Annotated in this window: 40 protein-coding genes, 2 tRNA genes and 1 pseudogene (1 of these 43 running past the window's edge); 25 read left to right on the forward strand and 18 right to left on the reverse strand. The window is 45.6% G+C overall.

The features are described from left to right. Nucleotides 1-307 precede the first annotated feature (307 nt). Nucleotides 308-1,819, reverse strand: coding sequence for a carboxypeptidase M32 (locus tag WD077_16135; GenBank protein MEX0968763.1), 1,512 nt, complete (start codon nucleotides 1,817-1,819; stop codon nucleotides 308-310). A gap of 81 nt (nucleotides 1,820-1,900) precedes the next feature. Between WD077_16135 and WD077_16140 the strand changes: the two genes are divergently transcribed. From WD077_16140 to WD077_16170, 7 genes are all read left to right on the forward strand, one after another. Then, nucleotides 1,901-2,788: a zinc-dependent peptidase gene (locus WD077_16140; GenBank protein ID MEX0968764.1), complete on the forward strand. Its 888-nt coding sequence runs from the start codon at nucleotides 1,901-1,903 to the stop codon at nucleotides 2,786-2,788. 156 nt (nucleotides 2,789-2,944) lie between these two features. Continuing rightward, a complete protein-coding gene (locus WD077_16145; GenBank protein MEX0968765.1) occupies nucleotides 2,945-3,238 on the forward strand; it encodes a glucose-6-phosphate dehydrogenase in 294 nt (97 codons plus the stop codon). 71 nt (nucleotides 3,239-3,309) lie between these two features. Further along, nucleotides 3,310-3,516 carry a hypothetical protein gene (locus WD077_16150; protein MEX0968766.1) on the forward strand — a complete coding sequence of 69 codons (207 nt, stop codon included), beginning with the start codon at nucleotides 3,310-3,312 and terminating at the stop codon, nucleotides 3,514-3,516. 31 nt (nucleotides 3,517-3,547) lie between these two features. Continuing rightward, on the forward strand, nucleotides 3,548-4,294 hold the full coding sequence (locus WD077_16155) for a hypothetical protein (GenBank protein ID MEX0968767.1): 747 nt from the start codon (nucleotides 3,548-3,550) through the stop codon (nucleotides 4,292-4,294). Nucleotides 4,295-4,373: 79 nt separating this feature from the next. Next, nucleotides 4,374-7,160, forward strand: coding sequence for a hypothetical protein (locus WD077_16160; protein MEX0968768.1), 2,787 nt, complete (start codon nucleotides 4,374-4,376; stop codon nucleotides 7,158-7,160). A 613-nt stretch (nucleotides 7,161-7,773) separates the two neighbouring features. After that, on the forward strand, nucleotides 7,774-9,714 hold the full coding sequence (locus WD077_16165; protein ID MEX0968769.1) for a hypothetical protein: 1,941 nt from the start codon (nucleotides 7,774-7,776) through the stop codon (nucleotides 9,712-9,714). A 547-nt stretch (nucleotides 9,715-10,261) separates the two neighbouring features. Next, on the forward strand, nucleotides 10,262-11,683 hold the full coding sequence (locus WD077_16170) for a T9SS type A sorting domain-containing protein (GenBank protein ID MEX0968770.1): 1,422 nt from the start codon (nucleotides 10,262-10,264) through the stop codon (nucleotides 11,681-11,683). Between the two features lie 135 nt (nucleotides 11,684-11,818). Here WD077_16170 and WD077_16175 read toward each other — a convergent pair whose 3' ends face one another. The 3 genes from WD077_16175 to WD077_16185 all read right to left on the reverse strand — a co-directional run bounded on the left by WD077_16175 (nucleotide 11,819) and on the right by WD077_16185 (nucleotide 20,223). After that, nucleotides 11,819-16,831, reverse strand: coding sequence for a PAS domain S-box protein (locus WD077_16175; protein MEX0968771.1), 5,013 nt, complete (start codon nucleotides 16,829-16,831; stop codon nucleotides 11,819-11,821). A gap of 556 nt (nucleotides 16,832-17,387) precedes the next feature. Continuing rightward, nucleotides 17,388-19,160 carry a signal peptide peptidase SppA gene (gene sppA, locus WD077_16180; GenBank protein ID MEX0968772.1) on the reverse strand — a complete coding sequence of 591 codons (1,773 nt, stop codon included), beginning with the start codon at nucleotides 19,158-19,160 and terminating at the stop codon, nucleotides 17,388-17,390. Between the two features lie 133 nt (nucleotides 19,161-19,293). Then, nucleotides 19,294-20,223 (reverse strand): M23 family metallopeptidase, encoded by a 930-nt coding sequence (locus WD077_16185; GenBank protein MEX0968773.1) that lies wholly within the window; start codon nucleotides 20,221-20,223, stop codon nucleotides 19,294-19,296. A gap of 173 nt (nucleotides 20,224-20,396) precedes the next feature. Between WD077_16185 and paaD the strand changes: the two genes are divergently transcribed. Further along, on the forward strand, nucleotides 20,397-20,876 hold the full coding sequence (gene paaD, locus WD077_16190; GenBank protein ID MEX0968774.1) for a 1,2-phenylacetyl-CoA epoxidase subunit PaaD: 480 nt from the start codon (nucleotides 20,397-20,399) through the stop codon (nucleotides 20,874-20,876). A 13-nt stretch (nucleotides 20,877-20,889) separates the two neighbouring features. Next, on the forward strand, nucleotides 20,890-21,534 hold the full coding sequence (locus WD077_16195; protein ID MEX0968775.1) for a hypothetical protein: 645 nt from the start codon (nucleotides 20,890-20,892) through the stop codon (nucleotides 21,532-21,534). A gap of 77 nt (nucleotides 21,535-21,611) precedes the next feature. On the opposite strand, the gene WD077_16200 is transcribed toward WD077_16195, so the two are convergent. Next, complete coding sequence (locus tag WD077_16200) at nucleotides 21,612-22,406, reverse strand: (Fe-S)-binding protein (protein MEX0968776.1); 795 nt, start codon at nucleotides 22,404-22,406, stop codon at nucleotides 21,612-21,614. Nucleotides 22,407-22,504: 98 nt separating this feature from the next. After that, nucleotides 22,505-23,830, reverse strand: a complete 1,326-nt coding sequence (locus tag WD077_16205; GenBank protein MEX0968777.1) for a (Fe-S)-binding protein — start codon at nucleotides 23,828-23,830, stop codon at nucleotides 22,505-22,507. A 135-nt stretch (nucleotides 23,831-23,965) separates the two neighbouring features. Here WD077_16205 and WD077_16210 point away from each other — a divergent pair. The 5 genes and pseudogenes from WD077_16210 (at nucleotide 23,966) to rhuM (ending at nucleotide 26,481) form a co-directional block, all read left to right on the forward strand. After that, nucleotides 23,966-24,038, forward strand: a tRNA-Phe gene (locus tag WD077_16210). Between the two features lie 442 nt (nucleotides 24,039-24,480). Beyond that, nucleotides 24,481-25,008: a DUF6680 family protein gene (locus WD077_16215; protein MEX0968778.1), complete on the forward strand. Its 528-nt coding sequence runs from the start codon at nucleotides 24,481-24,483 to the stop codon at nucleotides 25,006-25,008. A gap of 154 nt (nucleotides 25,009-25,162) precedes the next feature. Continuing rightward, on the forward strand, nucleotides 25,163-25,810 hold the full coding sequence (locus WD077_16220) for a tetratricopeptide repeat protein (GenBank protein MEX0968779.1): 648 nt from the start codon (nucleotides 25,163-25,165) through the stop codon (nucleotides 25,808-25,810). Between the two features lie 144 nt (nucleotides 25,811-25,954). After that, nucleotides 25,955-26,272, forward strand: a pseudogene (locus WD077_16225) (N-6 DNA methylase). Between the two features lie 110 nt (nucleotides 26,273-26,382). Then, nucleotides 26,383-26,481, forward strand: coding sequence for a RhuM family protein (rhuM, locus tag WD077_16230; GenBank protein MEX0968780.1), 99 nt, complete (start codon nucleotides 26,383-26,385; stop codon nucleotides 26,479-26,481). A gap of 313 nt (nucleotides 26,482-26,794) precedes the next feature. Here rhuM and WD077_16235 read toward each other — a convergent pair whose 3' ends face one another. The 6 genes from WD077_16235 to WD077_16260 all read right to left on the reverse strand — a co-directional run bounded on the left by WD077_16235 (nucleotide 26,795) and on the right by WD077_16260 (nucleotide 36,094). Further along, on the reverse strand, nucleotides 26,795-27,415 hold the full coding sequence (locus WD077_16235; GenBank protein ID MEX0968781.1) for a dienelactone hydrolase family protein: 621 nt from the start codon (nucleotides 27,413-27,415) through the stop codon (nucleotides 26,795-26,797). Continuing rightward, nucleotides 27,415-28,374: a ring-cleaving dioxygenase gene (locus tag WD077_16240; GenBank protein MEX0968782.1), complete on the reverse strand. Its 960-nt coding sequence runs from the start codon at nucleotides 28,372-28,374 to the stop codon at nucleotides 27,415-27,417. The genes WD077_16235 and WD077_16240 overlap by 1 nt, the downstream gene beginning before the upstream one ends. Before the next feature lie 118 nt (nucleotides 28,375-28,492). Further along, entirely contained in the window at nucleotides 28,493-31,621 is a 3,129-nt protein-coding gene (locus tag WD077_16245) for an efflux RND transporter permease subunit (GenBank protein MEX0968783.1), read from the reverse strand. Nucleotides 31,622-31,814: 193 nt separating this feature from the next. Next, on the reverse strand, nucleotides 31,815-33,026 hold the full coding sequence (locus tag WD077_16250) for an efflux RND transporter periplasmic adaptor subunit (GenBank protein MEX0968784.1): 1,212 nt from the start codon (nucleotides 33,024-33,026) through the stop codon (nucleotides 31,815-31,817). Between the two features lie 20 nt (nucleotides 33,027-33,046). Then, nucleotides 33,047-34,525, reverse strand: a complete 1,479-nt coding sequence (locus tag WD077_16255; GenBank protein ID MEX0968785.1) for a TolC family protein — start codon at nucleotides 34,523-34,525, stop codon at nucleotides 33,047-33,049. Between the two features lie 141 nt (nucleotides 34,526-34,666). After that, the gene (locus tag WD077_16260) at nucleotides 34,667-36,094 is read right to left on the reverse strand and encodes a hypothetical protein (GenBank protein MEX0968786.1); all 1,428 of its coding nucleotides are present in this window, start codon (nucleotides 36,092-36,094) and stop codon (nucleotides 34,667-34,669) included. A gap of 271 nt (nucleotides 36,095-36,365) precedes the next feature. Between WD077_16260 and WD077_16265 the strand changes: the two genes are divergently transcribed. Next, nucleotides 36,366-39,725, forward strand: a complete 3,360-nt coding sequence (locus WD077_16265) for a T9SS type A sorting domain-containing protein (GenBank protein MEX0968787.1) — start codon at nucleotides 36,366-36,368, stop codon at nucleotides 39,723-39,725. A gap of 42 nt (nucleotides 39,726-39,767) precedes the next feature. On the opposite strand, the gene WD077_16270 is transcribed toward WD077_16265, so the two are convergent. Continuing rightward, nucleotides 39,768-41,120 carry a DEAD/DEAH box helicase gene (locus tag WD077_16270; GenBank protein ID MEX0968788.1) on the reverse strand — a complete coding sequence of 451 codons (1,353 nt, stop codon included), beginning with the start codon at nucleotides 41,118-41,120 and terminating at the stop codon, nucleotides 39,768-39,770. 246 nt (nucleotides 41,121-41,366) lie between these two features. Here WD077_16270 and surE point away from each other — a divergent pair, with 246 nt between their 5' ends. From surE to lpxB, 3 genes are read left to right on the forward strand one after another with little or no spacing between them, the layout of a single operon-like run. After that, complete coding sequence (gene surE, locus WD077_16275; protein ID MEX0968789.1) at nucleotides 41,367-42,194, forward strand: 5'/3'-nucleotidase SurE; 828 nt, start codon at nucleotides 41,367-41,369, stop codon at nucleotides 42,192-42,194. Further along, a complete protein-coding gene (locus WD077_16280; protein MEX0968790.1) occupies nucleotides 42,187-42,468 on the forward strand; it encodes a hypothetical protein in 282 nt (93 codons plus the stop codon). Before surE ends, WD077_16280 begins: the two co-directional genes overlap by 8 nt. 21 nt (nucleotides 42,469-42,489) lie before the next feature. Further along, complete coding sequence (lpxB, locus tag WD077_16285) at nucleotides 42,490-43,602, forward strand: lipid-A-disaccharide synthase (GenBank protein MEX0968791.1); 1,113 nt, start codon at nucleotides 42,490-42,492, stop codon at nucleotides 43,600-43,602. A gap of 57 nt (nucleotides 43,603-43,659) precedes the next feature. Here lpxB and WD077_16290 read toward each other — a convergent pair. Beyond that, nucleotides 43,660-43,733 (reverse strand) — tRNA-Ala (locus tag WD077_16290). 359 nt (nucleotides 43,734-44,092) lie between these two features. On the opposite strand from WD077_16290, the gene WD077_16295 reads away from it, so the two are divergent. From WD077_16295 to WD077_16325, 7 genes are all read left to right on the forward strand, one after another. Then, nucleotides 44,093-44,542 carry a hypothetical protein gene (locus WD077_16295; GenBank protein ID MEX0968792.1) on the forward strand — a complete coding sequence of 150 codons (450 nt, stop codon included), beginning with the start codon at nucleotides 44,093-44,095 and terminating at the stop codon, nucleotides 44,540-44,542. Nucleotides 44,543-44,831: 289 nt separating this feature from the next. Then, a complete protein-coding gene (locus WD077_16300) occupies nucleotides 44,832-47,087 on the forward strand; it encodes a S46 family peptidase (protein ID MEX0968793.1) in 2,256 nt (751 codons plus the stop codon). Between the two features lie 262 nt (nucleotides 47,088-47,349). Next, a complete protein-coding gene (locus tag WD077_16305) occupies nucleotides 47,350-48,375 on the forward strand; it encodes a hypothetical protein (GenBank protein MEX0968794.1) in 1,026 nt (341 codons plus the stop codon). A 294-nt stretch (nucleotides 48,376-48,669) separates the two neighbouring features. Beyond that, entirely contained in the window at nucleotides 48,670-51,846 is a 3,177-nt protein-coding gene (gene dnaE / locus WD077_16310; GenBank protein MEX0968795.1) for a DNA polymerase III subunit alpha, read from the forward strand. A gap of 207 nt (nucleotides 51,847-52,053) precedes the next feature. Next, entirely contained in the window at nucleotides 52,054-52,386 is a 333-nt protein-coding gene (locus tag WD077_16315; GenBank protein ID MEX0968796.1) for a type II toxin-antitoxin system HigB family toxin, read from the forward strand. 1 nt (nucleotide 52,387) lies between these two features. Continuing rightward, nucleotides 52,388-52,780, forward strand: a complete 393-nt coding sequence (locus WD077_16320; protein ID MEX0968797.1) for a transcriptional regulator — start codon at nucleotides 52,388-52,390, stop codon at nucleotides 52,778-52,780. A gap of 210 nt (nucleotides 52,781-52,990) precedes the next feature. After that, entirely contained in the window at nucleotides 52,991-53,833 is an 843-nt protein-coding gene (locus WD077_16325) for a pirin family protein (protein MEX0968798.1), read from the forward strand. A 44-nt stretch (nucleotides 53,834-53,877) separates the two neighbouring features. Here WD077_16325 and WD077_16330 read toward each other — a convergent pair whose 3' ends face one another. The 4 genes from WD077_16330 to WD077_16345 all read right to left on the reverse strand — a co-directional run. Beyond that, a complete protein-coding gene (locus WD077_16330; protein MEX0968799.1) occupies nucleotides 53,878-54,771 on the reverse strand; it encodes a DUF6268 family outer membrane beta-barrel protein in 894 nt (297 codons plus the stop codon). Between the two features lie 341 nt (nucleotides 54,772-55,112). After that, nucleotides 55,113-56,318, reverse strand: coding sequence for a M56 family metallopeptidase (locus WD077_16335; protein MEX0968800.1), 1,206 nt, complete (start codon nucleotides 56,316-56,318; stop codon nucleotides 55,113-55,115). Continuing rightward, the gene (locus WD077_16340; GenBank protein MEX0968801.1) at nucleotides 56,318-56,689 is read right to left on the reverse strand and encodes a BlaI/MecI/CopY family transcriptional regulator; all 372 of its coding nucleotides are present in this window, start codon (nucleotides 56,687-56,689) and stop codon (nucleotides 56,318-56,320) included. Before WD077_16340 ends, WD077_16335 begins: the two co-directional genes overlap by 1 nt. Before the next feature lie 485 nt (nucleotides 56,690-57,174). Further along, nucleotides 57,175-57,671, reverse strand: partial view of a T9SS type A sorting domain-containing protein gene (locus WD077_16345; GenBank protein ID MEX0968802.1) — the 3' portion only. Its footprint extends 4 nt past the window's final position; only the last 497 of its 501 coding nucleotides appear in the window; the start codon falls outside the window, past its right edge; its stop codon occupies nucleotides 57,175-57,177.

Below are 57,671 nucleotides of genomic sequence, written 5' to 3' on the forward strand. Positions count from 1 at the left end.
CCAAAACGAATTAAATCAGCACTTTAGAATTGCGATCTAAAAGCCTATACCTAAATCTTATTTTCATTTATTTAAATTTTAGTAAAACTAAAAAATATTTCAAATCCTCTTTTAGCGGTCGTAAAACCCCATACTCATAAGATATTATTAAGGTTGTACCAAAAGTGCTGGGCTACCAGGCTTATTCTGAAAAGAGTTCAAATATTTGCTGCTCCTAAGTATTTAAAAATATCTGCGAAAACCCGTTCACGTTCAATCCGTTCCATCCGCGTTCCCATCATTTAATAAAGAAATTTTTTTAACGAACTTATTTAATACCGTATACTATTCGATATTTCTTGCGCGCATATTCATCGAAATACTTGTAATTTAATGGCTCACCGGTAACTTGCTCGCAAAGCTCTTTGGAGGTAAAAAGGCGGCCATGCGCAAAGATGTTCTTCTTAAGCCACTTCAGGAGGGGCTTGTAGTGCTTATGACGGATATGCTCATCCAGGTCGGGAATGGCTTTTTCGGCAGCGGCATAAAACTGAGCACCGTAAAGGCTGCCGAGAGAATAAGTGGGGAAATAGCCAATGTCGCCATGTGCCCAATGCAGGTCCTGCAAAACTCCCCGGTTATCGTCCGGCACTTCCAGGCCCAGATACTTCTGGTATTTTTCTTTCCAGCCCTGCGGCAGATAGCTTACTTCCATGGCTCCGCTGATCAATTCCTTTTCCAGTTCATAGCGAATAAGAATGTGGAAATGGTAGGTAATTTCATCAGCGGAGGTACGGATAAAGGAAGGACGGACCTGGTTAATGGCCCTGAAGAAATCGAAGGCACTGATGTCTTTAAGTACTTCAGGAAAATAATTGCTGATGAGTTGGTAGTATCCATTTACAAAAGCCTCCGACCGGCCTACCTGGTTTTCCCACAGCCGCGACTGCGATTCATGGATGCTCAATGAAGCGGCCTCTCCTCCCGGCAGGCCATATTCCTTCAGGCTGAGCCCCTGGCCATATAGCCCATGGCCTACTTCATGGATCACGCTGCTGAGGCTTTCCATCAGGTCTTCTTCCTGGATGCGAGTGGTGATGCGCACATCGCGGGGATTCAGGTCGAGCGAAAAAGGATGAGCAGAAAGGTCGAGGCGGCCACGGCTGAAGTCAAATCCAAATTCACTGGCAATGACGCGGCACAGGTCGAGCTGCTTCTGGCGGGGGAACACCATCTTTAACGAAGGAGGCGCAGTGGCACGTGCCCCCCTGATCTCATCCAGGAGCTTGCCCAGTTGATGTTTAAGTCCGGTGAAAACCTCGTCCAATTCCACCACAGTCAGTCCCTTTTCATAGTTGTTCAGCAATGCATCGTAAGGATGATCTTTATAGCCAAGCAACTGCGCCTGTTCGCGTTTCAGTGCCACAATTTGCTCCAGGTGTGGCTCCAGCAGCCGGAAATTATTTTCCTTTTGAGCATCTACCCAGCCCTGATGGCTTTTGGCTACGGCCTCTGAAAGCCGCACCACAAATTCGGAAGGCAACCGCTTTTCCTGCTGGTAATCTTCCATTGAGCGCTGCACGTTCATTTGCTGATGGTTGTTCAGTGTATCATCATCGAGCAGCGAGGCAAGCACATCATAATAGTCCTCTGACACCGCCATTTCATGATGCTGCGCAGCCATCCGGGAGATTTGCCGGGCACGGAATGCATTGGCGGCTGAAGGCATATTCACCTCCTGGTCCCACTGCATCAGGGCAATGATCTTTTCCAGATCGGCAATTTCCGTTAGCATCTTGCGGTATTTCTCATACCGGTTGTGGATTGGAGCGGATGTCATAGCAATGTTTTGAGGTTCAGTTGAAAATTTTCAAATATAAAGAGGAACTAAATCAGAAGTTTAAACTGCATTTTTGCGAACATGCCAAAACAGACAGAATCCATTCCTTATGATTCCTTGCCGGATACCCTGCGGGCGCTGATTGATCACCTCATTCAGCGACCAAGTCAACAGCCGGAAGATGAATTTTCCACGGCATTTCTTGCAGGCGCACTGATCGCTATTTTCGTAATTGCCGGCATCATAATTTTCATGTATTCGGTTCATTTGGTAGAAGGTCAAATTGCTTTCCATGCAAAGTTGAAGGAGCGGGAGCGGCAGGTATTAAAAGAATACTTCCGCTATTATCATACGCTGTCAATGGAAAGCCGGATACTTTTTGAGAAGCGGCTGGCCATGTTTATGTCACTGAAAAAATTCCGGTCGAAGCAGGGATTTGCCAATCCGCTGGAGGCAAGGGTGCTTGTTTCCGCTGTGGCAATTCAGCTTTCTATGGGACTGCCTAAATTCACGTTGCCGCACTTCAGGAATATTTTTATTTTTCCCGAAGCGTATTATTCACACATCACGGAGCGCTACCACAAAGGGGAGGTAAACCTGAACGGACGAATCGTTATCTCATGGAAAGATTTCATTTTAGGAATGAAACATCCTGAAGATGGCCTGCACGTGGGGATTCATGAATTTGCTCATGCTTTTTATTTTGAAAATTATATTGACAATGATGATTATTTATTTATAGATGATGTGGCGTTTAAAAGATACTTCGCGCTGGCAACAGGGGAAATTGATAAAATAAAGAAAAAATTACCCAGCTTCATTCGCGAATATGCTGCGACCAATGAACAGGAGTTTTTTGCCGTTACTACCGAGCATTTTTTCGAGCAACCGGCAGATATGAAGATGAAATTACCTGAACTGTATGATGCACTTGCCCAGGTGTGGAACCAGGATCCTGCGGCTTATTGATAATATTTGAATTTATTTTGAAATTTGCAACAGACAAAGAATAAAAGAGCGCGTCTTTACATCACTCGCTATTGCAAATGCCGTTGGATACAAAATCAAAAGGAATATTTAACATTAAATATTAAAAAGTATAAACGAATAAAACGGTTTTGATTAATGGAAAAATTTAAAAATAAATACCGCATTCCTTCAGCCCGCGCCCAGTGGTGGGATTATGGATGGAACGGTGCGTATTTCATTACGATTTGCACCAAAGACCGGGAATGGCTTTTTGGGGAAATTATAGACGGGAATATGAATTTTTTTACCAACGGCCATTTTGCCCATGCCTGTTGGCAGGAAATCGCCAATCAATTTTCATTTGCGGATTTGGGCGATTTTATCGTCATGCCTAACCATGTACATGGTTTTTCATTATTGACAAACCGAATGGTGGACGTGATTCCGTAGAGACGCGATTAATCGCGTCTCTACGGTCGCAATCGCCACAACCAGGCGGTTTTGTCGGGAATAAAAATCCAATGTTTCACGAAAATATTTCGCGTATTGTCCGATGGTACAAGGGACGTTGTTCGTTTGAAATGCGGAAAACCTGTCCCGATTTTGCCTGGCAATCCCGTTTCCATGACCGAATCATCCGAAACGATGAGGAATACCAGCGCATTTCAGATTACATCATCACCAATCCCCAATATTGGGATTGGGATAAATTCAATTCGGATAAATGAAAAAATTAAATCCTTATAAAGAATTAAAATAATGAAACAAGCAACAATTTATATTATATTTTTATTCGCGCTAAGTGGTTGCGGATTGGCGTATCGTGTTATTCTTGGAATAGATACAACACTCACCTGGAAATCAAAGCAGGAAATTGAAAAAGACTTTGACAAGCAGAATATACCTGCGGGATCCAGGTATATTTTGGATACCGCAACTTACGCGAATGCCATTAAATCTGAATTTAGAATAGAATTAAAAAAGATGACTGATGATACTGTAACATTTGATTCTGTTCAGGCAAAATTGCTCAAAACGGTGGCGAAGGATGATTTGCAGCCTGTGCAGGTAAGGTATTTCGATAATTCGTTGCAACAAATATTTAAGCAGGTAAACTGCTACATTCGGGTAATTCCGATGAGTTGGAACGTTGACAATAGTTTCGACACTTTTCCACCTCGAATTTCTATGCCTGCATTGAACCACCGGCCCAAACCGCTGGACTACTTTCTACCGCATCTCCTGACGCTGGAAGGAGAACCGGTTACTCAGGAAAATTTGGAAACGGCAGATTACTATGTACTAATTTTTTGGAATTCATTTATGAAAAGGCCTTCAAAAAAGCTGATCAGGACGGTGAAAAGTAATATAGCAAAGAATCCTGATCGTAAAATCGTGATTTTGTACGTGAATAACTATAACGCTGAAATTTGGGACAAACTGGATCCTTCCCAAAAAGCATTGTACAAGGAATACCTTGAATCGGGAAATGAGATACATCGGTGACTAGGAAGAAATCCCTTTTAACAATATACATGGCGCAAAAACGTATGAGATATTGTTTTTAGCCTATTAACTTCCCCCGATGAAAATTTTAATTGCCCCGCTATATATCCTCCTGTTGCTCCCAATGGCGCTTATTGCGCAAAATGATGTTGGGCGCGTAACCGGATTTTTGAAAGATTCTGCAACCCATGTCCCTGTTGATGTGGCCACTATTGCCGTATTTGCCGTTGCAGATTCCTCGGTTGTTAATTTCGGGTTGACCGACAAAGACGGAGGTTTCGAACTCTCACGGCTACCGTTGAACCTGGACCTGCGGCTCCTCGTATCGCATGTATTGTATGGCAAGTCTACTTACGATTTTATCCTTACGGAAACCAATCCGGTCAAGGATTTCGACACGCTTTTCCTGGCGGAGGGCGTGATGCATTTAAAGGCAGCCGAAATAGTATGGGAGCAGCCACCTATAACGGTGAGAAACGATACGTTGGAATTCAACGCTGCTTCATTTAAGACCCGGCCCGGCTCAATGGTGGAGGAGCTTTTAAAGCGGCTTCCAGGCGTGGAGGTAAACCGTGACGGGCAAATCATTGCCAATGGAAAGGTGGTGACCAAAATAATGCTTGATGGAAAGGATTTCTTTGGGAGCGATCCTGTAACAGTGATGAAGAACCTGCCAAGTATGATCATTGACAAAGTGCAGATTACGGATGAGAAAGATGATTTTGGTGAGGTAACGGAAGAGAATAATGCGGTGATCAACCTAACGGTGAGAGCGGGTTCAAAAAAGGGACAATTCGGGAAAGTATTTGGGGGCTACGGCACAGACCAACGGTATGAAGGTGGGCTGTTATGGAATTTTTTCAGGGACACCACCCAGATCAGCATCATCGGGTACGCAAATAACCTGAGCGAGGCCAGCTTTTCCATGACGGACCTCACCCAGCTTGGCGGTTTTGACCGCGGGCAACGCATATTTTATTCTTACGATGATGGCTCTTATGGCATCAATGGATTCAGGCTTGGCGGTGGCAGGGGAGTAACGGAATCATCAGGGGGCGGCATCAACGTTAACCATGACTTGCCTAAGAAGCTATCACTCAACCTCTCGTATTTCATTGGCTATAGCAATTCGCAGTTTGAAATGCAGAGCGACAGGGAAAACTATCTTGCCGATTCTACACTGATGACTTCGCAGTATACGCTCGCAAACCCTACCTCGCTGAACCATAACGGGCAGGCGCAGATTGTCTGGACGCCTGACACGATTAACCGGTTTGAAATCAGGCCCAATCTCAGGTTGAGCACGGGGATAGAGGATCATATAACCGACACCCGCAATTCCTATCTGCAATCCACCGATACCAATGTTGTTCGCAACAGCTATAATGATGAGGATAACAGTTGGAGTGGGTCCATAAGGGCAATATACAGGCGAAGGGTAAAGGAAAAATATTCGTTTAGCTTCAGTTCTTTTGCCAGCAGATATGAGGCTGAAGCTGACGGGACAAACCTGATAGAAGAAGGGCTGCTGGCGTTCCCATTAGGTTTTGATGAACAGTTTCAAACCAGAACAAACACAAGCAGGAGACTGGGCACCACCAACTCCATTTATTTTAGCAAAGACCTGAAAAAAGATTGGGAGGCTGGCGTGAGGGCCAGCCACGAATGGTCAACAAATGACCGGAGAATTTTCACCCTCGGGTATGATAGTATCACTGATGAAAACCCGGTGTTGCTGGAGCAATTCAGCACCGACTTTACTGAAGACCGGAACGAAATGAAACTTACCCCTTTTGTGGGCAAAAAGTTTGGCGATTGGCAGGTACAGCTTCAACCGGAGTTGCGTTCTCAAACACTGCATACCGCCATCCAAAATTCTGATAGTTCCGGCATTCATCGTGAAAAAACCTTTTTTAATCCAGGGCTACAGGTTCACCGTAGGGGCGCAGGATTTTATTTCAGGGCGAATTATGATTACAATTATCGGTTCCCACGTTCCAATGAACTTATTGGCGCGGCCGATAATAGGAATCCAAACTACTTGCGACTGGGAAACCCATCCCTGGCTGGTTATTTCATCCACAGTTTTAATATGTATCTCAATAAAACCACAAAGAGCAAAATCAGCCTTTACTTCAGTGCCAATCTTGGATTAAATCAGGGTGATATAATCAGCAGTACCCGCTACACTTCAGAAGGCGTTCAGATATTATCATACGTAAATACTGAGAAAAAGGGCCAGAATGGATATACGTATGGGAATATTCGCAAGTCGTTTAAAATTAAGAAGGAGTGGGAGCTGATACCTGTGATTAGCTTCAATGCATCCTTTAACAACGGCTACAGGAGCATTAATCAGCGCGTGCTTTCAAGTCAAAACTATAACCTCCGGCCCGGTCTTTCGCTGGGAATCGTAAACCCTGATAAAATAGACCTGCGGCTGGCTTACAACAGGGTTACTGCATTTTCGCAAACAGCCGAGGTCACTACCGGCTTCAACTCCTCCAGCCGGCACAGTGCGCAGGCTGACGCGTGGGTAGCCATTACCAAAAGATGGTGGTTCGAGAGCAAATTGTCGGTAGTATACCAGCCATTGCACGATGCAGCATTCAGCCTGGAAGATTCCTACAAACTCTGGAGTCTTTCCATCACCCGCACTTTCTTCAAGAACAACCAGGCGCAGCTAAGGCTGAGTGTATATGATGTATTGCTTCAAAACAGGAACCTTGAACAGGAAGTAGGCCCCAACTATGTGGAGTATAGCAGCAACAACGCGGTGACGCGCTATGCAATGCTCTCATTCGTTTACAATCTTCATAAGTTCAAGACCACAGGCCGCACCAAGCGCGGGTTTGAATTTTGGTAAATAACAATAATTCTAACTCTTTTTATTTGTCTTTTCGATAGAGGAAGGAATTGCGGGTTGTCCGTTATTTGCATGATAATTTTCTGTTAACTGAAATGTAAATACACAAACTATATTTAATAAAACTATCATTTTTTACAATAAATAATATTTATTAACGGGGGTCGTTGTTTCATAATTTTTAATATTATTGGTTGATAATAAATCCTTTAATCATTTATCATGGTGGACTTAGAACACTAATAATATAGCTAAAAAAATATATAAAAACGGCATCCGAATAAGCCCTGAACAGGCACTGTCAGAAAGATAGAGAATAATTTGTATCAATACCAGACTGTGGAAGTTTTGGTTGTCCCGGGCACTTTCTGGGATAAAGTGAGGATTATCAATTTACTCCAAAATGAGGCTTGGCTGGATGGGATCTTGATTAATTTGTATTTTTCAAAGAAATCAAAAATATTGTAATAATATCTAAACACTTGCCAATGATATGCTGTTTCTTTGCCTTAGATGATGTTAACTCCTTACATAACTACATCATTGAAAAGGCCAGGCAAACCACTTGATGGAATCAGAAGCATTTTTTTACACCATTTAAATACTTTTCATTATGAAACAACTAGCCAAAAAGCGATCGTATGAACACTTTCCAAATCGGTCGTTTCTTCATTTTTTCAACAGGTGTTCAGCCTGGCCCGTGTGGAGCGGCATTCTCCTCGTCTTATTATTCCTGTTTCCGGTCAGTTCGGAAGCATCCCATTTTAAGGGTGGGCAGATCACTTATGAATATCTGACAAGCGGACCCAATGCCGGATGCTACGCGGTGGAAGTCCGCAGCTATTGGAGGTCGGGACTTAATGACCAATTTGGCTCTCTGTCCTACTCAGGTTCTCCTAGCACTACTGGGTTAGCATTCATTAGCAGAACATTACTGGCAGATGGAATTACTCGTGAAGTAATTCAACGCGATACTGCCTGCTGGGGTTCCAGCGGTCTTTATACGATTACGACAACTACCGGCTGCTGCCGCTATTCAGGTAGCGATGTTCCTCAGTCTCCCCAAAATTTCAGCTCTAATGATGATTATCGCTTGCAGGCAGCGGTGAACCATGTGGTCGGCAATGGAAATTCATCACCCGAATTTTTTGATATACCCATCTTCACGTTCGTAGAGAACAATCCCGTTAACCTGAATTTCAACTTTGTGGATGCTGAAGGAGATGATCAAAGATTATCATTAACAACACCTTTTGATGTTCCCACAGCCAATTCAGATGCGCTGAATAACCATACAGGATCTCCCGGGATTTTACAGGCATCCGGTACTACTTTTCAGTGGAATGAACCTGATGATCAAGGTGTGTACGTTTTCTCAGTGTTAGTGGAAGACACGCAGGGAGGATCACCCACCGGTGCTTTTGTGCAGAGAGATTTTACATTGCTGGTGGTGCCAACCGGGGCCAATAACGCTCCGCAACTCACCCCTTGCTCTACTCAAACCATTAACGAGGGACAAACAGCCACATTCAGCCCTAGTGCCACTGACCCTGACGGAGGTGATGTAGTTACCCTTCAGGCGAATGGCGTTCCTTTAACTATGGGAGGCACTTTCTCACAAACTTCAGGAAATCCGGCAACCGGTTCTTTCTCCTGGACAACAGGAAGTGGTGATGCAGGTTCGTACATTATGCAGTTTGTGGCTACCGATAATGGTTCACCACAGCTCTCTGATGTACAGAATTGCCAGATTGTGGTAAATACGGCTGCAGCACCACCGCCACCACCACCAGCAGTTGTAGGAGGAGATAGTCTCTGTCAAAAGATTTTACCGAGTGATGGTGAAGGCAGCGATCGGTTTGGAAAAGCCGTAGCTATCAATGGTCCGGAAGCTATCGTAGGTTCTCATCGCCATCAGGATAATGGAAGAGGTTCAGGCGCTGCTTATGTTTTCACCAATATGGGAGGAACCTGGATGGAAGAGGGTGAACTTTTGGCCAGCGATGGTGATGCCGGTGATCAGTTCGGGTCTGCTGTTGACATTTCTGGCGACTACGCCATTGTAGGTGCCCATTATGACGACAAACCTGCCGGATTTGCATCGGGCTCGGCCTACATTTTCCACAGAAGCGGTGGCGTATGGTCCCAACAAGCGAAACTGGTATCCAGCGATATTCATATTGCCGACTTTTTTGGATTCAGCGTTGCTATCTGCGACAGCTATGCTGTAATAGGAGCATTGGGAGATGATGACCTGGGTGGAGCGTCAGGATCAGTATATGTTTTCAAGAGATCTGGTGCTGTCTGGACCCAGGTTGCCAAATTAAACGCCAGCGATGGTAATGGAAATGATTATTTCGGTTTTGATGTGGATATTGATATGGCTTGCGATGACATTATTGTTGGCGCCCACCGCAACAGCGATGATGGTACTCATTCGGGCTCAGCCTATATCTTCAATCGCACAGGTGCTTCATGGAGCCAGACCGCTCATCTCAAAGCCTCGGATGCGGCTGCACGGGATTCTTTCGGATTCTCTGTAGATATTATATGATGGCCACGCCATCATAGGAGCGCCCGGAGATGATGATAGTGGCTCCAACTCCGGATCAGCATACATTTTTGAAAACACTGGCGGTACCTGGACAGAAGCAGACAAGCTTGTTGCTTCTGACGGTGAAGCGCATGACTTATTTGGCTGGTCAGTAGGCATTACAAACGGCATTGCCAATGTAGGCGCCTGGGGCGAAGATGAAGAAGGTACAGAAGCAGGTGCTAGCTATGTTTATCTGAACAGTGGAGGAAGCTGGTTCGAAAGCCGCAAACTTATTCCTGCGGAACTAGAGGCTTATGACCACTTCGGATATAGTTCAGGAGTATCTGGTGATTTTGCCATTATAGGCGCTAAAGGAGACGATGATATCGGTTCTTTCGGAGGTGCTGCTTATATCTGTCTGCTTACAGAGCCTAAAGATACACTGTTCGCTTCTGATGCAGAATCAACTGACCGCCTGGGCTTCTCCAGCGATATAAAGGGCACTTATGCCATTGCCGGCACTCCTAATGAGAGCGATACCGGTGCTGCGTATGTATATCACAAAATGGGAAGTGATTGGCCACAACAGGCCAAACTAACGGCTTCTGACGGAGACATGAACGATAATTTCGGATGGTCAACAGGAATTACAGACAACTATGCAATTGTCGGGGCACCGAACAATACAGATGCAGGTTTTGCAACCGGTGCAGCTTATATTTTTGAACGCACCGGAAGCACCTGGACAGAACTGGCCAAGTTGCTTGCCCCAACTTCAAAAGGCGGAGATTTCTTCGGATACTCAGTGGCCATAGCGGATGAGTATGCCGTGGTAGGCGCATTGGGCAATGATGATGAAGGAACACAAGCAGGGGCAGCCTACGTGTATATGCGTTCGGGCTCTGTATGGACTTTGGTTGATACGCTTTATGCCACTGATCCCGATGTTAATGATTACTTCGGATTCAGCGTGGATATAGATGAAGACGGTGAGAACATTATTGTAGGGGCACCCCGCAATGACGATGGAGGCTCTAACTCTGGAGCAGCGTATGTTTATCATCGCTCAGGCTCCGTTTGGATGTCAGAGGGAAAATTACTGGCCACGGATGATGATGCTCAGGATTCGTTAGGGTTTAGTGTTGCTATAGCAGGAGACTATGCCATAGCCGGAGCCATAGGTGATGACGAGACCGCATCGAATGCCGGGGCTGCTTATATCTTTAACCGTAGCGGAGGTGTATGGAGCCAGCAGGAAAAACTGATGGCAAGTGACGGAAGTTCGGACGATTTGTTTGGCTATAGTGTCGGTACCGATGGAATGTGGGCAGCAGTAGGTGCTCCATTTGAAGATGATTCAGCGATGGATGCCGGAGCACTGTATGCATTCCTGCGCAGCGGAGGTAGCTGGACGGAAACTGCAAAATACAAAGCAGCCGATCCGGACATGAATGATGAAATGGGATTGTCTTCTGCAGTATCTGATGGCCGTGCAATTGTAGGCATTCCAGGAGATGACACGAAAGCTCCAAATGCCGGTGCGGCCTGCATCATTAATCTTTCCGGAAGTGCAGCACCAGCCGCATCACCAATGCTGGTACCGGACAACGAGGACAATTTCCTCACTTCTCTGGAGGATGTTAGCGCTGAAGAAGAAGCCGGCTTAGAGGCTGTTGCAGATGAAGAAACCGAGGAAGAGATCGGAACTGAAACGATTGAGAACCGAATTGTTACCACGCAGTTGCCTTATCCAAACCCAACCCGTGGCGAATTCAATTTCATGCTTCATTCTGACGAGCCGGGAGACGTGCGCCTGGAGATCGTAAGCATGAGCGGCAAGCTGGTATTGCGGGATATGCTACAGGTACATCAAGGCAATACAACGCACCGCATTGATTTAAGCCGTGAAAAAGGTGGTATTTATCTCGTAAACTTATTCTTCAGCAATGGAGAGCGAGTAATGCACCGGGTGGTTGTTCAGCGATAGCGCTATCACCTGCATTTTTCAGAAAGGAGGTTGCCCGCACTCAGCAGGCAACCTCTTTTTTTTTTACCTATATTCCAGGAAAAAGAAACCGTTATTCTCTTTTTATTCATCAAATAAAATAATACTGCTATTCTTTTAAAAGCCGTACTTTATTGGATCAATAATACCGGAAGATGGTTCTATTACCCTGCAGAGTTCCGAGGCTTTATCTGTCATATCATGTATGACTTCGTCCAGCTTTTCAGAGGATTCCTGAATAAGCCGAAATAGTGATTCCTTACTAATATCCTGATAATCTTCCTCTTCTAAAATGTTGATCAACCCTGTTAAGCGTGCCAGCGGTGCGCGTACCACGTGGGATTGGATCCAGGCAATTTCCCGCAGGCGGGTATTCTGATCCTCTATTGCTTTCAGGTGCTCGGTGCGCTCCGTGATGTCCTTTGAAAAACATGCGGCTCCACAAACATTTCCGTTATGGTCAAAGATAGGATTGAGTGTAATCAGCCGGATTTCCCGCTGTCCTTCTCTGAAGTATTCCTCGGTAATATTTAAAGTTTCCTGGCTAAAAGTTTTTTCATAGTAATTATGCCAGTCTTCCACCATTTGAGGAGCCATTAGTTTTTCTACACGTTTATCACTTAAAATATTTATTCCCAATTCAAAATCAAAACCCGTTATTGACTTCATTCTTTGAAGATATGGAGCATTTGCTGAGGTCAATTTCAAATCCAGGTCCACCTCCCAGATCATATCCTGCGTGCTGTTGGCAATGGATTCCTGAAGGTTTTTGGTCGCGACCAATTCAATATTTCGTTCTTTTTCTCTGGTAATATTTTTAAAATATACAGAAAGTCCCTCCGGCTTAGGAAATGCGGAAATTTCTATCCATATTTTATACAATGGCAAGTACTCCTCAAATGAACGTACCTCCTGGTGTTGCATTGCCGTTTCATATTCTGTGTATATTCTCTGGTAGTGTGAATCATCAAATTGTTCCCACAAATTGCGGCCAAGAATTTCTTCCTTGGGTATTTTAAACATCTGTTCTGCAGCTTTATTCCAGTACGTTACCGTCCAGCATTTATCCACTGCAAAAAATCCATCAGTAATGCTTTCAAGGATTTCCCTGCGCTCCTCTTCGGCTTTTTTCTGGGCATGGATGTCCTGGATACTTCCAAAAATCCTGACACATTTTCCACCAGCAAACTCTCCTTTTCCAAGAGCCCTTACCCATTTTAATTTTCCCTTAGCCGTTGTAATCCGCAATTCCACATCATAGGGGGTACCCTTTTCGATCGTTTCATTCACAATCTTCCTGATCATTTCCTGATCTTTATAATAGCTTAATGCAGAATCAGGATCAGGTTCAAAATTTAACGGAACCTCATGTATTTCTTTTGTAATGTCGGTCCAGCTAAGTTTATTCCGGATAAGATCCATTTCCCAGCCCCCGATTTTCGTAAGTTTATGGACTTCATCGAGAAGGGTTTCCAGTTTTTTCTGCTCCGTTATGTCCTGTGCGATCCCTTCCAGTTTTAAGGGCTTTCCTTTCGGATCTCTGATGACTCTCATTTTCTGAGAAACCCATTTCACCTTACCTCCGGGTGTAATGATCCGATTCTGGTAATCATAGAAAGCCTCGTCAGGGAAGACGGTATCAAGATCACGAGTCATCAACCATTGATCTTCAGGATGTACGGTAGCAAGAAAGCTCATAAACGTAGGTTTGAAAAATTCCGGATCCTGCTCCCATATCCTGTAGGTTTCTTCTGCCCATATCCCTTGGTCTTTTTCCATATCATGAGTCCAGTAACCAAGTTTTGCAATAGCCTGCGCAGTTTTAAGCTGAGCATTGCTGTGTTTTAAGGTTTCCTCAATTTTTTTCTTTTCCGTAACATCTTTTGCAATTGCATATATAAGTTGCTCTTCCGGCACAACCGTACCAGTCCAGGCAAGCCATTTTGTCTGCCCAGTCCGGGTCACGATCCTGCATTCAAAATAGTTGCTGGAGTCCACCGTATTTATATTGGTCATTTCTACAGCCACAAGTTGGTAATCATCAGGATGAATAAAATGAGATAGGGGCAGCGTAAGCATTTCTTGTTCAGTATACCCTGTAATTGTCGTAAATGCCGGGTTTGCTTTTTTACAGCGCCCGTCAAATCCTATGATGCATAACATATCCGGAGACATGCTGAAGAATTTTTCAAGTTCATCTTCCGTTTTCTTGCGTTGCAATTCAGTTCCGAGTTGGCTGCTTACATTTTTAAAAATGCTGAAACTCTCCTTCAGTTTCTTTTTATTATTCGAGACAAAAACAAATACGGCAATCACCTTTTCATTATAAAATATGGGGAAGCTGCAAACTGCACAAACCCCTGAACCGGTAAGGTCATTTTTGTTTTGTGTGATATAGGAGGTGTTGTCCGTCCGGAATTGAGGGACTCCTTTCTGCCAGGTTTCGCCAGGCAAGCTATCCCCTTTTTCGAGTGAGGTATTTTCTGCTGAATGTTGAAAAGAACATTCAGGATTATCTTCACTGTGCCACTGGCTGACCAGGTTAAGTTTTTCATCATTTATAGAAGTAACCCACGCTTCAGCCACAGGAAGATTAAGAAATCCGCCCAGGATGCTCAAAACGTCTGTCAGCCTCTCTCGGAGCGTTCCCGGTATACAAAGCGTATGGCTGATGGCTACTGCAATGTTTTGTTGTTTTTCCAGATTCTTCTGCTCTGTAATATCACGGGCAGCTCCGATGAGCCGGATGGCCTTTTCATCTTCATTCCTTATAATATATCCTTTGTCATATACATAAGCAAAGCTGCCGTCAGCCCGCCTGAAGCGATATTCATTTTCGCAAAAGTTTTCGGTGGGATCACCCAATTTATCTAAAAGCTGACGGGTGGCAATTACGAGATCATCCGGATGAATATTGTTTTTCCAGAAATGTTTTTGTTTCGCCTGCTCCTGGGAATAACCAAAAAACAAACCCAGTGAGTCGTCCGGTCTGTGTACCTCTCCCTTTATCAGATCAAGGTCATAGATCACGTCTTGCGTAGCCTTGCAGGCCAGGCGATAGCGCTCATTGCTCAGCTTTAGTTCATTTTCCTTTATCACCATGTCCGTCACGTCCCGTGAATTCACCACAATGCCGCCTACTGCCGGGTCATCAGATAGATCAGTGGCGATCGTCTCCAGCCAGTGCCAGTTATCTTCACTATTTCTGAATCGAAAAGTACCCAAATGCTTGCGCTCTCCCGGGGTCAGTGTCGCTAATTGCTTGTAAATACGGTCTTTGTCATCAGGATGTATGAAACTAAATCCGTTGTTACTTAGAAACTCTTTCTCATCAATGCCTAAAATAGCTGAAGAGGAATCGCTGACGAATAGGTAATTGCCTTCTCTGTCAAGGATCGCGATCATGTCCGAGCTTTCTTGTACCAGCGCCTTGAATCTCCGCTCGCTGGCTTTCAATAACATGTCGTGCCGTTCCTGTGCAGTAATATCCCTTATTACCGTAAGATGCACTCCGGGCAAAACATTGGCAGTAGCCTTATAGCTGCCAACAATTGTCATATTATCTTTCCGCTTTAATTCAATTCTTCCCTGCTCTGAACCCTTATTAATAAATGATTCCCAGATTTGCCGGAATTGATTTTCATCCTCAATGCCTGTAATTTCAGATACAGTTTTGCTGTTTATTTCGGCAATGGAATAGCCAAGCATTTCTGCAGCGGCTTTATTGCAGTCAATGTAGCGACCCTCATCATCTGCAAGTAAAATGGCCTCACTTGTTTGATCAAAAATGGCCTTGAATTTTTCCGAAGTATTCTTTCTTTCCGTAATATCCAAGGAAACTCCGTCAATCCACTGAAGCTTTCCATCGGCATTATAGACCCCATTGCCTCTTTCTTCCACCCATTTTATTTCGCCACTCCGGCAAATTATACGGTATTGCAAATAAAATGATTCGCCTTGCTTTAATGCTTTAATGACATCGTAGGTACTTGTCAGATCTTCGGGATGGATGATGCTTGCATAAGTACGCACCCGGTTGTCAATAAAATCATCCGGAGGATAACCGGTCAGCCTTTCTACTTCGTCACTGATAAACTGGATGGTCCATTCCGAATCAGGTTTACACCGGTAGGAAATTCCCGGGATGTTGTTTATGACTGATTGCAGCCGTTCCTGGCTTTCTTTTGCCATTGCTGATGAGAGCCGCTTGTCAATTGCCGCAGCAAAATTAACCGCGAGTGTTTTCAGAAAATCTATTTCATTTTCATCCCATTCGCGCGTGCTGGTACAATCGTCATACCCGAGGAAACCATGAAAATGGTTTTTAATAAATATTGGCAACAAAAGACATGACTGGATATTCTGAGACATCAGCAAATTCCTGAAATCGCCATCCGGTAATTGAGCTGTATTGACGGAAAAATGCTTTCTGATTTTAAGTGGAGCAACAAATTCCTTTACTGCCTCAAAAGGAATGTTCTGAAGATCGGGATTATTGATTTGAGTCAGGACCGAGTCCCGGCTCCATTCTATGCGCTGGCTGGAAAAGCGCTCACCGGTCAGTTTATTTTCGCTGTTCTCGAAGTAATAAACCCTGTCAGCCGAAGCTGCCTCTCCAATAATTGCAAAAGCATTGTGTAGGGCATCTTCCCAGTTTTCATAATCCACCAATGCCATATTAAAAGCCGCGATTGCCTGAAGTTGTTTCAGATACATTTTTTCACGCTGCGTTGCCCTGATTTTTTTCACCGCGCGCTTCATTGACGCTGAAAGGTCTTTTATATGGCTTTTTAATATAATATCTGAAGCACCCGCCCGCATGGCTTCCATAATTTTTTCTCCACCTGCTTCTTCAGCCAATAGAATTAACGGGATGCTGTCCTTCTTTTCACGAAGAATGGCCAGTAGTTCCAGATCGGTCATTCCATCCGGTTCTATATCGGCAATGATCAGCCCTGGCCTGAAGTCCTCAAGGAGACGAACATAAGTAGTGCTGTTGTGGGCTGCTTTTATTGTAAAGTCATTTGCAGCACCATTAAGCTGGCCCTGAATCCATTGATGGGAATCATGGTTTATACTGAAAACAAGTACTTTGGTTTTAATAGAGTGATCCGGGATTTTTATGGTCATAGTTTAATAACGTATAATCGAATTTTCTATAATGAATAATCTCTTTATTTTTCAATTTCAAAGATGCCTGGGCAATGCCATTTTTCCTGCCAACATAATATTGAGAATCACTTTAAAGCGGCTGGAATGACTTTGCACAGGAAATCCGGTTTGAATTTTAAATCGTCAGAAAATACCTGTATTTACAACTAATAACCACAATCAATTACATGACTTCAGAACTTGCACAACCCTGCTCAATGTTGCAAAACCCTCCTGCGGGAGGCGGATGATCATGGCAATCTCTACTGGCTGGTTATCGGAATTTCCTCCCTTTTACCGCATCGGTTGATCCTGAATTGCATGGAATTCCTCATATCACTCCTGCTTAAAGCAGTGCCCTCCAATAACTTCCGCAAGTTGTGGGCGATCCGGTTAAAGATAATAGCAGTTTGCAGCAGAAGCTTACACTTCCAAGCTAAATTCAGAAAAGCGTATAAAAAGAGGAATTAATCAAAATGAGTTCGTGAGGTAGGATTTTACCTCCTGGTAGGGTCTGGAAAATTCTGCGATATTTTTATTGAATATCCAGATTGTACGGCATAAGGGCCTGAATGCCTTTCCGTTCTTTTAGCGCCTGTACCTGCCTGTAGAGTTCGTAATCCTCTTGCAGAGAACTTTTGAGAATATAGGTTCTTGCCTGGCCGGAGAGATCACTGATGATTTTCTCGAAAGGGTTCTTCCTTTCCGGTAATATTCTGATCTGGTACTTATCTAGTCCGGCACTTCTGGCGGCTATGGCGAGGGCGCTGTCAAGGCCACCCATCACGTCTACCAGGCCGCGATCGCGCGCCTGAAGGCCGGTCCAGACGCGGCCCTGGCCGATAGAATCTACAAAGGCAGTATCGAGTCCTCGGCCTTCGCCAACTTTGGTTATGAAATCAGCGTAAATGTTATTCACCAGGTGCTGGATGATCTGGCGTTCCTCGGGGCGCAATTCCCGGTTAGGATTTCCCAGGTCGGCATAAGGGCCTGTGCAGTAGCGGTCAAATGTAATTCCGAGCTTGTCCTCCCAGAATTTCTCCAGCCCTGGCAGCAGCGCAAATACGCCAATTGAACCCGTAACGGTATTGGGCTCGGCAACGATTGTATCAGCAGCGCAGGCTATGTAATACCCGCCAGAAGCCGCCACATCACCCATCGAAACGATGACCGGTTTTGCTTCTTTGGCCAACACCATTTCCCGCCAAATCACATCTGACGCCAGGGCACTGCCTCCGGGAGAGTTCACCCTCAGGACAATTGCCTTGATATCATCGTCCTTCCGGGCTTTGCGAATTGCTTTGCTCAGGCTCTCGCTGCCTATGGATTGCTCATCACCTTCGCCCATTCCTATTTCGCCAACGGCATAGATCAGGGCTATTTTATCTTTTGCGCTCTCCTTCTTGTCTTTCTTATTGAATTCTTTGAGGGTCAGCAGATTCAGGTCCTTATCCTCTTCTACGTCCAATCTTGCTTTTAATTTTTCAGTCACCTGGTCGCGGTAAGCCAGGCCATCTATCATCCTGTACTGAAGCGCTTGTTGAGGGTTCACTACCAATGCACTGTCTGCGATCCTGCGCAATTCCGCCACACTAAGGCCACGGCTGTCACTTACATTTTGTAAATAATGAGTGTACATGCTTTCAACCAGTGCCTTCATCTGTTCGCGATTTTCATCGCTCATATCTTCACGAATAAATGGCTCCACTGCGCTCTTGAATTTTCCCACTTTGATAACGCGGGCCTCAATATTCAACTTTTCAAGTGTTCCTTTGAAAAATGCCAGTTCTGAAGCGAATCCGGTGAAAGCAACCATTCCTTCCGGTTGCATGAAAATGCTGTCAGCCATGCTGCTGAGCAGGTAAGTTTTTTGAGACAATACATCGCTGTAGGCGTATATGAATTTACCGGATTTCTTGAAATCCAAAAGGGCATTACGCACTTCCTCAAGCGTAGCATTGCGGCCTGAAAAAAAACTGAGGTCCAGGTAAATGCCTTTGATGCGGTCATCATCTGCTGCCTGCCTGATGTTGTCCGTTATATCTTTGAGCGACAAGGGCTTTTCGCGGTCACCAAGTATAAATGCAAGTTGCTGAAAGGGGTCATCGCTGGTACGTTCCACAATTGGAAAATCCAGCTTCAGATGAAGAATTGAATTGGATTTAATATCTGCTTCATCGCTTTTGTCTCCAAAAGATGCCGAGGCAATGATGATCCCGATAAAGATCATAAACAGAAGAGATAGTATGATTTGCGAAAGGATGAGTCCAACGATGGTGGCGAGTACGTATTTAAAAAAGTCTTTCATAGCACAGGTTAATTTATGGCGTCAAAGATAAATAGTTAGGATTACTCTCAGTTATGCATTCCGCAACCCTCAGGAATTTTTTTGATGCGGAATTTAGGGCCGCATCCTGACCAGAAACGATCAGGAAATAAATTTACCGGATCAATGAATTCATAACAGGAAAACGACCATTGATGAGCATTGGAATGGCAATGTACTCTCCTGCCGAATCCAGTTGGTAGGCTTGCATGTGGAGGTGTGGCTCAATAGAATAGCCTGAATTGCCTACCTCTCCAAGCGGCTGGCCTGACTTTACGGTGTCTCCTTCCTTCACGAAAACCCGGCCTTCCCGAAGGTGGCCGGTCAATACATTCACCTCTCCACAGCGTACCACAACGTTGTTGCCTGCAGGATTTTCATAGTTCAGCACGCCAATCTCATTTTCTGCTTCATCCCTCACCACAGAAACGATTGTTCCGTTGCAGGGAGAATAAAGCGTATCGCCATAAATCCGGTAGGCCTGCAGCGAATCAGGCAGAAATTGGGAGGCCCTGAAACCCAGGTTATCTACTTTCACCACATCAATGGCGTAGCGATATTTCTGCACTTTGAAATAATGGTGAAAAAAATTTGTGACGCCACTGTTCCCTCCTTGTATGACGACATACTTGCCTTTTCCAAAGGGCGATTCCAGGGCCACCGGATCACCACTATACCAATATCCTCTTATTACCCAAAAATTTAAAATAAGGCCCAGCCCCAGCCCAATGAGAATATAGATAGTACCCAGATAAAAGCTAAAGCCTTTCCGTACCCAGAACTTATGGCTCCAGGTTTTATACACCGATACCATGAAAAGCACTACGAAAATGCCGCTAAGAATGTAGCGCAGATAGTAATTGCCAAATCCCCAGGGAATGGCAAGAAACACGAACAATATCCAGGTGAAGCTGCTGAGCACCTTCAGTAAATATGTAACGCGGTCATGGCTTTTGCCCGCTACCAGCCAAACGATCGCAATAAAAGGAATGGCCAGGGAAATAGCTCCCAGGATCAGCGGGAGCGCGCGCACCAGTTCAGTCATAGGTTTTATTAACTTGTTGCAAATATCTTCGGTTTTTGCAATAAGCAGTTTGATCTAATGATTTGTGAATCCAGGTTTGGAAGCTCCGGTATTTCATGCTGTACTAACTTTACCGAAATTATTCGGGCTGACTGGATGAACCGGCAACATAAAAAGAAGTTTTGGAAAATTTAATGTTGGAAAAAATAAAAGAAGCAATTAAGGAAGTGAAGGATCCTGAGATCCCGGTTCTTTCTATTGTTGACCTGGGTATCATTACGCAACTGGAGGTTGACGAAGAAGGCAATGTATTCGTGCGGATGACGCCCACCTTTGCCGGATGCCCGGCCATGGAAATGATGCGACAAGAGGTAGAAGAGAAATTGACCGGCCTGGAAGGAGTGGCCTCGGTAAAAGTAAAAGTTGATTTTAAGGAACACTGGACCAGCAACCGCATCAGCGAAGAAGGGCGCGAAACCATCCGCAAGTTTGGCCTGGCTCCACCGGTGCACGTGGAGGGCGAGTTTGACCTGAACCGGCTAAAGGATGCTGCCTGCCCATACTGCGGTGGATCGGACACAACTATGAATTCTCCCTTTGGCCCTACACTTTGCCGTTCCATCCATTATTGCTATGATTGTAAAGAAACATTTGAACAATTTAAACCGGTATAAAAATATTATGGCATTGAGATTTCCAATCCTCTGGATCTCCCTTCTTCTGGTATTTTCGGCTTCCTGCAGCCATAAGGTCAATTTAAGTGGAGTGAAAGCCGCAATGATAACTCCTGAAAAGGTGCACCGTCAGGGAAGAATGCCAAATTACCTGCACATTACGCCAGGTCCCGAACTGGTGGAGCACTACGGGATGCAATACGAAGAAAAGCTGCGGGAATGGGGTGCCCAGATATTGCGCTTCCCCGAACCTAATGCAGCACCTCCAACCTTTGATAGCGGAACTGTGATCATCTCCGTAAGAAATTTGATCATAAGGGAAGCAGTGGAAGTGGATACACCCAATGCTAATATGGACGACATAGCTGATGGAAGCATGGCTGCAATAGTAGATTACAGGTATTCTGCCACCACGCATATCATTATCAGCAAGGCAGGAAGCGATGCAGAACCGCAGCAGATAAGCGTTACCTCCGAGGCCGATCCTGAAGCCCAAAAGAGACCGTTCCTCAAACGCATTTTCGGACCCAAAGAGCCGGAGCCCGAGAAAGTCGAGATCATCAATGAACAGGTATTTCTGAACTTAGTAGAAATCAACGGGCGGCTGGCCGGAAGAAAAACAGCCAAAGCCATCAAAAAAATGTATAAGAAAAAGTGACCTTTTAAACCATTAAAATGGTTTGGGTTCAGATTGGATTATTGGAACCCATGGTTTAAACCGTGGGTTATGGGTTCTTAAAGGTCTTGCGCCTGGGCGATTAGTTCGGCCACATCCCATACTTTTACGTCTTCTTCCTTGTCTTTTTCCTTTACCCCATCGCTGAGCATCGTCATGCAAAAAGGGCAGGCCGAAGCCACAACCGGTGCTTCAGTGCCGAGGGCTTCTTCAATGCGCTCAATATTAATGTCCTTCTTGCCTGACTCCGGTTCCTTGAACATTTGGGCACCTCCGGCTCCGCAGCAGAGGCCATTGCTACGGCTGCGCTTCATTTCCACCAGTTCGGCATCAAGTGCTTTGATGATTTGTCGCGGAGCCTCATAAATTCCGTTTCCCCTACCAAGAAAGCAGGAATCGTGGAAAGTGATCCTGCGGCCTTTAAAGGCTTTTCCATCTTCGATTTTTATTCGGCCATCGTCAATAAGCTGCTGCAAAAGTTCCGTGTGGTGAATCACCTCATAATTGCCGCCAAGTTCCGGGTATTCGTTTTTCAGGATATTAAAACAATGTGGGCAGGCGGTAACGATTTTCTTCACTTCATAACCATTTAATGTCTGAATATTCATCGCGGCCATCATCTGGAAAACGAATTCGTTACCTGCTCTGCGAGCTGGATCACCGGTGCAGTTCTCCTCAGCCCCGAGCACGGCATACTTAATCCCTGTATGGTGCAATATCTTCACAAATGCTTTGGTGATCTTCTGCGCGCGCTGATCGAAACTGCCGGAACATCCTACCCAAAACAGGATATCGGGTGTTTCACCATTTGACAGCATCTCAGACATTGTGGGTACTTTTATTTGCTCTGCCATGTTATTTTATTTGTATACACGAAGGCATTAATAATTTTAATTATTTAACCAAAAAAGGTTTATGCTCCAAAATTAGAAATTCAAGGATTTTCTAAAAATCATTCCTTCATCACCCCCTCACTCCATTTAAGCCTGTCGCTTTGCGGGAAGGCCCAGGGAGCGCCATTATTTTCGATATTTCCAAACATAATGTTCCATTCATTGGGAGATTTAGCTTCTTCCATTATAAGTGATCTGCGCAGTTCTGTAATAATGCTGAGCGGATCTATGCTTACAGGACATGCTTCAACGCAGGCCTGGCAATTGGTACAGGCCAGCAACTCTTCCTGCGTGATGTAATCATGCAGCAATGTTTTGCCATCTTCTCCCGGTTTGATGCCTTTGTTGCGGGCTATTCCCACCTCCTCCGTACGATCGCGGGTGTCCATCATGATCTTGCGGGGCGAAAGCTTTTTGCCGGTTATATTGGCGGGGCATACATCTGTACAGCGTCCGCATTCGGTGCAGCTATAGGCATCCATCAGGTGTTTCCAGTTGAGTTGCGAAATATCTTTGGCGCCAAATGCAGGATGATCATCCGGTGCCGGAGCGTCTGCGCCTGCTTCAGGGTTCATCATCAATTGCACTTCCTTGGCGATTTCCGGCATATTCTTCATCTTTCCTTGCGGCTCAAGGCGCGAATAGTAGGTATTAGGGAAGGATATGAAGATGTGGAAATGCTTGGAAAACGGGACATAACAGAGAAAGGCAAAAATCCCGATGATATGTGCCCACCAGCAAAAGCGCTCCAGAAAAATAAGTTGTCCGGTTGGGAGGCCGTCAAGGAGCGGCATCAGCGCCTGGCTGAAAAAAAAGAGGCCCGTCTGCGTGTATCCTGTCACTCCATGCCGTTGTAGTGTGAGGTCGGCTCCATTCATGGTGAGGAAAAACACCATCAGCAGAATTTCACTGATGAGTATTATGGTGGCATCCAGCCTCGGCCAGGCGGTCATTTCGCGTGCATGAAAGCGCTTGATGGCAAGCCCATACCTGCGAATAAGGAAGATGATACACGACACCAGCACGCCCAACGCCAGAAACTCCAGAAAGCTGATAAATACCGGGTAAATGCCGCCCAGCAGCGGGAATAAAAGCCGGTGGCTTCCCAACAGTCCGTCCAGAATAATTTCCAGGATTTCTATATTGATGATGATAAAGCCCAGATATACGGCAAGGTGGAGCAGTGCAGGGATGGGTCTTTTGAACATCTTTTTCTGGCCCATTGCCACAAGGGCCATTTTCTTCCAGCGTTCAGCTTTGCGGTCGTTTATCTCCACATCCTTCCCAAGCAGTATGTTGCTGCGGATGCGACCTACTTTCCAGGCAAAGAAGCCAATAGCAGCAATGGCGACCAGCGCAAATAGAATCTGTCCCACAATAGCCATAGCAGTAGTTTTGGTTTAGCGGCCCGCAATATCGCCAAAAACAGGAGAGGCCGCCAAAGGCAAAGAAAGATTTATAGAAAAGTTTCGGCAAGAACTGAAAAGGTATAATTTTGCACCTCTTTTCGAGAGAAAGGCGGTGCGGTAGCTCAGTCGGTAGAGCAAAGGACTGAAAATCCTTGTGTCGGGGGTTCGATTCCCTCCCGCACCACACTACTAAATTTAAAACCCTTGCAGGACAATGACTTGCAAGGGTTTTTCTTTTTGGTGTGTACAAATTGGTGTATACAAAGTTTGGAGAGACTACCCCCTCGCTGTGCCGGATGACAACTATGTATTTAACATTTTGGCAAAGTTTGAAGTTTTTAATGCCACAGATCAAGGCGTGGGCCGAGCAAATACTTTTTACGTAGGGAAAAGGATAAAACGGCCAGAATCCTTGTCACCAGGTCAACAGTATTCTGTCAGAGCCGCTCCTCACCAAACGTAGCCTGAAACAAACAGTTGGAAGAGAAGGCTTCCCAAAAATAAAATATCCCTACTTTTGGTAGCGAAACCGTGGCAGAATTCCGGGTTCAGGTAAAGTGGATATATACGCAATTGAGTTTATAAACTCGTTGTGGGCAAGTTAAAAACGAACAAAAGAATTACATATGGAAGCATCTGAAATGATAATGGCCTTAGCCGTACTGATTGGACCAATAGCAGCTGTCCAAATTCAGAAATGGTTAGAAAAGAATAGAGAAAACCGCTCAAGAAAGGTGGACATTTTCAAAACTCTCATGACTACTCGGGCAACACGGGTTTCGATTGATCATGTTGAAGCCCTTAATATGATCGATTTAGAGTTTACAGGAAAGGGATATGAAAAGGTAATCGCTGCATGGCGAAACTATCACGATAATTTGACCAATGGAAATCCTCAAGCTGAAACTTGGGGACAAAAAAATGAAGATTTATTTATTGAACTTCTGTATGAAATGGGAAAATCACTGAATTACCATTTTGAAAAAGTAATGTTGAAGAGGACTGCATACTCCCCAATTGCACATGGAAATTTAGAATTTGAACAACAAACAATTAGACGAGGCTTAGCCACAATACTATCTGGCAAAGCAGGATTCCCAGTTTTTTTTACAAATAATATGGAGACAAAAGAAGAAAACAAAAAAGAAAAGTAAAACCTGCCCACAACAACAAATAAAGCTAATGCGGCCATTACGTCTTCGGTTGACCATGACGTCTGAAAAAGAAAATTTTCGGTTACTTTCAAAATCACGGAAAGCCGCACTAGCTTTATTAAAACCGTTGACACCAATTTAAAAAATTAAAAATATGAAACAACCTTTAATCATTTTGATTACTTGCATTTTCTCATTGACCTGTTCAGGACAATCAGTTTTTGATTATATAAACACAGCAAATGAGAAAGCTAATAATGGAGATTGTAAGGGAGCCATTCAGGATTATGACAAGGCCTTAGAGCAAAAGCCTGATTTTACAATGGTAATGAATATGAAAGCATTATGTCTGATAGAGTTGAATGAAACAGACCAAGCTTGCGATTTATTTCGAAAGGCCAAAGAAATGGGTAGTGGTAAGTCATCTGAGTATATTGACAAATACTGTGCGAACCGCAAGACAAAAATCGAGAAGAAAAATGTCAATTGTAAAATGGCTCATAATGGAAAATTTAAATATGGTTCAAATCAATCTGACACGACCGCCTACATTGAAAGAAAAGGCAATAAGCAAACAGAGTATTATGAAAATAACAAATATCAAACTGAATTCAATATTAAATGGATTTCAGACTGCGAGTATGAATTGACCTTTATCAACACAAATGATCCTGCATTGAATTTTTTGACAAAAGGTGATAAACTAACCATCATAATAAGTAATGTAAATGACAAACAATATGAATATCAATCAAATTTAAATGGAATGATTTCTACCGGTACACATATTAAAATCGAATAATAAAACTGGTGCCAACCACACATTGCTGCAAGCGGGAGTGCTTGCTTTGCTGACAGCTTTTGCTTAAACTTGTACTGTAAATGAGCCAAATAAACTTAAATCGTATAAAAACCCGCCAGCAGCAATCTCGTGAGCGTTGTGCCACATTTGGGACACTTAATAAACCGAAGAATCAAAGTGCTTTCAGACGAAGATATTGATCAGATTGCCGACACTTACCATAATTGGCGTAATCCTGATGGCAACTATGAGGATGTAAAAGGCTTCTGTGCTTCGGCCCCCAAAGAACGGGTTGCGGAGTTGGACTATGTACTTACTCCCGGGCGCTATGTAGGCCTGGCAGAGGAAGAAGATGATTTTGATTTTGGAGAACGCTTTACCAGTCTGAAAGCCGAATTTGAAACACAGTTAAAAGACGAAGTTGAACTCAACGAACGTATTGCCCAAAACCTATCGAAATAGCTCAACTTTTCAACCGGGACAAATCGGTTATTTCAAGGCATTTGCGGAATGTATATAAAGAGGGGAAATTAAGCCGTGAGTCAACTGTTGCAAAAAATGCAACAGTTCAAATGGAGGCCGGACGCGAAGTGAGCAGGGGAATTGACTACTACAATCTCGATGCAATTCTATCCGTAGGGTATCGGGTCAATTCAAAACAGGGCACCTAATTCCGTATTTGGGCTACCAATGTGTTTAGGGAGTATCTTCTATATGGGGTTGCCATCAGTAAGCGAATGAACAGAATTGAAAACAACTTTGAAGACCTCTCGCAGGAAGTCAGGAACATCTCTTTACAGATCAATTTTCAGGTTTATCGTGACATGCGTGGGTGATTCATCCACTATGAATTGAACATTGTGGCTGAAAAAGACCTAAGCATGGGTCCCGGTACGGGCATAAAATTTATTCTCAATCCCGCCTACACTCCTGGTAATCCAACTGTATTTCCATTCCAACTTTCGGTTACCTGCCCCTTAGCATTCATAAAATCATCTGATTTACCTCATTAATTTCATCCTCATTAATAGTATGGGGCATCCCGGGATATACCTTCAGCGTAACGATTGCGCCCATTTGTTTTAAAATATCGGATGAATCCTGGCTGCGGGTGAGGGGCACATGCGGATCGTTATCGCTATTTCCTATAAAGATCTTTGTGCCCTCAAAATCACCCTTATGTTGCTGCCGATCTATTTTTTCTCCGATAAGGCCACCTGTAAAAGCAACTACTCCGCGCCACTTCCTTGCATTTCTGGCGGCAAATTCCAGCGCCAGGCAAGCGCCTTGTGAAAATCCTAACAGTACTATTTTTTCAGCCGGAATGCCTGCTTTATTAATATTCATAATTATTTCATTGATAAAATCCAAAGCGCTACCAAGCCACGGTTCGTTTTGCGGGAGCGGGGCCATAAAGCCGTGTGGATACCAGGCACCACCGGTAGCCTCGGGCGCAACGATATAATAATCATCTGTTGTCAGGTAGCGGATCAGCGAAAGGATATCCCGTGCATCGGCCCCGCGCCCATGCAACATTATCAAAGCTTTACCGGCTTGCTGTAGTGGTATTCCGGCCTCAATAAAGTTCTTTTTATTATGCTCCATTAATCCATAAATTTATCAGTTTGAATTTTAACCGGCTGCAGCCCCTTTTCTATCTCTGATCGGGAAGATTCCAGCCAGGACGGCAACTTCAGGTGTGATCCCAATTCAGCAATGTCTTCATCTATCGCAAAACCAGGTGGGAGGGTGGCTACTTCGAATAAAATTCCTCCCGGCTCCCGGAAATAAATGCTGTGAAAATATTGGCGATTCATGACGGGCGTTACGTTCAGGCCCATTGCCAGCAGTTTATCACGGATCTTTAATTGGGTGGCGTCATCAGGCGTGGCAAAAGCCAGGTGATGGATGGTTCCGCTACCACCCAAACCACGCATTTCGTCTGGTGCGCAAAGAATATCCACAAAATCGCCCGGCTTGCCACTGGCGGAATACCGGAACCGGTTGCCCTTTTCAGCCATCAGTTTATGATCCAGACCTTCTTGCAGGAGCCCCGCAGTTCGTTCATACCCTTCCTCGCACAGGGTTACGCCATAAAATCCCCTTATGGAATTTTCAATCGGAATTTGTCCATAAGAAAACGCGGGGCGGTCATCATCTTTATTAAATACCAGTTCTAATCCGAGTCCGTGTACATCCTTAAAATAAATAAAAGTTTCCGCTCCAAATCGTTGCTCAGGCCTTGAAAATTGTACGTTAAATTTTGCCAGGCGCTTCTGCCAGTATTCCATGCTTTCTTCAGGCACGGAGAACGAGGTAACCGTCATTTGTCCTTTGCCGTGCCTGCCCCTGGCCAACCCGGAATATGGAAAGAAGGTCATAATCGTCCCTGGCATTCCCTGCTCATTTCCGTAGTAGAGATGGTACACATTGGGCGCATCGAAATTGATGGTTTTCTTCACCATTCGCAATCCGAGAATGCCGGTGTAAAAATCAATGTTTTTTTGAGCGTCATCAGCCAGGGCCGTAACGTGGTGTATTCCTGTGACCGTTTGTTTATCCATTTCCTTGATGTTTAAAATAATTAAGATGAAAATTCCCGGCTGGTTTTTTTTATTAAATGAGTGTGTAATTTTTATTTATAATTCATATTTAAATATAAAGGTTGAAAGCTGCCGGAACTTATTCAATGGCCGCCTCCTTCACCTCTTTTGCTTTTTTCACCGTGTCTTCCAAAATTAAATACAGGCTGGGAACGAGAAGAAGAATAATAGACGTGGCGAAGACAATCCCGAAGCCCAGGGAAATGGCCATTGGAATGAGGTTATTCGCCTGGTTTGAAGTTTCTAGAATAATGGGAGTGAGGCCGCCAAAGGTTGTAAGCGTAGTTAAAATGATGGGTCTGAATCTTCGGACTCCGGCTTCATGTATGGCATTAAATACGGTTTTGCCTTTCCGCTTTTTGTTGGCATAATCAATCATGATGAGGGAATCGTTCACCACCACACCGGACAGTGCGATGACTCCCATAAGGCTCACCAGCGACAGATCGTAACCGAGCAGAATGTGCCCGATCACCGCTCCTACGATGCCGAAGGGTATGGCCGCCATAACTATGAGCGGTTGCACATAATTATTGAACGCCATAGCAAGCAAGGCGTAGATAACCATCATAGCCAGGGCAAACCCACCCCAAAGCGACTGCATAGACTCGCGCATTTCAGCTTGGCTGCCCTCAAAGCTCCAGGTGATGCCGGGATAATCAGCCCTGAGTTGTGGAAGCACTTCCGCTTGTAAAGCTTCTATCACCTGGGTAACCGCACTTGCCGGTTCTACATCCATGCTCACAGTTACCACCCTGCGGCCATCGCGCCTGTTGATGCTAACGAATGCCTCGCGTTCTTCTATTAAGACCACGTCCAGAAGGGGGACTTCTGTACCATCAGGGGTGCGAACAAGGAAATCCTGAAGGTTATAAAGATCCTTTCTTTCCTCCAGCGGAAGCTTTACGCGAACTTCCACCTCATTATCTCCTCGCAACTGGCGCATGGCCAGTGCTCCAAAGAAGGCATTGCGCACCTGCCGGCCCACCTCGCTGGAGGTTAATCCCAGGTTGCGGGCTTCAGGCAGCAAAGTGAAGTCGAACTGGAGTTTGCCTTTATCGAAGTTATCATTGATATCGCGGGTATTGTTGAAAGTTGAAACCGTTTCAGAAAATGCCTGGCTTGCCTTTTCCAGCACATCAATGTCATTGTGGCTAATATCTACACTTATGTCCTGTTGGTAACCTCCCGGTCCGCGCTCTGCTTCAAAAGTGATCTGATCTACTCCTTCGATTTCCCCAATCTCATCGCGCCAGAGTTCAATCACCTCCTGGGCCGACATATCTCGCTGGTCAGGCGGCTTCATCACAATTTCCACATCAATGAAATTTTGGTTGCGAACATTGGTTTTCACACCTTCAGCCACCTCATAGAGATTTTGGTCGTCAAACATTTGCAGCGTTGATTCCGTGATCTGGTTGGCTACTTTCGCTGCCTGGTCAGGGGTAGTACTTACCGGCAGCCTCACTCCGGCTTCAATTTCATCGGCAGCCACCTCCGGCATCATGATGATGCCCATGTGGTCGCTGTATCCGAAACCGCCAACCACTAAAAGCAGCGCAAGAGCCACACTGATGGTGATATAGCGGTAGTGAAGGCACTTTTTGAGCAACGGGCTGAAATAGCGATCCACGAAGCGGTCGAAACCTTTGGCAAACCGCTGCTGCCAGGGTTCAATATATTTCCTTATTTTAAGCGTATCTTTTTTAGAACTATGGCCAAGATGTGCAGGCAGGATGAACAGGGCCTCCATCAACGAAATAGCCAGCACCACAATGACCACTGCTGGCAGCGGCCACCAGAATTTACCTGTGGTTCCTGGGAGAAAAAGCAGCGGAATGAAAGTTATTATGTTCGTGAGAATGCTGAAAATCACCGGTCTGGCAATATCTTTAGCGCCAGCTATTGCCGCATCCAAAAAGCCCATCCCCTGTTGCCGGTATTCATATACATTTTCACCCACCACCACGGCATCATCTACCACAATGCCCAGTACCAACAGGAATCCGAACATGGAGATCATATTGATGCTTACATCAACTATCGGCATAAACACGAGGCCTCCTACAAACGAAATGACCATTCCCATCATTACCCAAAAAGCCAGCTTATACTCAAGAAAAAGCGCCAGGATTAGCAGTACGATGACCACGGCCATGAGTCCGTTCCCCGTGAGTAATGAAAGGCGCTCACTGAAATCTTCTGCGGTATTGCTGTCTATGCGGTAATGCACGCCCGGTGGCAACGTTTTCTCAAAATCTCTGAGCACCTCCTGGACAATTTCAGCTATCTCAAGGGGGGATTGATCACCGATACGGAAAATATCAAGTTCGACAGATGGCTGGCTGTTGAACTGAGAATGAAAGCCGGTTTCCTCGAATCCATCAGTAATGGTGGCAATTTCCGCCAGCGTTACTGAGGCACCTGATCCTGCGGTTATGATCTCTATGGTGCCATATTCCGCTGCCCATTGCTTGCGCTCCTTCATGCGCAGAAGAATCTCCCCGCTGCTGGTTTCCACGGCCCCTGCGGGAATATCCTCGCTGGACTGAAGAATTATATCTGCCACTTGTTCCAGTGTAAGCCCATATTCTCGCAATCGCTGCCGGGGAATTTCCACGTGGGTTACATATTCCGGGACATTTCCAAACTCGACCTGGGTAATTTCTTCTTCATTTAACAACCGGTCGCGGAGCCGCTCTGCCAAGAGGCGCAACGTGCGGTAATCTGCCTCACCATAAAGTCCAACCTCTATTACACTACGCTGCCTTGCCTGGAGAATTACCTCAGGTTGTTCTATATCATCAGGAAACGTTCTGATCCGGGCCACTGCCTGGTCTATATCCTGATACACCCTCATGCGGTCGGTCGCTGCCAGCAGTTCGATTGAGACGCTGCCAGAGCCTTCTTCAGCGGTGGAAACAATCTCCCTTATTCCCTGCACGCCCCGCACAGCTTCCTCTACCGGAAGGAGAATTCCCTGCTCTACCTCGGCAGGTGCCGCCCCTGGATACACCACACTTATCTCCACGATGTCCAGTTCAAATTGGGGAAAGACTTCCTTCTGGATATTGTACATCGTCCATGCACCCCCCACAAGGAGGATGATCATCATCAGGTTGGCAATGATTGGATTGCGCGCCATGTAGGCAATGGGCCCTTTGTGGTCGTCAATTTCCTGAAGATTGTTTGAGTTAGAATTGGTCATTCAGGTGAAATAACTCAGGGTAGTGCTAAATGTTTCTGCTATAAAAATGGCCTCTCAGGAAGTTTTTCTTTAATTTTTAAAACATAAAACGTTTAACACAAAAGGATTGAAATTTAAAATATGAAAGGTTGAATTCACCGGGAACATTGCTTCTTCAAAATTTTGGCTGCCAATATTCGGTCAAAAAAAATGTTTAATCCCCGGTATCCTCAGATGATGGATTTCTGTTATTCAATTGCCCGGTTGCCTTGTCCTGGGCAGTTCGTAAGGGAGCGCCTTCTGCAACGGTGGAAAGGTTGGTGGTTACCACCTGCTCACCGGCATTTATTCCGCTGGCGATGTATGCATAATCTGCATCCATAAAAATAACTTCCACCTTCCGGATCTGGAGCTGATCTTTTTCCATTACCCACACGGTTTCATTCTCTCTGAGGTGATCCCGGTTCAAACGAATGACATCGGATAACATTTCTCCGTGAATTCGTGCTTCTACAAATGAGTTGATCATCAACACGGGTAAGGTGTCATTCTTATACGCCAGGGGATCAGAGACTGAGATGAGCAGTCTCGCCATGCGTGTCTGATCTTCAAGTGCGCCTATCAGTCTGAAAACGTGGCCGTTGCGGTACTGCCCGGTTTTCCAGGCTTTGTTATCCACTATTTTGGCCTCTGATCCGTGCTCCTGCCCGGGAGAGGGAAACGTTATCCAAGGCAGCTTGGAGAGCGGAACCGTGGTAACGACCCAGTATTCATCTCTGCCCACCATCCGTCCGAGATCGTCACCTGGTGCAACCTGGGAACCGACATTAACATTACGGCTGAGAATATGGGCATCAAAAGGCGCCCTGAGCACGGTTCGCTCAAGGTTCAGTTCTGCTTGTTCTGCCGCTGCCTGCATGGCTTCCACCTGCGCCTGTACCTGCCGGAGTTGTGGCTGTCGCAGCATCAAGCCTTCATTTCCCGTGTCCAGCATCTCTTCCACAAGTTCGTAATCCTGCCGGGCCACATCCTGCCTGCCTTGCTCTATTTGCAAATCTGACTGAACTTGGCTCAGCTCGCTCTGTCGAAGTTTTAATTCATTGCGGTAATCTGCCGGATCTATTTGGAGCAACACCTCGTTCTTCTTCACAAAACCTCCGGGCATAAAACCTTTGGCAAGCGAAATTATCTCCCCACTTACCCTGGGACTGAGGACAATATCATTGGTGGGTTGGACAATTCCTGTTGCAATGATCACGGGCCGGAAAGTTCCCCGCTGGGCTTCGGTAACATCCACAAGCATCGGAGTTTTCTTGGTTGCGCCTGCCCGCTCAGCATCCGGTTCGGTAAGGAAAATGACTGCTGTTATGGCTCCCGCCACTACAAGAATTATCAGGCTGACAATAAGTGTTTTTCGTTTATTCATATATAAAACATAGGGAATGCTTATTCTTCATCCATTTGCTCATTGCGGTCCGCATTTTCTGCGGGTGTTTCAAATCCACCAGCCAGGGCACGGTAGAGGGCAATGCGGAATTCCAGCAGCGCCAGCCTTTCAGATATAAGCTCGCGCTGAAGTTGCTGGGCTTGATCCATTGCTGTCAGCACTGCGAGATAATCGCTCATCCCATTGAAGTATTCGATCCGGAGTTGCTCATAAGCCTGGTCCGCAAGCTTCACCTGCTGCTCCAAAACCTGCAATCGTTCTTGCTGTTTCATTTCCTGAATCAGGGCATCCTCCACTTCCCGGAAAGCAATCAGTACGGTTTGTCCATATTCATAAAGTCGCTGCTGTTTAAAAGCTACGGCCCTGTCTACCTCCGCACTGAGCCTTCCACCATAAAACAGGGGAGCCACGAGGTTCACGCCAAGAGAATAGGCCCAGTCCCGGAAGAGATCATCAACATTATTAGCTCTTGATGAAACGGAGGCGCTGATGCTTAATCGTGGATATTTGGCACTAATGGCAGAAGCCACTTCCCTGTCAGCAACCTGCAACAGGCTAAATGCTGTCCGGACATCCGGACGTCTTTGCACGAGTTCCGTAGGAATTCCGGTTTCAGGCAGGGGCGGCAGCGCAGGAAAGGAGTCAGGAGCATAAATTAATTCCTCCATTGGAGGTGCCCCTATCAAAACTGCAAACCGGTGTTCCAGTATCCGGATCCTGGATTCTATCAGGATTTTTTGTCCACGGGTGGCTTCCATTAATTGCGTTTGGCGGAGAATATCCACACCTCTGATTTGTCCGCTCCCGAATCGTGATTTAAATAGCCGCAGAATTTTGTCATTGGTTTCAATCTGTGTTTCGGCAAGTTCAAGGTGTTGCCATTCCGCCAGTAACTGATACCATGTACGCGCAATTTCCGCAGAAAGTGAGATCGCAGTAGCCTGGTAGTCATATAAACTTGCTTCGGCCCGGTATTGCTCGGCTTTAACGCGGGAACGGATCCTTCCCCAAAGATCTATTTCATATACGGAAGATAAGCCTGATCGCAGGTTTTCGCCACCTGCAAAATCCGGCTCCGGACGGCTGGTTCCAAAAACACTGAAAGCTTCAAGTTCAGGAAATAAATAGGAGGATTCGCGATCAACCACCGCTTCTGCGGCCCTGAATCGCTGCCACACAGCAAGCAAGTCGAAATTAGAATCCAGCGCCTCATTTACAAACATATTTAATGTCTGATCTTCAAACCCGGTCCACCACTCTTCCTGCAGCGGCATATTTCCAGAATGGCCAAAGCTTTCAGGAGGGTCAAGGGGCAAGGCCGATTCAGTAATCTCCGGTGAACAACCGGCCCAAGTGGTGAGCGCTGTTCCTAGTAAGAATATGAAAATCAGCCGTTTTCCCTTTATGGCATTTGCCCAAAATTTCTTTCGGATAACTGCCAGTGTGCTGAGATTATATTTAAAAGTATACGATGTCATTCTATAATCATGGGTTAACCTTTACAAGGAATTGAAGTTCGATCTGCTGGGAAGATGTAGCTCCGGGCTTCCGCCCGGAGAAATGCAATAATTGATATTATCCGCTAACGCGGGTTGTCCGGCTAAAAGCCAGACTCTGCATTATCCCAATTCGGCCAGCTTTTCCAGCAGCCAATCTGCATCTGCTACTTTCCGGGTGTCCTGTATTTGTTTGCGGAGCTTTTCCGCATCCTCTTTTGCCCCGGGTTTCAGGTTTAGCATCTTGCGGGTATAGCGGATAAGGTTTGCATAGTTCGTTTTATGGTGTGCCGATACCAGCTTATTCCTGCGCAGATAAACGGAAAAGCTGTCAAGCAGCGAAAAGAGCGCGTTTACCTCATTCAGTTCATAATAGGTCTTCAGCAACATGCTGCGGGAATCGAGGCTGTAAAACACGTCATCATATTCCACCTGGCTCAGCAGCCGTACCACTTCAGGGTGGTTCTGGCGGTAAAAGTGAAATTTCGCAAGATTGTAGGTAAAGGCATTTTCCCGGAATTTTTCCTCCAGCCGATCCCGGTATTCATTCAGGAAATTCTGCACCCAGCTAAATTCCCCGAGGCGCAGCCCTGTAACCACAATGTTTTTGTAATCCCAGGGTGAAATGAATCCTTCTTCCAGCAACAAGTGCTGCTCCAGAGCCTGCCGGTAAAGGCCAAATATCTCCCGGAGGTATTCCTTTATGCCACTGTTAATCTTGCGGATGCAGTAGTTCCGGGCAAAGGCGTACAGCTCCCGCGCTTCCTCCTGCGAAAACCGGAATGCCTCCTGTTGCAGCAGGACTTTCAACTGGTGGTAATGCTCTTCCTGATCAGGGAACTGCAGCATTTGCCCCACCTCCACGTATACGGCCACTACAGGCTCTGATGCAACAGGGTTTCCGGGAAGGGCACCAAGGATTTCCTCCATGAAATTAAGGGGTTGTATATCGCCCACAATGCTGCGGTTGTTCAGCAGGAGGCAGTGCCACCGCAGCTTCTGCGAAACATAGAATATATCCAGGGCAGCGGCAGCCGGTTCAATATTCGTTTTGCCTGACCGCTGGAGTTGCTGCGCCAGGAAACTGTCCTTTTCCTGCTCCACCCTGAAGCGGTGCAGGTAAAACTGCCCGTCACGCACAGGGCTTTTTTGCCCAGCCTTGTCTGTTAATTTCTGCGTGCTTGTAAAATGCTTCTCCAGGTCACGCTGCCTGTACTCATTTAATAGCCGAACGCGAATTTCCTGCTCATCATTCAAAAGGGCAGAAACCACCAGGAAATGTTCCAGCAGCTTCAGGAAGTCGCTCAGGAGGTGGCGCAGGCGCAGGTCGTTGTACTTTTCTTCACCAAAAACGGCCTTGTATAGCGAAGACTTCGTTACCGACTCTATATTTGAAGCATTTCGTTGCAAAGCCTCAAAAAGCAGGTGAATTCCCTCATGCACGTTGAAGTAAGGCGATTCAATGAATTTCGCCAGATGCAGCCACTCCCGGTCATTCAACGTCTTTAGCAGCATGATGAGTTTGGTATTGGCCAGTGAGGTTTCCTTCATTTTTGTAATTGATGGACATGGGTCATAACGTAGAGGCAGGATGCATCCTGCCTCTACCGGGCCGTATTTTTAAATCTGTAACCCAAATAAATGATTTCCGACAAATATGTATATAAAAAATGGAATTTTAGAGTTATATGCAGGTTTATTAAAATAATAAGATTCAAACAAAATCCGACAAATTGAAAAATGTGTTCCTTATAATAAAGACAAGGTCCCGGATATTCGTATCGTCAAAAACTGTTTTAAGAACACGATAAAAATTAAAGATATGAAGCGCTTATTACTCTATACCACCCTATCTCTGTTGCTCGCAGTAGGTTCTACCTCAGAATTAGGTGCTACTCATCTTATTGGTGGGAAGCTGGATTATCAGCAGGTTGGCCAGGATACTTTTCTGGTGACATTTACTGCTTACCGAGACTGCAATGCAATAGCATTGGATTCCTTCCAGTTGAACATTGATGGAGTTGGATTTAGTTATGCAGATTCCATGTACATCCATTCATCCCTGGGAAAAGATATAACCCCGGTTTGTGATAGTTCCGAGTCCCGCTGTTCGAATAGTTCTTCCACTTTCCCTTATGGAATTGAACGATACAGCTACACGGCCTTAATCGTACTTCAGGGAACCGGATGTGAATATCGACTCTCGATTACAGAATGTTGTTATAGTACCAACATCTCCACCACCGTAAGCGGGGGGCCAATGTATTTTGAAGCCATAATAAACGGTTGTCTCTCCTCACCAAATTCCTCACCGGAATTGGCAGATCCCGTGTTGATCACCTGTGCCGGATCATGTGTAATTGGTAACATGGGCGCAATTGAGCCAGATGGTGATTCATTGGTGTTTTCTCTTGTTCCACCGTTGAATGCTAGCGGAACTCCAGTCTCTTACTATTCGCCCTACTCTTACGATAAGCCTCTGTATTTTAATGGTTTTCCCAATGCCAATCTCCCGCCATCACCCCCCTTATGCCGGGGGTTTGCTTTAGACCCTGTAACAGGGAGCTATATATTTAGACCAATGCAATCCCAAGTTACTGTTTGGAGTTGGGGAATAGAAGAATACAGGAATGGAGTTAGAATTGGATATACAGCCATGACTGCCCAGCTTTTGGTGATGGCCTGCCCCAACAATGACATTCCCTATTTAGTAGAAAGTTCAAACGCCCTCGGCAAATCCATCACTGCCTGTGCCGGTCAGTCTCTCTGCTTTGATATAGAAACTCGTGATGATGATATATCTGACACAGTTGCCTTAACTTGGAGTAATAATATCCCAGGAGCATCATTTACCGTATCTGGAGACACCGCTAAAACCGGCACCTTTTGCTGGACACCGGATTCGTCCCATATTCGTTCGCAACCGTATACTTTCACTGTTACGGCCACTGATAATGCATGTCCTATGGTGGGAAAGGTAACAAAGGCTTATTCAATTAAAGTGGTGGAAGCCCCGGAAGCCAGTATCCGTATAATAAACCACATTGGCTGCGGTAAGTACAGTTTTGATGTTTCAGGGTATAATATGACACCTGCCGGCATAGAATGGTGGATTGACAGCCAGATGGTTGCGACCACTGAGGGCTACATGCACCAGTTCAAGACCGGGGGCAACCATGTTGCAGAGCTCCGGGTGAAGGGGTTGCACTGCACTACGTCCTACATTGATACGCTCAAAGTGCCGCTGGTAAATCAGTTGACTATCGGACCCGACACCACGGTTTGTACCGGAAATACTTTCAGGATTAACTCAATCTACTCCGGCTGGCCGGTGGAAGAGTACAACTGGAGCAATGGCGATACTACATCTTATGCTGACATACTGGTATCTTCTGATACCACAGTGATGCTGTCTGTAATGGATAGCCTGGGCTGCCTCATCAGCGACACGATCCATATTACCGCAACTTATACGCCCTGGATTGGTCTGGGTCCTGACCGCAATATTTGCCAAACCAGCCAGGCTAAACTGAGCGTGGGTGTTTCCTCTAACTATCCTGATGATACCATCGTCTCCTGGGAATGGTATGATGCCGTCTTAAACAAACAGCTCAGTTCTGACAGCACTTTTACAATAGGGGCCACAGGGACTTATGCGGTAGTTGTAAATACACTTTATGGTTGCACGGCAACGGATACCGTAATGATATTTGACCAGCGCCCGGCAGTCTCAGCCGGAAGCGCGGTAGAACTCTGCCTCTATGATACGCTGGCTTTACAAGGTTCTCCGGCAGGTGGTACATGGACCGGGGCGGGCATTACCGGGAATTCCTTTTACGCAGATTCGGCCGGGACAGGGAATTTTGAGCTTATTTACAAAATTGTGGATACTACTACAGGCTGCGACAATCAGGATACACTTGCGGTCACTGTTTTTGGATTGCCAAATGCCGATGCAGGAAATGACACCTTTATTTGCGCAGGCGACACGATCCAACTCCAGGCATCTGGCGGTATGTTTTATACCTGGACCGCCTGCCCGGAACTGGATCAATTCAATATTGCAAACCCAAATGCCTTCCCCGATCACAAGAAAACTTTTCTGGTTCTGGTAACCGATTATAACAGTTGCAAGGCCATTGATTCAGTGACGGTGGATGTGGACACTGCCTGCGTTTGGCCGGGGGATGCAGATTATGATGGCGTGGTCAATAATTTCGATTTGCTTGCACTGGGCCTCGCTTATGGGAACACCGGCCCTGTTCGGCCCAATGCCAGTATCGCTTTCACGGGGCAGCCTGCTTATTTATGGGACAGTGTATTTGCCAGCGGCCGCAATCAAAAGCACGCTGATTGTAATGGCGACAGCATCGTTACAGCAGCGGATACCACGGCTATTTCACAGAATTACACGCTTACCCACAGCAAGTGGCGGTTGAATAAACGCAATGGTGGGATCCCCCTGTATTTCACGGTGGAGAATGATTCCGTAAATATCTCAGATACAGTCACAACGTTTATCAATCTTGGAGATTCAGCCACCCCTGCTGCAGATGTATATGGTGTCGCCTTTACCGTAACCTATTCCGCAAATCTGGTGGACAGCGGCAGCCTCAGTTTCGACTATTCCATGTCGTGGCTTGGCCAACCAAGTGAACTGCTTTACATAGCGAAGGATTTCTATGGCCTTGGTAAAGCAGATGTTGCCATCACCCGGATTGACCAGATTGCGAAGGCGGGGAAAGGTCGTATCAGCAAAATGACCCACGTAATTACCGACAACATTGACGGTAAAAACGGCAACGCCCATCCGCTCGTGCTGGACATCAGCAATGTAAAACTTATCAATGCCAGTGGAGATACAATTGAGGCCAGTTCAGTACCCGACACAATATCTGTACTGGAGGAGCCTTCCGGGATTGCGTCCAAAACCAACATGAGCCATGAGATACAACTTTACCCCAACCCGGCATCAGGCATGTTTACGCTCCAAACTGGCGATATCTCCGTCCAGGAAGTTTATATCTCAGATATGCTCGGAAAGCAAATGCAATTGAAGCCATCGGAAGTGGCCACAGGGAATTTGACATATTCAGTAAATGACCTCAATGATGGTGTGTACTTCGTTACAGTGGTTACTTCAAAAGGATTGACCGTAAAGAAGTTATTGATTCAAAATTGATATGTAAAAAGAAAAGATCCTGCTGACAACGCGGGATCTTTTCTATACCGTATCTTTCTCTGCTATCACATTGAAGATTCCCTTCTTTACTTCCTGGCTGAAAGAGCGAATACGATGGTGAATGAATATATCGCGCGGAGCGATGCGCGAAAGAAGGTGCAACCCATCAAAAGAGGTGCAACGGCTCAGTGCCACATATACCTGGCCGCCAGCAAAGGCCCCGCGTCCCAGGTCTATCACCACCTTCTCGAAAGTAAGTCCCTGGCTTTTGTGAATAGTGATGGCCCAGGCAAGCTTTAGCGGGTATTGAGTAAATGTGCCTTTTACGTCAGCAGATATCTTGTTTTGCCCTGCATTGAATTCATAGCTGAGATTTTCCCACGTTTCCGGCTGCACAGTGTGGATCTCTCCATCATCCGTTTTTACCTTAATATAATCATCACCAAGTTCATGAACCTGGGCAATGGTACCATTTACCCAACGTCTTTCTGCGTCATTTTTTACGAACATTACCTGTGCCCCTTCCTTCAGGAACAGGTTAAGATCTGTTGGGAAACGGGAAGGCTCAAATTCTTTTGAGACGGTACCTTCATAGCCGTATTTCTGAGCGTTCAGTTGCTCAAGTTGCTGATTGTTGATGCGTTGCGCAATGGCATTGGTGCTGGTAAGCGTAATGGTAAATTCCTTCTGCCGGGCTTCCTCTGGCCGGATAAAGCGCTCATTCAACCGGTCAAGATGCTCGCGGGCGGGTTGTCCGTGCCGCACGCGCTCCAGCAGCCCGATGAACTCCCGGTTTTTTTGCCTGTAAATTTTCTTCAGTTCAAGCAATGGCAGTTTCATCCCACGGATCACATAAGAATCGAAAAAAAAGGGACTGGGGTAGAGTTGTGTAAATATTTGTTGCTCTCCCGGATTTTTCCCCACTACCGGCTCCAATTGAAAGAGATCACCAATCAGCACCACCTGCTTGCCGCCAAAGGGCAGCGCTTTGTTTCCGGTATTCAGCCGCAGCGATTGATCAATGGCATCCAAAACGTCTGCCCTCACCATACTGGCCTCGTCAATTACCAGCACGTCCATGCGATTGATGATCTTCCAGCGGGAGCTATCCTTTTTAAATGGCTGGATCTCGCTATCATTCGGCAGCAGCGGCCTGATGGGAAGGCGGAAAAAACTGTGGATGGTAACGCCATTTACATTTATCGCGGCAATGCCGGTAGGTGCCACCACTACGAACTCCTTTTTCACATGCTCCCGCACATATTGTAAAAAAGTGGATTTTCCGGTTCCCGCCCTGCCGGTCAGGAAGAAACTCTGGTTGGTCTTCTGCACCAACTCCAGTGCCTGCAGGAACTCCTTATTTTCAAGATCAATTTTTCCCTGGACGGGGCGCATAATTTGGATTTGAGATTAAAATGAAAATGAGGGCGTAAAGATAGAATATGACTTGAGGGCTGGAAAATTTAAGACTTCCTGGCAACAAAGAAGTGCAAATGCTGCGGAGATATACATTAAGCAAAAGGTTCCCAGGTGTTGGATATTCCTTGTAATGATGAAAAGCAATTTCCCGAAGTATCTTTTCCGGAATTAAAGCGTGGAGGCATTTCCTCCCATTCCTGCATTACCCCGTAATTTTGCCGAATGAAGAAAAAGCCCACAGAGGAAAAACCTATTACCACAAAGAAGGAGAGGAGGAAAGGGAAAAAACCTGTAATCCTTGTATGTAATGATGATGGGATTACTGCTCCGGGAATCCGGGCACTGGTGGATGCAGTCCGGCCGCTTGGCGAGCTGGTGGTGGTAGCGCCCGATAGTCCGCAATCAGGAATGGGCCATGCAATAACGGTGGGGCGTCCCCTGCGGCTCGACAAGGTGGATGAGTTTAAAGGCGTGGACTGCTACCAGTGTTCAGGAACTCCGGCAGATTGCATTAAGCTGGCAACGGATGTGGTGCTGCATCACAAACCCGATCTGATTGTTTCCGGGATCAATCACGGATCTAATTCTTCCATCAACGTCATTTATTCCGGAACGCTGTCGGCAGCTATGGAAGGTGCTATCGAAGGTATTCCATCGGTAGGCTTCAGCCTGCTGGACTTTTCGCTTGATGCCGATATGAAAGCGGCTGCCAGAATTGCCCGTATGATCGCTGAGCGCATTCTGAAATATGGCCTGCCGGAGGGTACGCTGCTCAACGTGAATATTCCCACCGTGCCTTATGAAAATTTAAAGGGTATTAAAATTTGCCGCCAGGCATCTGCTAAATGGGAAGAGGAATTCGATCAGCGCGTAGATCCGCGCGGCCGTGATTATTATTGGCTGGTGGGCAAATTCACCAACTATGATAAAGGTGAAGATACCGATGAATACGCCCTTGCCCATAACTACGTTTCAGTTGTGCCTGTTCACTTCGACTTTACAGCGCATTTTGCCGTACCCGCTCTCAATAAATGGGATCTCAATGTTTAAAAGAAATCATGTAGTTTTTGGGCTCCTGATAAGTATCGTCTTAACGATGGCCACATTTGCCCTGCTCTTCGCGCTGAATTTTTATATAAGCAGGGTTCTACTGGACAGGAATCCCATTCTTTCATTTAATATCCTTCTTATTTTTTCCATTGCCATCAACTTTTTACCGCTCAATTATTACACAAAAGTCCGGGCTTTTAATACCGCAAAAGGTGTAATGGCTGGCGTGTTTCTCTTTGCTCTGTTCTACGTTTACCGTACTTTTTTTATTTAATATAAAAGCAGGCGCTGCAGGATGAAATATTACATCGTGGCCGGAGAGGCTTCAGGCGACCTGCACGGAAGCAACCTGATAAAAGCTTTGAAGCAGGAAGACGCGGCAGCAGAATTCCGGTTCTGGGGTGGTGACCAAATGGCAGCAGAGGCGGGTCCACCCGTCAAACACATTGAGGAGCTGGCCTTCATGGGTTTCAAAGAGGTGGTGCTGAACCTGCGGACCATAATGCGAAACCTGCGATTCTGCAAACAGGATATTCTCGCTTATAAGCCTGACGTGCTGATCCTGATTGATTATCCCGGATTCAATCTTCGGCTTGCGCAATTCACCCAAAAAAATGGCATTCGCGTCTGCTACTACATTTCGCCACAGGTCTGGGCCTGGAAAGAGAGCCGTGTAAAAAAGATAAAGCGAACAGTAGGCAAGATGCTGGTGATCCTTCCCTTTGAGGAAGAGTTTTACAAAAAGCATCAATATGAAGTCACTTTTGTTGGGCATCCGCTGGTAGATGTAGTGGACGAATTTCGGCCGGATCCCAATTTCCGTGAAAAGAACTCCCTGACAGAAAAACCGCTTGTGGCGCTGGTGCCGGGCAGTCGCAAGCAGGAGATTAGCAGCATGTTGCCGCTAATGCTGAATGCTGCGAAGGAATTCCCGGCTCATCAGTTCGTGATTGCAGGAGCACCCGGTATCCGCCCCGAATTTTACCGGCAATTCATGGAAGGGCAGGATGCAGCCATAGTCTACGGCCAGACATATAATCTGTTTTCCCATGCGAGTGCCGGCTGCGTCACCTCCGGTACGGCTACTTTGGAGGCAGCGCTTTTTAAGATGCCTGAAGCTGTTTGCTACAAAGGCCATAAGCTTTCGTTCTGGGTGGCGACCAAGCTGGTAAAGGTGAAATACATTTCACTGGTGAACATCATTATGGATAAGCTGGTAGTCCGGGAACTGATCCAGCGGGATTTTACCCTTGCAAACCTGCGCCAGGAATTGGACAGGTTGCTGAATGACGATGCCTACCGGAAATCTATGCTTGAAAATTATACAGCCTTGCAACAGCGGCTGGGGAGGGGAGGTGCGTCAGCAAAGGCCGCGAAGATCATCGTGGAATGGATTAGCAGTGATTGAAACCAGAGAAAGTGTCGTAAATAAAACAGGCAGCCCGGATTGGACTGCCTGTTCTTGTGGAGGATATCGGATTCGAACCGATGACCCCTTGCATGCCATGCAAGTACTCTAGCCAACTGAGCTAATCCCCCGCATTGGGGTGCAAAAATCCATATTTATTTTAGAAAAATACAAGAACATTGGGATTTCTATTTTATGTCTGATATTTACTCGCTGCTTCTAAGCACCTTGTCTCCTCATATTAACCGCAATAGGTGGGCGAAAACGTAGGCTCAGAGATAACGATAAACTGTTTGCAACCTGTGGTGAGTCTGCAATAGCGCTATTCCATTTCTATTCCGGCTTGGCAGCGTGAAGAATAGATTCCCGGAAGGAGGGGGAGGAAGGATGTATAAGATAAAAACATTTATATCATTATTAAAGCCTTGAGGTATATTTGCAGGGCTTTTTGCATGAAACAAATTTTTCTAATCTACAAATCTTACAGCACATGAAAACCTTAAAATTAATTTGCTTTGTTGTGGTCGCTGGTGTTGCGTTTACTGCCTGCAGCAAAGAAAAACGTCTGGAAAAAAGACTTACCAAGAAAGAGGGCGTTTGGAATATTACTTCCCTGGAGTACAAGTATTTTGCTGATGGAGCCCTCTACGAGGATAGAACTTTTAGCAATGTAGGTAGCTTCGAATTTGAAGAAACTAGTGGGACTATGCGCTTAGACAGCGCCCTGTTTGGCGATTCCGCCATGTCCATTCCATTTACCTGGGACAACACTGAAGATATGGTAACGGTGTATACTGCTGACTTTGACACTTTGGCGTTTACTGTAGAAACAGATGAAAAGAAAGAGCAGGTTTGGTTCAGAGCTCAGGAATTTTATAACGCCACTGCTGATGAAGATATAAGGGAAGAGTTCCGGTATACTCTTATCAGGGAAGATTGATTAACTGACGTTTTTCAGCGTATATTATAGCAAAAGGCTGCCCGGTGGGTGGCCTTTTTAGTTAGGCCGTCAATGATTTTATAAAGATTGTATTAAACTTTCAAAAAGGGAAATTTCTCCCTTCTGGCGAGCCGGGTATTTGAATCTCCTTTCTCTTTTTAATACGAGACCTTTCCATTTTTTTAAGAATCTTTAACCTTCTGGTATATGGCCTTTCACAGGCTGAACATGGATTTTTAATTACTTTTGCCCGTTTATTTACCAATCTGATAATTTGAAAAGCAACGAAATGAAAAAAGCAAGTCTGCTCCTTGTCGGTCTCTTTATAGTCAATGCCACCACCGTTTTTGCGGATGAGGGCATGTGGCTGTTGATGTACCTGAAGAAGCTCAATGAAAACAAAATGCAGGAAATGGGGCTGAAGCTTTCTGCGGATGACATTTATAGTGTGAATAATTCCAGCCTGAAGGACGCCATAGTTTCTCTTGGGGGTTTCTGTTCAGCCGAGATCGTTTCTGAGAAGGGATTGATGTTTACCAACCATCACTGCGCGTATGACGCGATAGCTGAAAACAGCAAGAAAGGCGATGTCAATTACATTGAAGAAGGATTCTGGGCCAGAAGCCTGGAAGAGGAACTACCAAACGAAGGACTTACAGCCTCCATCCTGGTTCGGATGGAAGACGTTACCAACGTCATCAGGCCGGTAATTGACACGGTTCAGAATCCGATGCAACGTGATATGATCCTGAGTCAATTGGTTGATTCCATTCAAAATGCGGCTACAGAAGGTACGCACTACAATGCGCAGGTGAAGACCATGTTTTATGGCAATGAATATTACCTCTTTATTTATGAAACATTCCGTGACGTACGGCTGGTTGCCGCACCTCCGTCATCTATTGGGAAGTTTGGTGGCGACACTGACAACTGGATGTGGCCCCGCCATACAGGAGATTTCGCCATGTTGCGAATTTATACCGCCCCTGACGGAACACCCGCAGACTTTAGTGATGAGAACATTCCATACAAGCCCAAGCACCACCTCCCTATTTCCCTCAAAGGTGTTGACTCCGGCACTTTTTCAATGATCATGGGATTTCCCGGATCTACGCAGCGTTATCTTACTTCTTATGATATAAAACTCAAGTACAATCAGACTCTTCCCGCGTATAAAAATATTCTGGGGAAAATTCTGGAGATCATGAAAACCGACATGGATGCGGATTCAGTGAAAAAGCTCACAATGGCATCGAAATATGCATCCTTAAGCAATGCACACAAATATTTCATTGGTCAGCACAGGGGCCTCACAATGCACGATCTGGTCGCAGAAAAACAGGAAGATGAAAAAGCATTTAACCAATGGATAAATGCAACCGAAAACCGGAGGGAGAAATATGGCGATGTATTTTCCAAAATGGAAGAAGCCTATAATGAGGAGCGATCCGTACAGCCTGCCGTTAATTATTATTTAATGAGTTTTAATACTGAAACTTTTAGCTATGGCGTATCCCTGTATCGGTTAGGAGCTCAGATGAAGCAACTAGAGAAAAAGGAAGATTTGCCCGAAGCCTCAATTGAACGTGCGAAACAATCGGCTGAGGATTATTTCAATGAAGCATTTCTCTCTACCGAGCGGAAATTAATGAAGGCCCTGCTCCTGATGTTTTATGAAAACGTTCCCGCAGATCAGCAACCGGAATATATTAGTGAGATCCTTGATAAAGCTAAGGGAGATACTCCGGAGGAAAAATTCAATTCCTACGTAGATGATATGTTCGACAAGGGCCTGACCATGGATAAGGATAAATACATGAGTTTTCTGAAGAAGCCGAAGCAGAAGAAACTGGAGAAAGATCCCCTGTATCAGCTTATTACGAATGTAATTACTACCTACCAGACCCAGATCGCCCCCACTTTTGCCAATGCCAGTCAAATTCGTGAGGAACAGCAGCAGTTGTATTTGGAGGCATTGCGGAAGTACAAAGCCGATGAAGTGTTCTATCCGGATGCCAATTCAACCATCCGTCTCTCATTCGGAGAAATTATGCCCTACGAGCCAAGAGATGCCGTGAAATATAAATACTACACTACGTATGAAGGCATTCTCGAAAAGGAAGACCCTGAAGATGATGAATTCATGGTTCCGGAAAAACTGCTTGACCTACTGGAAGAAGGAGATTTCGGGCGGTATGCAATGGATGATACTTTGCGTGTCAACTTCCTCACAAATCATGACATTACCGGAGGGAACTCAGGGAGCCCGGTATTGGACGGTGAAGGAAACCTCATCGGCATTGCATTCGATGGCAACTGGGAGGCGATGATCGGAGATATTCTGGTGGTGCCTTCACTGAACCGCACCATTTCCGTAGACATTCGCTACGTTCTTTTTATCATTGATAAATATGCGAATGCCCAGAACATCATCGCGGAACTGGATATTATCGAAGCCAAACAGCCTGAAAAGAACACATCTCAGGAAACACAACAAGCCCTTCCCGCTGAAGCTGAAACTGAGGCACCTGCTGAAGTACGGTAGTAATTCACTGAAATAACCATTATTAAAGGCCACAGCACCCAATCCGGGCTGTGGCTTTTTTGTGAAATCCTGTGGAAAGAACTATGAAAAACCCAAATTGCAACATATTTTATTCTAAAATCCGCTAATTGAAATAAGCCCATTCCATTAAATATCTGTAGCGGTGGCTTTTCCACCAAAAAAATTTTATGATTTTGATTTGTTAATTTAAAAGAATCAGTAGCTTGCTTTTCAATTTTATGTAACCCTTAACCTGAGACTCATGAAACTGAATGGCAAGGCAATCTTCTGCTTTTTGACGCTCATGCTTTTTGCCCCGGACGCTATGGCGCAGAAAGTACACTATATCAGGCTCATACCGGACCGGATGGATTTTTACGACAGTCAATTTTATATTGATACTGTGGTGGATGCCCGTGAAGACAAGACTTCTATCGGCACTGTAAGGATGGGGCTTTTGAATGTCAAGCGAAAAGCACAACTGGAAAGCGATTTTTCAACTATACTCAACCGGTATTTTGCAACCGTATTGCCCCAAATGCTGGACAAAAAACCCGTGACGGTAGTTTTCCGGAAATTTTCGGTTTCAGAAAAAGCTTCTTTCACCCAGGAATACGGTTCCGTGAATATTGAGGTGGATTTTTATTATCAGAACGACAGCGTTTATTCTTCCTATCAGCGTGTCGCAACCAGAGGGACCGATGTCACCGGGCAACATGATGAAAGTGTGGTGCGGGCCCTGGAAATGGCAATTATGGATTTCAAGAAAGTTGTAACGGAAAAACGGATTTTTGAAAGGATGAGTGATTATAAGGAAGACATACCAGCTTCATTTTCGTTGAAGGTCCCGGAACAAAGGAAACCGGAAGCGGAAGAAGCGCCCATAAAGGAAAACCGGAATATTTTTGCCGTTGGTTACCAGATTGGCGGATATACCCTTATAGGATTTAATGCTGAAGTTCGTATCCTTAATTATTTTGGATTGCATGGTGGTGGCGGGATAAGGGGATATACTGCGGGTGTTAAAATACACACCGGTCCTGGAAAGAACAGCCCATTTTTCAATGTGAGTTATAAAGATGGCGGATTTGGCCTGATAAGTACAATGGGGTTGGAATTTGGCGGGCGTATTACTTTCGGGAGTAAGGGTGATTTTGCACTGCACGGACAGTTGGGGGCAGCGGAAATATTATATATTGATAAAGCGTTTGCGGAAATACTCTTTGGTGATATACCCGTTCCTGAGCGGATGCTTTCTATGGGAATTGGTTTTAGTTGGCCTTTTTAAGTAAGGATTGAATTATTGAAGGAAGTAAGGATTAAATAAATTAAATAAAAAGGAATACCATCCTGAATTTTCTACTATAACAATCATGTTAACCAAAGAATAAAATAAATCATGGTTCAGATGATTTAAGGAATGAATTATTATTAAAATGGAAATATGATTTTCAGCTTCGCATTTTAATATCTTATTAGTCCAATAATCTCAAAACCTCATTTCTGACAAACTCCTGTTCCCCAACATCTGCCTATATTTGTCGTTATAAAAGACAAATGTCTTTAAATAAGATAACGACTCTTGCTCAACAACCACACATACTTTTCCCACGGCTATGGAGCCATGTCGCCTGAAGAGCTGCTACAGGAGGCAAAATCCAAAGGCTGGGAAACTGTCCTGCTGACCGACATCAACACTACGGCTGCGGTGCTGGACTTCATCCGGCTGGCGGAGGAGCAGGGAATACGCCCCGTGGTGGGCATTGATTTCCGCATTGGCGTGGCGCAGCAATTCGTGGCGCTGGCACGAAACAACGAAGGGTTCCGGGAGATGAATGAGTATTTGTCGCTTTATTTCCCCCAACCCTCCAAGGGTTCCGAACCCTTGGAGGGTTTAGAACCTATCGCCAACACCCCCCTGCCCCCCTCAAGGGGGGATTCATTCGCTCCGCAGGAGCTAAACTGTCCCCTTGAGGGGACTACAGGGGTGTCTGCCGCGCAGCGAGACACAGAACTTTCCAAAAGTTTGGAACTTTTGGAAAGTTTCCACCACTGCTACCTCATCTATCCCTTCCTGAAAGCACCTCAACGCAAACTCCGCGAAAACGAATTCATCGGTATCCGGCCATCGCAGTTGAACCGGCTACGCTACCAAATCTCCAAGGTTTCCAAAACCTTGGAGATTTCAAAGCTCGTGGTGATGCAGCCCGGCACATTCCGCCACAAGCGCGATTTCAATGCACACCGCCTGCTGCGCGCCATTGACTTGAACACGCTACTTAGCAAGCTGCCCAAATCAGAAGAAGGGCTACCGGAAGATGTGATGTGGTGCAGGGATGCATTGCGCACCGCCTTCTCCGACTTCCCGGAGATTATCGCCAACACTGAGCGCCTGCTGGAAGACTGTTCCATTCATTTCACTTTTGGCGAGTATTCTAACGTTAACAACAAGCGGGTTTTTACTGATTCCATTGCCAATGACCGTGAACTCATCCGCAGCCTGTGTGAGAAGGGGATGGCGTACCGCTTTCCCAACTCCCGCAAGGACGTGCAGGAGCGGGTGGAGAAGGAACTGGAAGTAATTGAGCAGCGGGATTTCCTCAGCTATTTCCTCATTAACTGGGACATTGTGAATTATGCCCGCAGGAACAACTATTTCTACGTGGGACGTGGCAGTGGCGCCAACAGCATGATCGCCTATCTCCTGCGCATTACCGATGTAGATCCCATCGAGCTGGACCTCTACTTCGAGCGCTTCATCAACCCCAGCCGGAAGCAGCCGCCCGACTTCGACATTGACTTCTCATGGCGCGACCGGGAAGACGTGACACGGTATATTTTCGAAACCTATCCGAATGCAGTTCTGGTAGGCTCCCACACTACCTTTAAACAGCGGGCGGTAATGCGCGAACTGGGCAAAGTCCTGGGGCTGCCGCCACGAGAAATTAACAAGCTGAGCCAACCTAGCCTGCACCTGCAAAAGCTCGATGATATGGCACTGCTGGTGTTAAAATACAGCCGCTATATCCAGAACTTTCCACACCACAAAACCATCCATTCCAGCGGTATTCTTATTCCCGAAAAATCTATCTTTTGCCACGGGGCCACCTTTATGCCGCCCAAAGGCTTTCCCACCACACATTTTGACATGTACATTTCAGAGGATGTAGGGCTGCATAAGTTCGACATCTTGGGGCAGCGCGGCCTGGGCAAAATCAAGGATGCACTGGAGGTGATCCGCCTCAACAACCCCGCTGAGCCGGAAATTGACATTCATAACATTGAGCCTTTTAAACATGACGAGCGGGTGAAGGCGATGCTGCGCAATGGGGAGACGATGGCCTGCTTCTATGTGGAATCGCCCGCCATGCGCAGCCTGCTCACTAAGCTACACGCGGATACTTATCTGGGGCTGGTGGCAGCAAGCTCCATTATCCGTCCGGGCGTGGCACAATCGGGAATGATGCAGGAGTACATCAAGCGCTTCCGCCACCCGGAAACCCGCAAATACATCCATCCCAAACTGGGCGAATTGATGCACGAAACCTTTGGCGTAATGGTGTATCAGGAGGACGTTCTGAAAGTGGCGCACTACTTTGCCGGCCTCACCCTGGCCGAGGCTGACGTGCTGCGCAGGGGCATGAGCTGGAAGTTTCGCGAGCGCAACGCTTTCTGGAAAATCAAGGACAAATTCTTCAGCAACTGCCATGAAAGGGGCTATGAAGAAAGCGTGACCGGGGAAGTGTGGCGGCAGATCGAGAGTTTTGGCAACTATGCCTTTGCCAAAGGCCACTCGGCCAGCTATGCGGTGGAAAGCTACCAGAGCCTGTATCTGAAGGCCCACTTCCCGCTGGAGTACCTTGTGGCGACCATCAACAACGGAGGTGGCTTTTATACCACCGAAGTGTACGTCCACGAAGCCCACATGCAGGGTGGCATTATCGAGGCACCCTGTGTAAACAACAGCGATTTGGAAACCTGCATAAAAGGGCGACACATTTACCTGGGCCTAAACCTGATGAAAGACCTGGAGGCGCGGGCGATTAAGGTACTGCTCACTGAGCGCGAAAGGCTTGGGGAATTTGTCAGCCTGGGCGATTTCGTAGGTCGTGTGGAAATTTCGCTGGAGCAGCTCATCATTCTTATCCGCATCAACGGCTTCCGCTCGTTTGGCATCGGCAAAAAGGAACTGCTTTGGGAAGCACATTTCCTGCTGGGACATGCGAAAAAGTCGAGGCCAACGCTGGACCTGTTCATTACCCGCCCCAAAAAACTCACCCTTCCTAAACTGGAATACGGGGAAAACGAAGATGCCTTCGATGAGATTGAAATCCTGGGCTTCCCGCTGAGTTCACCCTTCAGCCTGCTAGATACCATTCCACGCGGCACCATCATGGCGCAGGAGATGCCACACTATATCGGCCAACAAGTGCGCATGACCGGCTACCTCGTCCATGTAAAGAACCTGCACACCCGCAGCAAAAACCCGCAGCACATGCAGTTCGGGACTTTTATTGATGAGGAAGGCCATTTCATAGATTCCGTCCACTTTCCCAACACAGCCGCCCGGTACCCCTTTCGGGGCCGCGGCTGCTATTTGTTGACAGGCAAGATAATCGAGGAATACGATTTCGTAAGTTTGGAAACGCACACGATGGAGAAGATTCCGTTGTATGATATGAAGGTGCAGACGCGGTCGCTGGCGGGGGTAGCGAGACAAATTATTTCACGCAAAGCCGCAGAGTCGCAAAGAGAATGAATACTTGGCGTCTTAGCGTCTTGGCGAGACATATTATTTCACGCAAAGCCGCAGAGGTGCAAATAAAATGAGGTTGAAGAAGTCGTAGGAAAAAATTTAGCTTGCAGCCGGAGTGGAGCTGCGCCTCGAGCGGAAGCCTTGAAACTCATTTTCTCACAGCAAGTTTACCATTTGTAAACTTTAGGCGTTAAATTTGAACCTGAAAGAATGAAAGTTCATCTGATAAAGAAACAAACCATTGAAGATTATGTAGAGGAGCATGCTGCTGGCCATTCAGCATTTGAAAGGTGGCTTTCTATAATCTTAATAGCAGATTGGGAAGAACCTGCCGATATCCTTTTCACCTTTGGATCGGCTGATATTTTAGGCAGTGGGAGCAACAGAGTGGTCTTCAACATTGGAGGAAATAATTACCGGATGATCTGCAAATATGCATTTGGAAAAAAAATGGTACACCTATTTGTTTGCTGGATGGGAACACATGCTGAATACACCAGGCTGTGTAATACAAACATGCAGTTTGACATAAACAAATATTAAGATGAAGAACAAACTGAAATACGCGATTATCAAGACCCGCCAACAGTACAATGAGTACTGTCAACAGCTTGAAACCTTGGCATCCACAGGAATGGATTCTAAACAGGATGAAATCGAACTCCTCACCTTTCTGATTGAGAAATGGGATAAGGAGCATAGCACCTTTACGGAAAAGGATCCTGTAGAGACTTTAAAATACCTGATGGAAGAGAATGGCCTCAAGGCCATGAACCTTATGGCAATTTTAGGAGTTTCAAAAGGAATGGTATCAGCAATTCTGAATTACCGAAAAGGTCTGTCTAAGGAGAATATCAGGAAGTTGGCTGCGTACTTTAAAATATCTCAGGAAAATTTTAACAAGCATTATTCGCTGGACAGCGTTTTATCGAAATAACCCCCACGGCCGCCCGAGCGTAAACCACCTCTTCAAGCGGATAAAACAATGCTTCACCAGAAGCCATTCTGTTTAGTAATGTATTTAACAAAGTAAAGAATTTGAAGAATGAAAAGGGCAATAACTGCTTGCGGCCTTGCCATTATTGGTACGGCCCTATTGATATTAGCGGCCTTTCAAATTAAGAGCAATCCGCGGTTAATTAAGGAAATGCATGCTTCAGTGAGGGAAGATATCCAAGGTTTGGTGACGTACAACGTAATTCCGACTCAAAAGGTAGCCATGGACAAGCTGGACCCGTTCCTATTCCTGAACCACCATGGCCCCCAGGTTTTTTCGGCAAATAATAAAGGGCTGCCTTTTGGGGCACATCCCCACAAAGGATTTGAAACAGTGACATTTATCCTGGATGGGGACATTGCCCACAAGGACAACAGCGGCCATTCCAGCATCATAAAGGCTGGTGGCATTCAATGGATGACGGCCGGGAAGGGCATTATCCACTCAGAGGTATCATCAAACGAATTCATGAAGAATGGCGGAAATGTGGAAATCCTGCAATTATGGATCAACCTGCCCGCCAAGCTGAAAAATGCCGAGCCTAAATACATTGGGCTGGAGAAAGACCAAATTCCTGAATTGACTTTTGATGACGGTAAAGTAAAGGTCAATCTGATTGGAGGCCAATGGGGAGAGGAGGAAGCACCCTTCCAATCGCTGACGGATGTTTTAATGACCACCATCGAAATAGAAAGCGAGGGCAGCATCAGGCTTCCGGTTGACAATTCGCGGGAAGTGTTCTTTTATGTGGTGAGTGGAGCGGTCCGGGTTAATGAACAGGACGTGGAGAAGAGAACACTGATTGAATTTGATAGGGAAGGCGATCATATATTTTTGCAGGGAATAAAGAAAGCGGTTGTGCTTTTTGGGACCGCCACGCCTACTAACGAGCCGGTGGTTGCAAAAGGGCCATTTGTTATGAATACACAAGAGGAAATAATACAGGCGTATAAGGACTACCGGGAAGGTAAATTTGGAAGTCCGATGGAATAACCGGGATTTCCTTTACTTATTTTTTAAATTGAATTATTAATAATCTATTTTTCATCCAGCCTTACGCGGTACGCCAGTTCTACCTGCGCAAAAAACCCATCATGAAACGGCTGGAATACGGGATTGGTGTCTATTGCTTCTTTGTCCTTGTTGTACAGGTCGTATTGCCGCCATGCGGTGTGGCCTATGCCGGTGCTCATCACCACATTCTTTAGCGGGTAATAATCGAGAAATGCCCACAGTTGGTTATGGCCCCAAAACGTGTTGCCTTCCCTTACGTAGTAGCTGGCCGGGGCATCGCTCAGCCGAAAAGAGGCGGTCATGGATCGGTAGGATATCCCTGTATAAAACCGTTTGTTCAGCTCATATTCCACGTTCATGCTTCCCGGCAGGACGCCAAATATGTTCAGTCGGTCATTCACGTTCCAGTCAATTCCTACCAACGGAATAATGAAGTTGCCAAAGAATTCACGGTTGTAGTACATGCCAAACTTGTATTTCAGGTTGTCATGCCGCTTGTAAGTTACTAACCCTACACCGCCCAACTGAAAGTGCCTGCCTGTAATTTCTTCCATATCAGAGTTTAAGCGGGGAATGGCGAGCACCATTACCTTAAACTTGTCGTTCCAATGCTTTATATACCCAATCTGCATTGCAGTGCTATAAAGGCATGCACCAGCAAAGCTATCCTCATGCTGACGAAGGTTGGTGCGGTCAAAGCTCCCGCCAATCATCAGCACGTCCTTATTCTCAAACTCCAGTGGGAGGAGGAATTTACCCGTCATCTGTTCTGTTCCGAGGTGCAGGTGGGGAGTGTTCCGGTAGTTCACCTCTGGCAGGTAGCGATAGCGCAATTTGATTACATCCACATAGGGCTGGGCCTTCAGATGTGCAATTAATCCAATCAGCATGAAAATGGTGAATATGACACTTTTCATGATTAGCTTATTTAAATATAAAGAAACTGGCCTTTTTTAAGGTCACTATTATTTTGCAGCGTTATTTATCACAAATCTATTTTCGTTCATGGATAATAGGAAATGAGGTATTGCCAAACTGTTTTAATAAAATAGTGATAATTAATAAATTCTCAGAAAACTAATAGGAGAGAAGCAGAAAATACTAAAATTCAAGAGGCAGGAAATAAAGGGCCATAATTTGAGGAAACTAATTGAATGCCGGGTATTTAATAATGGGTTGGCGGTTCCATAAATAAAAAACCCTGTCGATCCGGTATGGAAAAAAGATTTGAAAGCCCTGAAGGGAATGTTCTTGTATTTTACAATGCAAATTTGATAGGTAATACCATCTCTGCGGCAACGTGCTCCCCGTTGGCCAGGGCAGGTTTCCATTCTGGCATTGCGTTTATTACCCTTAATGCTTCTTCCGCGAGTTCATCATCCACAGTGTTCGCGATCCGGGCTTTTTTGATTTTTCCGTCCACATCCACAATGAATTTTACTACAACTGTGCCGGTGGTTCCGGCTGCCTTTGCATCAGCAGGATACTTTACGCTATTGCCAACATACTGGTACATGGCATCCTTTCCGCCCGGGAATTCAGGCAGTCTGTCAATCTTTTCGGTTTCCAGAAGGGAGCCCTGCACTTCCGATTGATCCTGTCCCAGGTTTTCATTTTTAGAGCAACTGAAGGCGAAAACAACCAATGCCAGTGCTGGTAACGCAAGCCAACCACGCAAAATGGATCGGGTCATAATTTTGGTTTTGTTTAACATGATAATTCGTTTTTTAATGTTTGAATGAAAGATTGAATTTAATATTGTCGGATGTAAAGACCCAAGTGCAGATTTTAGCAGCAGGCGCTTATAACTGGTTGTTGCTTCCGGGTTGGTATTTACGGCTGCATCAGCCTGATATTCGTGTACCAGTTGCAATTCGTTTTTCAATACATAAGCAATCGGATTTATCCAAAATATGGCACGGGTTATTTCCATGAATACCACATCCCAACTATGGTTATATCGGATATGCGCTTTTTCATGTGCCATTATATTCTTTTGCTCTGACGGGTTCAATGAACGGCAATCCCCTTTGAGAAGATAATTAAAGAAACTGGCGGCATAAGTCAGCCCGGGCGTATGGACCAGGATATAATGTTGGCGCCTTTCCTGTTTGCTGTAATGGACAATGCGAAAAATCCTGTATAGCCGCAGGGCGAACAATAGCAGAAAAATTACACAACCTGCCACATACGCCCATATCACCAGATTGTGCCAGTGATAGGCAGCTTCCGGCCCACTGGGTTTTACCAGGATTTCGGCCATTGAAAAAGAAAATATTGTAGTTTGCGGAATAGCCTGAAAAAGACTGGAAATTGGGAGCAGGGGCACCAATATGGCCATGATTGGAATGAGAAGCAATGATAACCTGCTGGCCATGAACGATGCACCATCTTTTATAAAAACAAAATAGCAGGCACCGAAGGCGATAAGCAGAAGATTTATTTCGATAATCAGTTGGAGCATTATTCTTTTTCTTTAGCCTGATCTTCCAATAGACGTATTATTTCGTCCATTTCCTTTAAGTCCACATTTTCTTGTTTCACGAAGAAGTTGACCAATTCCTTGAGGGATCCATCAAAATAGTTTTCGAGTAAATTGCTGAGAGAGAACTTCTTGTATTGAGGCGCTGACACGAGGGGGAAATAGCGATGGGATTTTCCAAATGCCTCATGGCCTACAAAGCCTTTCCTTTCCAATATTCTCACTATGGTAGAAACCGTGTTGTAGGCCGGTTTGGGTTCCGGCAGCCCATCCAGCATTTCCCTCACAAATGCCTTTTCCATCTTCCAGAGCACTTGCATTATTTGTTCTTCGGCCGTGGTGAGTTCTTTCATACCACGAATGTAACTAAAAAAATAGTTAACAAACTAATAATTTAGTTCAAAAGTTCATAAGTGGTACGTTTGGAATATGAGAGGAGAGATGGAGCCAAATGAAGACCGGCAAATTATACATAGGATTTCCCGACTGAATGGAGGTGATTTCATCAGAATCGATCTGGGTACTCAGTCTTGGGAAATGATCCAGGTCCCACTGAAGTGTATCAGAAGGTGGGCCGGGAGGCGGGGAAAGGCATGCGCTGCCAATAATGCTGTTGCCAGCACTGTAATAATGAGTGTTTTCATGTTGATTGATTATTTAAAAAAGTTAATGATTAATATGATACCGCAAAAGCTCATACACCCTTCCATCAAAATACTCCCTTCTTATCACCAGCACGAAGCAGTGTTTTACCATAAGCTGAATAATTTTTTAAGTGAAAGGTCCCTTAGCTAATGTTCGATCCTGTTTTAAATCTGCATTTTCAACATGAAATTTTCTAATACTTAATAAACCTGGAGCGGAAAGATGTTTTTTCCTGCGTAACTAATTCCACGAAATATATGCCTTCGCTCAAATGGCTGATATCTAATGAAATTTCCCCATTATCAATTTCAACAGCCGGTATTATTACAACCCCGGTAATTCCAATAATCCTAATGTTTTCTACGATAACATTGGATTGTGGCAATGAGAGCGTTAAACGCTTTTGTGCAGGATTAGGATAGAACTTAAGTTCATTTTTCTGAGGTACCTCCTTCATGCCAGTTATTTTCGGTATATCAATTTCCTTGTGAACAGTATCAGCACACCCGAAAATGTTTTCAGCTACCAAGGAAACAATGTAAGTGGTGTCCTCAGATTTATAATCATGTGCAGGCGACTCTTGTGTGGAAGTAGCTCCATCCCCAAAATTCCAGGAAACATTCATTAAGTTACCTGTAGAAGATGTTAAAGTAAACTCCACCAACGTGGTATTTACAATTTTGACTAACG

The sequence above is a fragment of the Bacteroidia bacterium genome, assembly GCA_040880525.1.
Taxonomy (GTDB): Bacteria; Bacteroidota; Bacteroidia; order CAILMK01; family JBBDIG01; genus JBBDIG01.

Bases quoted from the DNA above. Each gene is read 5' to 3' on its own strand.
- WD077_16135 (MEX0968763.1), bottom strand. From the start codon at position 1,819: ATGACATCCGCTCCAATCCACAACCGGTATGAGAAATACCGCAAGATG.
- WD077_16140 (MEX0968764.1), top strand. From the start codon at position 1,901: ATGCCAAAACAGACAGAATCCATTCCTTATGATTCCTTGCCGGATACC.
- WD077_16145 (MEX0968765.1), top strand. From the start codon at position 2,945: ATGGAAAAATTTAAAAATAAATACCGCATTCCTTCAGCCCGCGCCCAG.
- WD077_16150 (MEX0968766.1), top strand. From the start codon at position 3,310: ATGTTTCACGAAAATATTTCGCGTATTGTCCGATGGTACAAGGGACGT.
- WD077_16155 (MEX0968767.1), top strand. From the start codon at position 3,548: ATGAAACAAGCAACAATTTATATTATATTTTTATTCGCGCTAAGTGGT.
- WD077_16160 (MEX0968768.1), top strand. From the start codon at position 4,374: ATGAAAATTTTAATTGCCCCGCTATATATCCTCCTGTTGCTCCCAATG.
- WD077_16165 (MEX0968769.1), top strand. From the start codon at position 7,774: ATGAAACAACTAGCCAAAAAGCGATCGTATGAACACTTTCCAAATCGG.
- WD077_16170 (MEX0968770.1), top strand. From the start codon at position 10,262: ATGGGAAGTGATTGGCCACAACAGGCCAAACTAACGGCTTCTGACGGA.
- WD077_16175 (MEX0968771.1), bottom strand. From the start codon at position 16,831: ATGACCATAAAAATCCCGGATCACTCTATTAAAACCAAAGTACTTGTT.
- sppA (MEX0968772.1), bottom strand. From the start codon at position 19,160: ATGAAAGACTTTTTTAAATACGTACTCGCCACCATCGTTGGACTCATC.
- WD077_16185 (MEX0968773.1), bottom strand. From the start codon at position 20,223: ATGACTGAACTGGTGCGCGCGCTCCCGCTGATCCTGGGAGCTATTTCC.
- paaD (MEX0968774.1), top strand. From the start codon at position 20,397: ATGTTGGAAAAAATAAAAGAAGCAATTAAGGAAGTGAAGGATCCTGAG.
- WD077_16200 (MEX0968776.1), bottom strand. From the start codon at position 22,406: ATGGCAGAGCAAATAAAAGTACCCACAATGTCTGAGATGCTGTCAAAT.
- WD077_16205 (MEX0968777.1), bottom strand. From the start codon at position 23,830: ATGGCTATTGTGGGACAGATTCTATTTGCGCTGGTCGCCATTGCTGCT.
- WD077_16215 (MEX0968778.1), top strand. From the start codon at position 24,481: ATGGAAGCATCTGAAATGATAATGGCCTTAGCCGTACTGATTGGACCA.
- WD077_16220 (MEX0968779.1), top strand. From the start codon at position 25,163: ATGAAACAACCTTTAATCATTTTGATTACTTGCATTTTCTCATTGACC.
- rhuM (MEX0968780.1), top strand. From the start codon at position 26,383: ATGGAGGCCGGACGCGAAGTGAGCAGGGGAATTGACTACTACAATCTC.
- WD077_16235 (MEX0968781.1), bottom strand. From the start codon at position 27,415: ATGGAGCATAATAAAAAGAACTTTATTGAGGCCGGAATACCACTACAG.
- WD077_16240 (MEX0968782.1), bottom strand. From the start codon at position 28,374: ATGGATAAACAAACGGTCACAGGAATACACCACGTTACGGCCCTGGCT.
- WD077_16245 (MEX0968783.1), bottom strand. From the start codon at position 31,621: ATGACCAATTCTAACTCAAACAATCTTCAGGAAATTGACGACCACAAA.
- WD077_16250 (MEX0968784.1), bottom strand. From the start codon at position 33,026: ATGAATAAACGAAAAACACTTATTGTCAGCCTGATAATTCTTGTAGTG.
- WD077_16255 (MEX0968785.1), bottom strand. From the start codon at position 34,525: ATGACATCGTATACTTTTAAATATAATCTCAGCACACTGGCAGTTATC.
- WD077_16260 (MEX0968786.1), bottom strand. From the start codon at position 36,094: ATGAAGGAAACCTCACTGGCCAATACCAAACTCATCATGCTGCTAAAG.
- WD077_16265 (MEX0968787.1), top strand. From the start codon at position 36,366: ATGAAGCGCTTATTACTCTATACCACCCTATCTCTGTTGCTCGCAGTA.
- WD077_16270 (MEX0968788.1), bottom strand. From the start codon at position 41,120: ATGCGCCCCGTCCAGGGAAAAATTGATCTTGAAAATAAGGAGTTCCTG.
- surE (MEX0968789.1), top strand. From the start codon at position 41,367: ATGAAGAAAAAGCCCACAGAGGAAAAACCTATTACCACAAAGAAGGAG.
- WD077_16280 (MEX0968790.1), top strand. From the start codon at position 42,187: ATGTTTAAAAGAAATCATGTAGTTTTTGGGCTCCTGATAAGTATCGTC.
- lpxB (MEX0968791.1), top strand. From the start codon at position 42,490: ATGAAATATTACATCGTGGCCGGAGAGGCTTCAGGCGACCTGCACGGA.
- WD077_16295 (MEX0968792.1), top strand. From the start codon at position 44,093: ATGAAAACCTTAAAATTAATTTGCTTTGTTGTGGTCGCTGGTGTTGCG.
- WD077_16300 (MEX0968793.1), top strand. From the start codon at position 44,832: ATGAAAAAAGCAAGTCTGCTCCTTGTCGGTCTCTTTATAGTCAATGCC.
- WD077_16305 (MEX0968794.1), top strand. From the start codon at position 47,350: ATGAAACTGAATGGCAAGGCAATCTTCTGCTTTTTGACGCTCATGCTT.
- WD077_16315 (MEX0968796.1), top strand. From the start codon at position 52,054: ATGAAAGTTCATCTGATAAAGAAACAAACCATTGAAGATTATGTAGAG.
- WD077_16320 (MEX0968797.1), top strand. From the start codon at position 52,388: ATGAAGAACAAACTGAAATACGCGATTATCAAGACCCGCCAACAGTAC.
- WD077_16325 (MEX0968798.1), top strand. From the start codon at position 52,991: ATGCATGCTTCAGTGAGGGAAGATATCCAAGGTTTGGTGACGTACAAC.
- WD077_16330 (MEX0968799.1), bottom strand. From the start codon at position 54,771: ATGAAAAGTGTCATATTCACCATTTTCATGCTGATTGGATTAATTGCA.
- WD077_16335 (MEX0968800.1), bottom strand. From the start codon at position 56,318: ATGCTCCAACTGATTATCGAAATAAATCTTCTGCTTATCGCCTTCGGT.
- WD077_16340 (MEX0968801.1), bottom strand. From the start codon at position 56,689: ATGAAAGAACTCACCACGGCCGAAGAACAAATAATGCAAGTGCTCTGG.